The 54,339-nt window shown below is 66.6% G+C and carries 51 protein-coding genes and 1 tRNA gene (1 of these 52 only partly in view); 29 read left to right on the forward strand and 23 right to left on the reverse strand.

Features of this window, described 5'->3' with window-relative positions:
* The 4 genes from ppc to ACYQ1H_RS00845 all read left to right on the forward strand — a co-directional run.
* A protein-coding gene (gene ppc, locus ACYQ1H_RS00830) for a phosphoenolpyruvate carboxylase (RefSeq protein WP_460026229.1) crosses the window boundary here: on the forward strand, positions 1-1,847 show its 3' portion. It extends 952 nt beyond the left edge of the window; the window shows 1,847 of its 2,799 coding nt (coding positions 953-2,799); its start codon lies beyond the left edge, outside the window; its stop codon occupies positions 1,845-1,847.
* A gap of 100 nt (positions 1,848-1,947) precedes the next feature.
* Entirely contained in the window at positions 1,948-3,678 is a 1,731-nt protein-coding gene (locus ACYQ1H_RS00835) for a peptidase domain-containing ABC transporter (RefSeq protein WP_460026230.1), read from the forward strand.
* Between the two features lie 45 nt (positions 3,679-3,723).
* Complete coding sequence (locus ACYQ1H_RS00840) at positions 3,724-5,094, forward strand: HlyD family secretion protein (protein ID WP_460026231.1); 1,371 nt, start codon at positions 3,724-3,726, stop codon at positions 5,092-5,094.
* On the forward strand, positions 5,091-6,623 hold the full coding sequence (locus ACYQ1H_RS00845; RefSeq protein WP_460026232.1) for a TolC family protein: 1,533 nt from the start codon (positions 5,091-5,093) through the stop codon (positions 6,621-6,623). Before ACYQ1H_RS00840 ends, ACYQ1H_RS00845 begins: the two co-directional genes overlap by 4 nt.
* A 45-nt stretch (positions 6,624-6,668) precedes the next feature.
* Here ACYQ1H_RS00845 and ACYQ1H_RS00850 read toward each other — a convergent pair whose 3' ends face one another.
* From ACYQ1H_RS00850 to ACYQ1H_RS00890, 9 genes are all read right to left on the reverse strand, one after another.
* Positions 6,669-7,847 carry an MFS transporter gene (locus tag ACYQ1H_RS00850; protein WP_460026233.1) on the reverse strand — a complete coding sequence of 393 codons (1,179 nt, stop codon included), beginning with the start codon at positions 7,845-7,847 and terminating at the stop codon, positions 6,669-6,671.
* Between the two features lie 118 nt (positions 7,848-7,965).
* The gene (rluB, locus tag ACYQ1H_RS00855) at positions 7,966-8,862 is read right to left on the reverse strand and encodes a 23S rRNA pseudouridine(2605) synthase RluB (RefSeq protein WP_460026234.1); all 897 of its coding nucleotides are present in this window, start codon (positions 8,860-8,862) and stop codon (positions 7,966-7,968) included.
* Positions 8,828-9,466 carry an SMC-Scp complex subunit ScpB gene (scpB, locus tag ACYQ1H_RS00860; RefSeq protein WP_460026235.1) on the reverse strand — a complete coding sequence of 213 codons (639 nt, stop codon included), beginning with the start codon at positions 9,464-9,466 and terminating at the stop codon, positions 8,828-8,830. Before scpB ends, rluB begins: the two co-directional genes overlap by 35 nt.
* A 2-nt stretch (positions 9,467-9,468) precedes the next feature.
* A complete protein-coding gene (locus tag ACYQ1H_RS00865; RefSeq protein WP_460026236.1) occupies positions 9,469-10,317 on the reverse strand; it encodes a segregation and condensation protein A in 849 nt (282 codons plus the stop codon).
* On the reverse strand, positions 10,314-10,970 hold the full coding sequence (locus tag ACYQ1H_RS00870) for a site-2 protease family protein (protein WP_460026237.1): 657 nt from the start codon (positions 10,968-10,970) through the stop codon (positions 10,314-10,316). Before ACYQ1H_RS00870 ends, ACYQ1H_RS00865 begins: the two co-directional genes overlap by 4 nt.
* A gap of 24 nt (positions 10,971-10,994) precedes the next feature.
* Complete coding sequence (locus ACYQ1H_RS00875; RefSeq protein ID WP_460026238.1) at positions 10,995-11,615, reverse strand: L-threonylcarbamoyladenylate synthase; 621 nt, start codon at positions 11,613-11,615, stop codon at positions 10,995-10,997.
* Positions 11,616-11,624: 9 nt separating this feature from the next.
* Entirely contained in the window at positions 11,625-12,350 is a 726-nt protein-coding gene (tsaB, locus tag ACYQ1H_RS00880; RefSeq protein ID WP_460026239.1) for a tRNA (adenosine(37)-N6)-threonylcarbamoyltransferase complex dimerization subunit type 1 TsaB, read from the reverse strand.
* Positions 12,347-14,284 (reverse strand): DNA repair helicase YoaA, encoded by a 1,938-nt coding sequence (yoaA, locus tag ACYQ1H_RS00885; RefSeq protein WP_460026240.1) that lies wholly within the window; start codon positions 14,282-14,284, stop codon positions 12,347-12,349. Before yoaA ends, tsaB begins: the two co-directional genes overlap by 4 nt.
* Positions 14,285-14,899: a tetratricopeptide repeat protein gene (locus ACYQ1H_RS00890; protein ID WP_460026241.1), complete on the reverse strand. Its 615-nt coding sequence runs from the start codon at positions 14,897-14,899 to the stop codon at positions 14,285-14,287.
* A 564-nt stretch (positions 14,900-15,463) separates the two neighbouring features.
* Here ACYQ1H_RS00890 and ACYQ1H_RS00895 point away from each other — a divergent pair.
* The 4 genes from ACYQ1H_RS00895 (at position 15,464) to ACYQ1H_RS00910 (ending at position 20,274) form a co-directional block, all read left to right on the forward strand.
* Entirely contained in the window at positions 15,464-16,051 is a 588-nt protein-coding gene (locus ACYQ1H_RS00895; RefSeq protein ID WP_460026242.1) for a hypothetical protein, read from the forward strand.
* A 91-nt stretch (positions 16,052-16,142) separates the two neighbouring features.
* On the forward strand, positions 16,143-17,918 hold the full coding sequence (locus ACYQ1H_RS00900; RefSeq protein ID WP_460026243.1) for a multicopper oxidase domain-containing protein: 1,776 nt from the start codon (positions 16,143-16,145) through the stop codon (positions 17,916-17,918).
* An 11-nt stretch (positions 17,919-17,929) separates the two neighbouring features.
* Positions 17,930-18,808, forward strand: coding sequence for a cupredoxin domain-containing protein (locus ACYQ1H_RS00905; protein WP_460026244.1), 879 nt, complete (start codon positions 17,930-17,932; stop codon positions 18,806-18,808).
* Between the two features lie 263 nt (positions 18,809-19,071).
* The gene (locus ACYQ1H_RS00910; protein ID WP_460026245.1) at positions 19,072-20,274 is read left to right on the forward strand and encodes an ammonium transporter; all 1,203 of its coding nucleotides are present in this window, start codon (positions 19,072-19,074) and stop codon (positions 20,272-20,274) included.
* 65 nt (positions 20,275-20,339) lie between these two features.
* Here ACYQ1H_RS00910 and ACYQ1H_RS00915 read toward each other — a convergent pair whose 3' ends face one another.
* Positions 20,340-20,687 carry a hypothetical protein gene (locus ACYQ1H_RS00915; RefSeq protein WP_460026246.1) on the reverse strand — a complete coding sequence of 116 codons (348 nt, stop codon included), beginning with the start codon at positions 20,685-20,687 and terminating at the stop codon, positions 20,340-20,342.
* Positions 20,688-20,859: 172 nt separating this feature from the next.
* Between ACYQ1H_RS00915 and ACYQ1H_RS00920 the strand changes: the two genes are divergently transcribed.
* Complete coding sequence (locus tag ACYQ1H_RS00920) at positions 20,860-21,648, forward strand: lysophospholipid acyltransferase family protein (protein ID WP_460026247.1); 789 nt, start codon at positions 20,860-20,862, stop codon at positions 21,646-21,648.
* Positions 21,645-22,406 carry a glycosyltransferase family 2 protein gene (locus ACYQ1H_RS00925; RefSeq protein ID WP_460026248.1) on the forward strand — a complete coding sequence of 254 codons (762 nt, stop codon included), beginning with the start codon at positions 21,645-21,647 and terminating at the stop codon, positions 22,404-22,406. Before ACYQ1H_RS00920 ends, ACYQ1H_RS00925 begins: the two co-directional genes overlap by 4 nt.
* On the opposite strand, the gene ACYQ1H_RS00930 is transcribed toward ACYQ1H_RS00925, so the two are convergent.
* Together ACYQ1H_RS00930 and ACYQ1H_RS00935 are read right to left on the reverse strand one after the other, a co-directional pair.
* Entirely contained in the window at positions 22,403-23,131 is a 729-nt protein-coding gene (locus tag ACYQ1H_RS00930; RefSeq protein ID WP_460026249.1) for a class I SAM-dependent methyltransferase, read from the reverse strand. The two genes, ACYQ1H_RS00925 and ACYQ1H_RS00930, sit on opposite strands and share 4 nt — an antisense overlap.
* The gene (locus ACYQ1H_RS00935) at positions 23,128-23,985 is read right to left on the reverse strand and encodes a polysaccharide deacetylase family protein (RefSeq protein ID WP_460026250.1); all 858 of its coding nucleotides are present in this window, start codon (positions 23,983-23,985) and stop codon (positions 23,128-23,130) included. Before ACYQ1H_RS00935 ends, ACYQ1H_RS00930 begins: the two co-directional genes overlap by 4 nt.
* 21 nt (positions 23,986-24,006) lie before the next feature.
* Between ACYQ1H_RS00935 and ACYQ1H_RS00940 the strand changes: the two genes are divergently transcribed.
* The 14 genes from ACYQ1H_RS00940 to ACYQ1H_RS01005 all read left to right on the forward strand — a co-directional run bounded on the left by ACYQ1H_RS00940 (position 24,007) and on the right by ACYQ1H_RS01005 (position 36,904).
* Positions 24,007-24,768 (forward strand): class I SAM-dependent methyltransferase, encoded by a 762-nt coding sequence (locus ACYQ1H_RS00940; protein WP_460026251.1) that lies wholly within the window; start codon positions 24,007-24,009, stop codon positions 24,766-24,768.
* 200 nt (positions 24,769-24,968) lie between these two features.
* Positions 24,969-26,246, forward strand: coding sequence for an NAD(P)/FAD-dependent oxidoreductase (locus ACYQ1H_RS00945; protein ID WP_460026252.1), 1,278 nt, complete (start codon positions 24,969-24,971; stop codon positions 26,244-26,246).
* The gene (locus ACYQ1H_RS00950; protein WP_460026253.1) at positions 26,246-27,304 is read left to right on the forward strand and encodes a chorismate transformation FkbO/Hyg5 family protein; all 1,059 of its coding nucleotides are present in this window, start codon (positions 26,246-26,248) and stop codon (positions 27,302-27,304) included. The genes ACYQ1H_RS00945 and ACYQ1H_RS00950 overlap by 1 nt, the downstream gene beginning before the upstream one ends.
* A gap of 73 nt (positions 27,305-27,377) precedes the next feature.
* The gene (locus tag ACYQ1H_RS00955; RefSeq protein WP_460026254.1) at positions 27,378-27,644 is read left to right on the forward strand and encodes a phosphopantetheine-binding protein; all 267 of its coding nucleotides are present in this window, start codon (positions 27,378-27,380) and stop codon (positions 27,642-27,644) included.
* 3 nt (positions 27,645-27,647) lie between these two features.
* The gene (locus ACYQ1H_RS00960; RefSeq protein WP_460026255.1) at positions 27,648-28,301 is read left to right on the forward strand and encodes a COG4648 family protein; all 654 of its coding nucleotides are present in this window, start codon (positions 27,648-27,650) and stop codon (positions 28,299-28,301) included.
* Positions 28,298-28,591: an ApeI family dehydratase gene (locus ACYQ1H_RS00965; protein ID WP_460026256.1), complete on the forward strand. Its 294-nt coding sequence runs from the start codon at positions 28,298-28,300 to the stop codon at positions 28,589-28,591. The genes ACYQ1H_RS00960 and ACYQ1H_RS00965 overlap by 4 nt, the downstream gene beginning before the upstream one ends.
* Positions 28,588-29,484: a lysophospholipid acyltransferase family protein gene (locus ACYQ1H_RS00970; RefSeq protein ID WP_460026257.1), complete on the forward strand. Its 897-nt coding sequence runs from the start codon at positions 28,588-28,590 to the stop codon at positions 29,482-29,484. The genes ACYQ1H_RS00965 and ACYQ1H_RS00970 overlap by 4 nt, the downstream gene beginning before the upstream one ends.
* Positions 29,459-30,088 carry a LolA-related protein gene (locus ACYQ1H_RS00975; protein WP_460026258.1) on the forward strand — a complete coding sequence of 210 codons (630 nt, stop codon included), beginning with the start codon at positions 29,459-29,461 and terminating at the stop codon, positions 30,086-30,088. Before ACYQ1H_RS00970 ends, ACYQ1H_RS00975 begins: the two co-directional genes overlap by 26 nt.
* Positions 30,085-32,406, forward strand: a complete 2,322-nt coding sequence (locus ACYQ1H_RS00980; RefSeq protein WP_460026259.1) for an MMPL family transporter — start codon at positions 30,085-30,087, stop codon at positions 32,404-32,406. Before ACYQ1H_RS00975 ends, ACYQ1H_RS00980 begins: the two co-directional genes overlap by 4 nt.
* A gap of 9 nt (positions 32,407-32,415) precedes the next feature.
* Entirely contained in the window at positions 32,416-33,660 is a 1,245-nt protein-coding gene (locus tag ACYQ1H_RS00985; RefSeq protein WP_460026260.1) for a beta-ketoacyl-[acyl-carrier-protein] synthase family protein, read from the forward strand.
* The gene (locus tag ACYQ1H_RS00990; protein WP_460026261.1) at positions 33,657-34,457 is read left to right on the forward strand and encodes a beta-ketoacyl synthase chain length factor; all 801 of its coding nucleotides are present in this window, start codon (positions 33,657-33,659) and stop codon (positions 34,455-34,457) included. Before ACYQ1H_RS00985 ends, ACYQ1H_RS00990 begins: the two co-directional genes overlap by 4 nt.
* A complete protein-coding gene (locus ACYQ1H_RS00995) occupies positions 34,448-34,888 on the forward strand; it encodes a hotdog family protein (RefSeq protein ID WP_460026262.1) in 441 nt (146 codons plus the stop codon). The genes ACYQ1H_RS00990 and ACYQ1H_RS00995 overlap by 10 nt, the downstream gene beginning before the upstream one ends.
* Positions 34,885-35,604, forward strand: coding sequence for a 3-oxoacyl-ACP reductase FabG (gene fabG / locus ACYQ1H_RS01000; protein ID WP_460026263.1), 720 nt, complete (start codon positions 34,885-34,887; stop codon positions 35,602-35,604). The genes ACYQ1H_RS00995 and fabG overlap by 4 nt, the downstream gene beginning before the upstream one ends.
* Before the next feature lie 28 nt (positions 35,605-35,632).
* Positions 35,633-36,904 (forward strand): cation:proton antiporter, encoded by a 1,272-nt coding sequence (locus ACYQ1H_RS01005; protein WP_460026264.1) that lies wholly within the window; start codon positions 35,633-35,635, stop codon positions 36,902-36,904.
* A gap of 22 nt (positions 36,905-36,926) precedes the next feature.
* Here ACYQ1H_RS01005 and ACYQ1H_RS01010 read toward each other — a convergent pair whose 3' ends face one another.
* The 3 genes from ACYQ1H_RS01010 to rd all read right to left on the reverse strand — a co-directional run bounded on the left by ACYQ1H_RS01010 (position 36,927) and on the right by rd (position 39,321).
* Entirely contained in the window at positions 36,927-38,234 is a 1,308-nt protein-coding gene (locus ACYQ1H_RS01010; RefSeq protein WP_460026265.1) for an AMP-binding protein, read from the reverse strand.
* 41 nt (positions 38,235-38,275) lie between these two features.
* Positions 38,276-39,043: a hypothetical protein gene (locus ACYQ1H_RS01015; RefSeq protein WP_460026266.1), complete on the reverse strand. Its 768-nt coding sequence runs from the start codon at positions 39,041-39,043 to the stop codon at positions 38,276-38,278.
* Positions 39,044-39,150: 107 nt separating this feature from the next.
* Entirely contained in the window at positions 39,151-39,321 is a 171-nt protein-coding gene (gene rd / locus ACYQ1H_RS01020) for a rubredoxin (RefSeq protein ID WP_460026267.1), read from the reverse strand.
* 184 nt (positions 39,322-39,505) lie between these two features.
* Between rd and ACYQ1H_RS01025 the strand changes: the two genes are divergently transcribed.
* The 3 genes from ACYQ1H_RS01025 (at position 39,506) to ACYQ1H_RS01035 (ending at position 42,619) form a co-directional block, all read left to right on the forward strand.
* Positions 39,506-39,592 (forward strand) — tRNA-Leu (locus ACYQ1H_RS01025).
* A 554-nt stretch (positions 39,593-40,146) separates the two neighbouring features.
* Positions 40,147-41,316, forward strand: a complete 1,170-nt coding sequence (locus tag ACYQ1H_RS01030; RefSeq protein WP_460026268.1) for a YncE family protein — start codon at positions 40,147-40,149, stop codon at positions 41,314-41,316.
* A gap of 94 nt (positions 41,317-41,410) precedes the next feature.
* Positions 41,411-42,619 carry a di-heme oxidoredictase family protein gene (locus ACYQ1H_RS01035; protein WP_460026269.1) on the forward strand — a complete coding sequence of 403 codons (1,209 nt, stop codon included), beginning with the start codon at positions 41,411-41,413 and terminating at the stop codon, positions 42,617-42,619.
* 107 nt (positions 42,620-42,726) lie between these two features.
* Here ACYQ1H_RS01035 and ACYQ1H_RS01040 read toward each other — a convergent pair whose 3' ends face one another.
* On the reverse strand, positions 42,727-44,193 hold the full coding sequence (locus tag ACYQ1H_RS01040) for a glycoside hydrolase family protein (protein ID WP_460026270.1): 1,467 nt from the start codon (positions 44,191-44,193) through the stop codon (positions 42,727-42,729).
* A gap of 465 nt (positions 44,194-44,658) precedes the next feature.
* On the opposite strand from ACYQ1H_RS01040, the gene ACYQ1H_RS01045 reads away from it, so the two are divergent.
* On the forward strand, positions 44,659-45,885 hold the full coding sequence (locus ACYQ1H_RS01045; RefSeq protein ID WP_460026271.1) for a glycosyltransferase family 87 protein: 1,227 nt from the start codon (positions 44,659-44,661) through the stop codon (positions 45,883-45,885).
* Between the two features lie 3 nt (positions 45,886-45,888).
* Entirely contained in the window at positions 45,889-47,367 is a 1,479-nt protein-coding gene (locus ACYQ1H_RS01050) for a hypothetical protein (RefSeq protein ID WP_460026272.1), read from the forward strand.
* 21 nt (positions 47,368-47,388) lie between these two features.
* Here the strand turns inward: ACYQ1H_RS01050 and ACYQ1H_RS01055 are convergent, their stop codons facing one another.
* The 7 genes from ACYQ1H_RS01055 to ACYQ1H_RS01085 form a co-directional block, all read right to left on the reverse strand.
* A complete protein-coding gene (locus ACYQ1H_RS01055) occupies positions 47,389-48,303 on the reverse strand; it encodes a tetratricopeptide repeat protein (RefSeq protein ID WP_460026273.1) in 915 nt (304 codons plus the stop codon).
* 14 nt (positions 48,304-48,317) lie between these two features.
* The gene (locus ACYQ1H_RS01060) at positions 48,318-49,274 is read right to left on the reverse strand and encodes a type II secretion system F family protein (protein ID WP_460026274.1); all 957 of its coding nucleotides are present in this window, start codon (positions 49,272-49,274) and stop codon (positions 48,318-48,320) included.
* A gap of 12 nt (positions 49,275-49,286) precedes the next feature.
* Positions 49,287-50,264 carry a type II secretion system F family protein gene (locus tag ACYQ1H_RS01065; protein WP_460026275.1) on the reverse strand — a complete coding sequence of 326 codons (978 nt, stop codon included), beginning with the start codon at positions 50,262-50,264 and terminating at the stop codon, positions 49,287-49,289.
* 55 nt (positions 50,265-50,319) lie between these two features.
* Complete coding sequence (locus tag ACYQ1H_RS01070) at positions 50,320-51,717, reverse strand: TadA family conjugal transfer-associated ATPase (protein ID WP_460026276.1); 1,398 nt, start codon at positions 51,715-51,717, stop codon at positions 50,320-50,322.
* A 3-nt stretch (positions 51,718-51,720) separates the two neighbouring features.
* Positions 51,721-52,926 carry a CpaE/TadZ family protein gene (locus ACYQ1H_RS01075; RefSeq protein WP_460026277.1) on the reverse strand — a complete coding sequence of 402 codons (1,206 nt, stop codon included), beginning with the start codon at positions 52,924-52,926 and terminating at the stop codon, positions 51,721-51,723.
* A gap of 170 nt (positions 52,927-53,096) precedes the next feature.
* Positions 53,097-53,549, reverse strand: coding sequence for a TadE family protein (locus tag ACYQ1H_RS01080; RefSeq protein ID WP_460026278.1), 453 nt, complete (start codon positions 53,547-53,549; stop codon positions 53,097-53,099).
* 26 nt (positions 53,550-53,575) lie between these two features.
* Positions 53,576-54,339, reverse strand: a 764-nt coding sequence (locus tag ACYQ1H_RS01085) for a cupredoxin domain-containing protein (RefSeq protein ID WP_460026279.1), incomplete at its 5' end; no start/stop codon positions are given.

Here is a 54,339-nt window from a genome sequence, read left to right on the forward strand (position 1 = left end):
AGCACGACCGCAGCGAACTCGGCCATGCCATCATAGAGCTGGAGCGCCCCTTCCTGCAGGAGCCCTACCGCCACAAGCTGATGCTGATGAAGTATCGCATGGCGCGCTCCCTGCGCCGCATCGACCGGCTGATCGCGGGCGAAAGCGAGCCACCGGACAGCCAGGCCTATCCCTCGGTCGGCGAATTCCTCAACGACCTGCAACTGATCGACACCTCGCTGCGCAACCACAGCGATGCCGACATCGCCAACCAGGAACTGCATGACCTGATCCGCCTCACCGAGACCTTCGGCTTCCACCTGATGCAGCTCGACGTGCGCCAGGAGTCGACCCGGCATACCGAGGCCGTGGCCGACATCCTCAAGGCGACGCTCGGCATCGACTATCTCGCGCTGGCCGAAGCCGACCGTCTCAAGCTGCTGGCCGAGGCCATCGCCCTGCCCGGCGGCTTGCAGTTTGACCGCGCGGCCATCGCCGCGCCGACCCGCGAGACGCTGGCGGTCTTCGAGACCATGGCGCGCATGCGGCGCGAGATCGGTGGCGAATGCTTCGACAAGTACGTCATTTCCATGACGCACCACGCCAGCCATGTGATGGAAGTCCTGCTGCTGGCCGTGCAATGCGGGCTGGCCGGCCGGCTCGGCGGACGCTGGTTCTGCCACGTCGGCATCAGCCCGCTGTTCGAGACCATCGACGACCTCAACCGCATCGAGGAGGTCCTCACCGACCTGCTCGACCAGCCGGTCTACCGGCAGATGCTGGACGCCTGCGACGAGCGCCAGGAGGTCATGCTCGGTTACTCGGATTCCTGCAAGGACGGCGGCATCCTGGCGTCGGCCTGGGGGCTCTACCGAGCGCAGCAGCTGGTCATCGCCATCACCGAGCGACGCGGGCTCAAATGCCGGCTGTTCCATGGCCGGGGCGGTACCATCGGCCGGGGCGGCGGCCCAACCCACGAGGCCATCCTGGCCCAGCCGCCGGATACCGTCCGCGGCCAGATCAAGTTCACCGAGCAGGGCGAGGTGCTGTTCTACCGCTACAACAACATGGAGACGGCCATCTACGAGCTGACCATGGGCGTGACCGGCCTGATGAAGGCCAGCCTCAGCCTGGTCAAGCCGGTACCACAACCCTCGCCCGACCATCTGGCGGTGATGGGTGAGCTGGCGCGGCTCGGCGAGATGGGTTACCGGACCCTGACCGAGCAGACCGAAGGCTTCCTGGACTATTTCTACGAGGCCACGCCCGTCAGCGAGATCGGTCAGCTCAACATCGGTTCCAGGCCCTCGCACCGCAAGAAGCAGGACCGTTCCAAGTCCTCGGTGCGCGCCATCGCCTGGGTCTTCGCCTGGGCCCAGTCGCGGCAGACCTTCCCGGCCTGGTACGGCATCGGCAGCAGCCTGTCGACCTGGTGCGCCGGCAAGGCCGACCGGCTCGACATCCTGCGCGACATGTACCGGGACTGGCCGTTCTTCCGCAACCTGCTGAGCAACGCGCAGATGGCCCTGTGCAAATCCAACATGTCGATCGCCCGCGAGTATGCCGGGCTGTGCGCCGATCCCAACACCGGCCGGCGGGCCTGGGACCTGATTGCCGGCGAATACCAGCGCAGCGTCGACTGGGTCCTGCAGGTCGCCAACATCGACCAGCTGGTGGCCGAGAATCCGCCCCTGGCCGCCTCGCTGCAGCGCCGCGACGCCTACCTGGGGCCGCTCAACTACCTGCAGGTCAGCCTGTTGCGCCGGGTCCGCGCCTTCCCGCCGGAGGACGCCTCCGACAGCCCCTGGCTGAAGCCGCTGCTGCGCACCATCAACGCCATTGCCGCGGGCATGCGCAATACCGGCTGACGACGCCCGCGCCGGCGGTCCGGGCGCCTGCCATGCGGCAGGTGCCGCCGGGCCACCGGGCCCGCTGGGCCGCCACCTTCGCCACCATCAAGCAAAGGCCATGACGGATCATCACGCTTCGCCCGAGTCCACGCGCCTGCACCTGAGACGCCTGCTGAGCCTGGAGAGCAAGGATATCTGGGCGGTCGTCGCCTTTTCCATCGGCGCCGGCCTGATGGCGCTGGCAACCCCGGTCGCCGTGCAGTCGCTGGTCAACACCATCGCCTTCGGCATGCTGCTGCAACCGCTGGTGGTGCTGGTGCTGATCCTGCTCGGCTGCCTCACCCTCAACAATGTGCTGATCGGTTTCCAGATCTACGTCGTGGAGATGATGCAGCGGCGCATCTTCGTGCGCCTGGTCGGCGACATCGCCGGACGCCTGCGCAAGGCATCCCTGGAAGCCTTCGACAACGGCAACGCCCCGGAACTGGTCAACCGTTTCTTCGACGTGATAACGGTGCAGAAAAGCGGCGCCAACCTGCTGCTGGACGGCCTGGCCTATGGCCTGCAAACCCTGATCGGGATGTTGCTGCTGGCCTTCTATCACCCGATCCTGCTAGCCTTCGACCTGCTGCTGGTGCTCTCCATCCTGTTCATCTTCTTCATCCTGGGCAAGCGCGGCGTCGAGACCGCCATCGAGGAATCCCGCTGCAAATACGCCGTCGCCGGCTGGCTGGAGGATCTGGCCCGCAACGCCACCCTGGTCAAGTGGGCGAACGGGCAGCGCTTCGTCGCCGAGACCACCGACCGGCTGGCCCGCGACTATCTCCTCGCCGCCGGCCAGCACTTCAGCATCGTCATGCGCCAGCAGATCGGCATCCTGGTGCTGCACACGCTGGCGAACACCGCCCTGCTGGGGCTGGGCGGCTGGATGGTCATCGAACGGCAGCTCACCCTGGGGCAGCTGATCGCCGCCGAACTGATCGTCAGCGCCATGCTGGCCGGCCTCAGCCGGCTGGGCAAATCGCTGATGAGCTACTACGAGCTCATGGCCGGCATGAACAAGCTGGGGCTGCTCCTGGACCTGCCGGTGGAATCCCACCGGGGCGAGACCCGTGTCCCGCCCACGGGTCCGGCAACGCTGGCCATCCGCCAGCTCGGCTACCGCTATGCGCGGGAGCATGCCGCACCATCCGGCATCGCCGAATCCAGCCTGCGGCTCGAGGGCCGGCACCGGGTCGCCGTGGTCGGCCCCAGCGGCTCGGGTCGCGGCACGCTGCTGGAGCTGATCATGGGGCTGCGCCAGCCCACCTCCGGCACCGTCCTGCTCGACGGCTACGACCTGCGCGACCTGCGCCTGGACGCGGCCCGCGACACCATGGCCCTGGTCAAGGGCCACGAGATCATCGAGGGCACCGTGCTGGACAACATCCGCATGGGCCGCACCGAGATCGGCATCGAGACCATCCGGGACACCCTGGCCGGCCTGGAACTGACCGACACCATCATGGCCCTGCCCGACGGCCTCAATACCCAGCTCAACTACCTCGGCATGCCGCTGCCGCCCGAGCAGGTGCGCCGGCTGATGCTGGTCCGCGCCATCGTCGGCCAGCCCCGCCTGCTGCTGATCCACGAGACCCTGGACTTCCTCGACAACGTGGTCAGCGCAAACGTGATCGCCTGGGTGCTGCGGCCCGATGCCCCCTGGACCGCCATCGTCGCCACCCAGAACCCCGAGGTCATCCTGCATTGCGACCGGGTCTGGCGCATGGAACAGGGGCATATCGTCGAGCAGGGCCGGGTCGCCGCCCGGCGCGCCGGCTCGCCGTCCGTCGACCCCTCGCATCCCTGAACGCCACCGCAGCATTCGCGTTATCGATACAGGACACGTTGAACCATGGCGCATCCCGACACGGAATCGAAGGCCGGCATCGAACTGCCCGCCATCGCGCTGACCGAAACCACCGGTTTCGCCCGTCGCCTGGCGCGCTCGCTTACCGGCATCCTGACGCTGTTCCTGCTCAGCCTGACGCTGACGCCCTGGCAACAGAACATCACCGGCATCGGGCGGGTGGTCGCCTACGCCCCGCTGGAACGCCAGCAGACCCTGCAGGCTCCGGTCGAGGGTCGCGTGGTGCACTGGTGGGTACGCGAGGGTTCGATCGTCAAGGCCGGCGATCGCATCGCCGACATCAGCGACAACGACCCGGAACTGGTCCGCCGCCTGGAAACGGAGCTGATGACCCAGCAAGGACGCATCCAGACCATCCAGACCCGCATCGCCGCCACCGAGAACCAGGCGGCCATGGCCGAACAGTCACGTGCCATGTCACTGCAGGCGGCCGACTCCCGGGTGCGCATGGCCAGCGAACGGGAACGCGCCGCCCGCCACGCGGTGGCCGCGGCAGAAGCCGCCCTGCGCACCGCCCAGCTCAACTTCGACCGGCTGCAGACCCTGCAGGACAAGGGCCTGGCGTCCACCCGCAGCTATGAACTGGCCACCCTGGAGCAGACCCAGCGCCGTACCGAACGGGATCGCGCCCTGGCGACCCTGGCGGCCGCCGCCAACGAGGTCGAGGCCATCCGTTCCGACCGCCGCAAGACCGATGCGGACACCGAGTCCAGCGTGCAGAAGGCGCGCGCCGACCTGGCCAAGAGCCGCGAGGAACTGGCCTACGCGACGGCCGAAAAGCTCAAGGTGGAAACCCGCCTGGCCCGGCAGATGACGCAGACGGTCAAGGCCCCCCGCGACGGCACCATCCTGCGCCTGGCGGTCAGTTCCCAGGCGGAGGTGGTCAAGATGGGCGATCCGCTCGCCGTGCTGATCCCGGCCACCGAGGAACGGGCGGTGGAACTGTGGGTCGATGGCAACGATGTCCCCCTGATCACGCCGGGGCGCAAGGTGCGCCTGCAATTCGAGGGCTATCCCGCGATCCAGTTCTCCGGCTGGCCGGAAGTGGCGGTTGGCACCTTCGGCGGCATCGTCACCCTGATCGACTCCACCGACAACGGCCAGGGCAATTTCCGCATCGTGGTGCTGCCGGACCCCGGCGATCTGCCCTGGCCCGGCGAACGCTTCATCCGCCAGGGTGTCAGGGCCAATGGCTGGGTGCTGCTCAACCGCGTGCGGCTGGGCTATGAGCTGTGGCGGATCTTCAACGGCTTCCCGCCGATCTACCTGCCCAGCTATCCCGACCTGAAGAAGCCCGAGTCGGCTGGGCAGAAGGCCAAAGGCGGGGACAAGGACAAGGACGCGGAAAGCAAATGAACCGCCGCGCCTGCCTCTGGCTGAGTACCCTCCTGTGCGCCTCGCTGGCGCAGGCCGGCACGCATCATGGCGCCGCCGGCAAGCACGCTGGCGGGGAGCGCAAGCCCCGCCAGCGCCTGGAGATCAGCGCCGACAGCCTGCCGGCCAGGAGTCGCGTCCTGACCCTGGACACCGTCGTGCACTCGGCGCTGGAAAGCTTCCCGTCGCTGATCGCGGCCGCCCGGCGCAAGGACATGGCCGCAGGGGAAAAGCTGGCGGCCGAGGGCGGCTTCGACACCAGTGTCAAGCTGTTTACCCGCGCCGACGTGGTCGGCATCTACCAGAACCAGATCGTCGACCTCGGCATCGAGCAGCCGACGCCCTACTGGGGCACCACCTTCTTCGGCGGCTACCGGCTCGGTTCCGGCAAGTTTGCGATCTACGACGCCAAGGCCACGACGGCGGAGGGTGGCGAATTTCGCGCCGGCCTGACCATTCCCCTCTGGCGCAACCGCACTATCGACCGGCGCCGCGCCAGCCTGGCCCAGGCCGAGCTCGCGCAGCTGATCGCCCACCACGAGTACGACACCGTGCTGCTGGAACTGCAACGCATCGCGGCGCAGCGCTACTGGGACTGGGTGCTGGCGGGCCAGCGCCTGGCGGCCGCGCGCGCGCTGCTGCGCATCGCCGAGACCCGCGACGCCGGCCTGCGGGCGCGCATCACCAGTGGCGACCTGCCCGCCATCGACGCCACCGACAACCAGCGCGCCATTCTCGAACGCCGCGAGCGGGTGGTCGCGGCGGAACGCTTGCTGGAACAGACGGCGATCCAGCTGTCGCTGTACCTGCGCACCCCGGACGGCGAGCCGCAGTTGCCCGCGCCGGACGACTTGCCGGAAGGTTTCCCGGAACCACGGCTGCCCGAGCGCATGCAACTGGGCAGCGCCATCGACGAGGCCATGAGCCGGCGGCCCGAGCTCAAACGCCTGGAGCATCAGCGCAAGAACGCCGAGATCGACCGCGACCTGGCCCACAACCAGCGCCAGCCGGCCATCGACCTGACCGTGAGCGGGGCGCAGGACGTCGGCGTCGATCCGCTGACCCAGTACTACGAGATCAACCGCAGCCAGGTGTTTCTCGGTGTCTCGGTGGACCTGCCGGTCCAGCAGCGTGTCGCCAGCGGCAAGATCGCCAGCTCCGAAGCCAATCTCGATCGCATCGCCGCCGACATCCAGCTGGCCGGCGACCGCATCGCCGCCGAGGTCAAGGATGTCCTCTCGGCGCTGAACGCCGCCATCAAGCGGGTGCAGATCGCCCGCCAGCACCGGGAGACCGCCGTGCAGATGGAGGAAGGCGAGCGCACGCGCTACGAACTGGGCGACAGCAACCTGATGTTCGTCAACCAGCGCGAACTCGCCAGCGGCGACGCCGCCATCCTGGTCGCCGAGGCGATGAACAGCTTTTTCAAGTCGATGGCCGATTACCGCTACGCCCTGGGCCAGCTGCAGCAGGAGGACGGTCACGAGACGCGGAAAGCCCGGTATGACTGAGCAGCCACCACGGGTCCGTCGGCGACCCTGGCGACAGGCGCGCGCTCAGGCGTGCCGCGCGGGATTGGCTGCGGCCAGACCACGCAGGACGAGAACCGCCAGGGCCAGGACGGCGAACGCCGCGCCGGCGGCAAAGGTGACCGGGGCGCCGTAAATGTCCCAGAGCAGGCCGGCGAGACCACTGGCGACGAGCATGGCCAGGCCGCCGAGCAGGCTATAGAAGCCGTAGGCAGTGCCGCGCAGGTCGGCCGGTACGGTATCGGCCACCATTCTCGCCAGCAGCCCCTGGGTGATGCCCATGTGCAGCCCCCATAGCGTGATGCCGGCCCAGACCCATACCCAGTGGCTGCCGCAGGCCAGGATCGCATCGGCAGCCACCAGGACTGCCAGGCCAAGGGCCAGCAGCCGGGTATGGCGAACCCGATCGGAAAGCCGGCCGAAGGGATAGGCGGTGAGCGCGTAGACCAGGTTCATGCCGATCAGCACGAGCGGCGTCAGGGCGATGGGCAGCCCGCCCTGCTGGGCCCTGAGCACGAGGAAGGCCTCGGAGAAGCGCGCCAGGGTGAAGACGGCGCCGATACCGGTTACCCACCAGTAGGCCCGGGAAAGACGCCGCAGATGACGCCCCTGGATCGGATGGCCGGTTGCCGGTGGACGCGGCCGGGCCTCAGGCTCCCGCACGCCGAAGAACAGCAGCGCCACGGCCAGGCAGCCGGGGATGATGGCCGTCCAGAAAACGGCGCGGAAGTCGTTTGCCCAGGCCAGCATCAGCCCCATCGCCAGCAGGGGGCCCAGGAAGGCGCCCAGGGTATCCAGTGACTGGCGCAGGCCGAAGGCGGCGCCCCGGATGGCCGGTGGCGCCAGGTCGGCGACCAGCGCGTCGCGCGGCGCCCCGCGGATGCCCTTGCCCGTCCGGTCGACGAGACGCGCGGCGAACACCAGCCCCGGGCTTGTCGCCAGCGCGAACAGGGGCTTGGACAGAGCCCCCAGACCATAGCCGAACAGGGCCAGGGGCTTGCGCTTGCCCCAGAGATCGGACAGCACGCCGGAGAAAACCTTGACGATCAGGGCGGTGGCTTCCGCCGCCCCCTCTATCAGCCCCACCTGCAGAAAACTGGTGCCCAGGGAGGCGACCATGAACACCGGCAACAGGCTGTGGATCAGCTCGGAGGAGATATCCATCAGCAGGCTGACGAAGCCCAGCGCCCAGATGGCGCGAGGCATGCGGGGGACCGGGCCCGATGCGGCGGCGCCGGCATGATGGCGTGCGCTCATTGCGCCGCGGGATGGCAAGCACCAGCCGGGCGGACGGCGTCCTCGGGCGCGGGCTTCGCGGCCAAGGCTAGCGCCGTGTCCGGGGCCTGCCGCCCGGCTGGCGCGCCGCAGTTTTTGCCGGCCGCGCGGACCTGTCCGGGTGCCCGGCGGAACCGCCGACGGCAGGCGCCAGGCCGACGAAGCCAAGGAGCTGCTCGACCTGCTCCGGCGGCAGTTCCAGGAAGGTCCGCGCGCGCAGCCGGGGCGGCAGGTCGATATGCGCGAAGCGCACCCGAATCAGCCGGCTGACGGTGATGCCCTGCGATTCCCAGAGGCGGCGCACGATGCGATTGCGGCCTTCGCGCAAGGTTACATGGAACCAGCGGTTGGCGCCTTCCCCGCCGGCCTCCTGCACGGTTTCGAAGCGCGCCGGACCATCCTCCAGCTCGACGCCGCGGGTCAGTCGCTCCAGCATGCGCTCGTCGACCGGACCGAGCACGCGCACGGCATATTCCCGCTCGATTTCCCGCGACGGGTGCATCAGCCGGTTGGCCAGCTCACCATGATTGGTCACCAGCAGGAGGCCCTGGGTATTGATGTCCAGCCGGCCGACGGCGATCCAGCGGCCCCGGGCGGGGCGCGGCAGCTGGGTGAAAATCACCGGGCGCCCTTCCGGATCGCGCCGGGTCACCAGCTCGCCGGTGGGCTTGTGATACAGCAGCACGCGCACCGGCTCGTCCTGCTGGGCGTCGAGGTTCAGCGGACGTCCATTGACGATCAGCCGGTCTCCCGGCTGGTAGCGATCGCCCAGCTGGGCATAGCGCCCGTTCAGGGACACCCGGCCCTGGCGAATCCACGTCTCGATCTCGCGGCGGGAGCCCAGGCCGAAGCGCGCCAGGACTTTCTGCAGGCGTTCGCCGGCCGGATCGGCCGGCGGCGCCGGCTTGGGGTCAGGATGGGGTCGGTTCTGGCTGGGGGTTCGCATCGTCGCTGGTATCGGGAAGGTCGGCAGTGGCAGGGGGTTGCGCGGCCGCCGGGATCGCGGCGGCCACGGCGGGCAGTTCCGGCTCCGGTTGCTGCAGGAAATCCTGCATGGGTGGCAGGTCTTCCAGGCTGGTCAGGTTGAAGTAGTCGAGAAAGCGCCGCGTGGTGGCGAACAGCGCGGGCCGGCCGGGTACCTCCTTGTGCCCGACCGCGTGTATCCATTCGCGTTCGAGCAGGCCCCGGATGATGCCCGAACTGACGGCAACGCCGCGGATGTCCTCGATCTCGCCGCGGGTGACCGGTTGCCGGTAGGCAATGATGGCCAGGGTTTCGAGAAAGGCCCGCGAGTAGCGTCCCGGCCGATCCTCGAACAGGCGCCCTATCCAGGGTGAATAGTCGGCGCGCACCTGCAGCCGGTAGCCACTGGCCACCCGCTGCAATTGCAGCGGGCGCGCGGCATAGTCGCGCTCGACCTCGCCCAGCGCTTGCAGCAGGGTCTCGTCGTCGGGTCGCTCACTTTCGCCGAACAGGCCGGCAAAGGCCGCGAGATCCAGCGGCCGGCCGGCGGCCAGCATGGCCGCCTCGAGGATATGGCGGAGTTCCATGCTCAGGCGACCGCTTCCGCCGGTGCCGGGGTCCTGACATGCAACGGCCCCAGGGGTTCGTCCTGGAGAATGTCAATCAGGCGCTCCTTGCTCATTTCCAGGATGGCCAGCAGCGACACCAAGGCGCCCGCCCGCCCCTCGCGCGGCTCGAACAGGGCCGTGAACGGCAGGCTGGCATGGGTCTGCAGGCGGGCCAGAATGCTGGCCATGCGCTCGCGCACCGAGAGCGGCTCGCGCCGGATCTGGTGATGGGTGGAACGCTCGGCGCGCCGCAGCACCTCTTCGAAGGCCAGCAGCACCTCCTTCAGGCCGACCTCCGGATAGATCCTGTTGACCTTGATCTGGCTGGTGTCGGCCGAGGTCTCGTGCACCTCGCGCTCGCAGCGGGGCAGTTCGTCGAGCGCCTGCGCGGCGGCCTTGAAACGCTCGTATTCCAGCAGCCGGCGGGCGAGTTCGGCGCGCGGATCGTCCTCCGCCGCCGGCGCCTCGACCGGGCGCGGCAGCAGCCAGCGGGACTTGATCTCCGCCAGGATGGCTGCCATGAGCAGGTACTCGGCGGCCAGCTCGATCCGCAGTTCCCCCATCATCTCGATGTAGGCGATGTACTGGCGGGTGATCTCGGCCACGGGGATGTCCAGGATCGAGAAGCCTTGCCGGCGGATCAGGTAGAGCAGCAGGTCCAGCGGGCCCTCAAAAGCTTCCAGGAAGACTTCCAGGGCGTCGGGCGGTATGTAGAGGTCGTCCGGGAGATCGTGCAGGGGTGCGCCCCGGACACGCGCCAGCGGTATCGATTCGCCTTCGGTGGCCGGCGACGCCGGTGGTTCGCGGACCTCGGTGCAGTCAGCCGTCATGAAACGCCGGCGATCCCCATCAGCAGGCCGCGCAGCAGGTGCATCGGCAGCCCCAGGAACAGGCCCAGGATGCCGGTGAACATCAGGCCCAGCAGGATGAAGAAGCCATAGGGCTCCAGCCGGGCCAGCTTGTCGGCCAGGTGATAGGGCAGCAGGCCGACCAGCAGGCGGCCGCCGTCCAGTGGCGGGACCGGCACCATGTTGACCAGCGCCAGCATGGCGTTGAACAGGATGCCGATCATGCTCATCAGGCGCAGGGGATCGAGGTAGGGGCTGTCGTCCGGCAGCAGGCCCGAGGCGCGCGCCACCAGGGCCCAGAAGATGGCCATCAGCAGGTTGGCGGCGGGACCGGCGATGGCAACGATGGCCATGTCGCGGCGGGGATTGCGCAGGCGTCCGAAGTCGACCGGCACCGGCTTGGCCCAGCCGAACATGAAGCCGCTCTTCATGGCGATCATCAGCCCGGGGATGAGCACGGTGCCGACCGGATCGATATGGTGCAGCGGGTTAATCGACAGCCGCCCCTGGCGCTCGGCGGTATCGTCCCCGCAGAGCCGCGCGGCCCAGCCGTGGGCCACTTCGTGCAGGGTGATGGCAAACAGCACCGGCACGATGCCGGCTATCACGAGTTGTTCGATGGAATACTGGTCCATGAGCGGTTTCCAGGTAGGGTGGGGTTAACGCAGCGATTCGACGATGCCCTTGCCTTGCCGCAATATCTCCGGCCGGTCACCGGTAAAACCGATGATGGTGGTGGGCTGGTAGGCCACCACGCCGGCGTCGATGATCAGATCCACCTCCCGCTCCAGGCGGTCGCGTATCTCCTCCGGGTCGGTCATGGCCGCGTCCTCGCCGGGCAGGATCAATGTCGAGCTGAACAGGGGCTCGGCCAGCTCCCTGGCGATCGCCTCGGTGATGGGATCGTCGGGCAGCCGTATGCCGATCGTCTTGCGCTTGGAGTGCTGCAGCCGTTTGGGAGTTTCCCGGGTGGCGCCGAGGATGAAGGTGAACGGGCCCGGTGTCAGGGACTTGATCAGCCGGAAGCTCTCGTTGGTGATGCGCGCGAACGTCGAGACCTGCGAGATGTCGATGCAGACCAGCGTGAAGTTGTGGTCTTCCTCCAGCCGCCGGATGCGGCGGATGCGTTCCAGCCCTTCCTTGTTGTCCATCCGGCAACCCAGCGCATAGGAGGAATCGGTCGGATAGACGATGATGCCGCCGTCACGGACGATGTCCACCGTGCGGCGGATGAGCCGGGCCTGCGGGTCCTTGGGGTGTATCTGGAAGAACTGTGCCATGGCCGCATTCTACACCAGCGATCCGGGCGATCCGTCCGGGCGCATGCCGGCCACGGCCGGCTTGCGGGCGACATCGTCACGCAGGTAGACCGGCAGCGCCAGCTCCGCCGGCACACCGCCCTCCCGGGGAAAGCACCGGGCGGCCAGCCGCGCCACCGCGCCGGCGCCCGGGAACCGGTCGGAGAGGACCGCCGCCAGGCAGCCTTCGGCCTTCCGGGACAGGATATCCGCATAGGTGGACCAGCCGCTGCCGATACCGATGCCGGCCATGCCAGGCGGAACCGTCACGGTAGCGGCGGGACAGACGCGCTCCTGCCCGGCCAGCTGCGGATAGCCGTCGGCATCGCGATCGTAGACCGCCCAGTAGACCTCGTGCATGCGGGCATCGAGGCAGGGATAGGCGCGCGCCAGGGCCGGATAACGGGCCAGGGCGTCGAAGGCCAGGGCCGCCAGCGTCGAGATCCCGATCACCGGCAGGTCCAGCCCCAGCGCCAGGCCCTGGGTAACCCCGGCGGCCATGCGAACCCCGGTGAAGGACCCCGGTCCACGGCCGAAGGCGATCAGGTCCAGCGAGCGGGCCGGGCAATCGGCCTCCGCCAGCAGCGCCTCGATCATCGGCAGGATCAGCCGGTTGTGTTCGCGGGGAGCCAGCTGGTACCGCTCATGCAGGCTGTCGCCGATCAGGAGGGCCGCCGAGCAGGCCTCCGTCGCCGTCTCAATGGCCAGCACCTTCATGGGGCGGCCGCCGGAATGGCGTGTTCGTGGGCGAAGAAGGCGGTGACGTCATCGAGGGAGCGGCTCCGGGGCAAGGGCGGCAGGCTGTTCAAGAAGGTTTTCCCATAAGGTTTGGCAAGCAGGCGGGGATCACAAAGCATCAGCACACCGCGGTCCTCGTGGTCGCGAATCAGCCGCCCGACGCCCTGCTTCAGGGCGATGGTCGCGGCCGGCAGCTGGTGGCAGGCGAACGGATTCAGGCCGGCACGGCGCAGGCTGTCCAGCCGGGCAGCCAGCACCGGATCGCTGGGCGCCGCGAACGGCAGCTTGTCGATGATGACGCAGGACAGGCTGGGGCCCGGCACGTCGACGCCTTCCCAGAAGGTGGCGGTACCGAGCAGCACGCCGTTGCCGGCGCGCTTGAAGGCTTCCAGCAGGCGCGATTTCGGCTGTGTTCCCTGGACGAACAGAGGATAGTCGACCGCCGTCGCCAGCCGGGCAGCCGCCTCGGCCAGGGCCTGATGCGAGGTGAACAGCATGAAGGCCCTGCCCTGGCTGGCGGCCAGCACCGGCAGGCTGGCCTCGACGACCCTGGCCGTGTAGTCCGGCGCGGCAGGACCGGGCATGCCCGGCGGCAGATAGAGCAGGCAGCGGTTGCGGTAGTCGAAAGGACTCTCCCAGGCCTCGCAGCGGGCGTCGTACAGGCCCAGTTGCCGGGTGAAGTGATCGAATCGCCCGTTCACCGTCAGGGTCGCGGAGGTAAAAATCCAGGCGGCCCTGGAGGTGCCGCGGAAACGGCCGAATTCCTCGGCGAATGCCAGCGGCGTCCGGTTGAGGGTGAAGCCTCGCTTGCGCGTCTCGAACCAGCGCACCTGGTTTTCCGCCTCGCCGTCGAAAAACAGCTGCAGGCGCTGGTCGAGTTCCCGGCAGCGCTGCCGGCAGGACTCCAGTCCCTTGCCCCGCACCGCCAGCGGTTGCAGCAGTTCCGCGAGCGTCAACAACTGCCGGCAAACGGCCGCCAGCACCTCGGCAAGCTCGGTATCCTGCGCCACCGCCTGCCAGGCATCGCGGCGCGCCTCCAGTCCCAGCGCCAGTCGCGCATCGTCCACCAGGCGTTCGAGCCGTTCCGCCTCCTCGGCCAGGGCCTGGGCGTCCGGGGCGTCGCGCAGGCGTTCCACGCCGATGTCGCTGGCCAGTTCATGCAGCTGGCGCGAGCTGATCGAGAGCCCCAGGAACTGGGCGGCCGATTCGAGGAACTGGTGGGCCTCGTCGATGATGACGGTATCGGCGGCCGGCAACAGCTCGCCGAAGCCTTCGTTGCGCAGCGTCCAGTCCGCCCACAGCAGGTGGTGATTGACGACCAGGATGTCGGCCTCGCGTGCCCGGGCGCGCGCCCTGACCAGATGGCAGTCGGCATAGTGGGGGCAGTCCTGTCCCAGGCAGTTGTCCACCGTTGAGGTCGCCGCCGGCCACAGGGGGCTCTGTTCGGGCACCTCGACCGCCTCGCCGATGTCGCCGGTCTGGGTCCGGCGGGCCCAGCGGCGTATCGCCCCCAGATGGCTGGCTTCCTGGCTGCCGTGACCGGCGCGGAATCCCAGCACATGTTCGAGCCGGTACAGGCACAGGTAGTTGGAACGTCCCTTGAGCAACGCGATGCGCAGGGGCTGCCCGAGCACACGGCGCACCATGGGCAGGTCCTTGGCCACCAACTGGTCCTGCAACGTCTTGGTGGCCGTCGAGATGAGGGTTCTTTTACCGGACAGGAACGCCGGCACGAGATAGGCGAGGGTCTTGCCGGTCCCGGTGCCGGCCTCGGCCACCAGGCAGCCGCCCGCTTCGACGGTCTCCGCCACCGCCACCGCCATCGCGGACTGGGCCGGGCGCGGCCGGAAACCCGGCAACGCGCTGGCCAGCGTCCCGCCCAGGCCGAGAACCGCCGCGAGATCGGGTCGCACCTAGTAGCGGGCCTTGTCCATGGCCTCGGCCGCGCAGCTGGCATCGCCCTTGAGGCGGCAGGCCTCGCCGATGATGCGCCAGTTGCCGCGGACGAGTTCGGCATTGTTCCTGGCGAGAAGGTTGGATTTCCTCGCCAGATCCTCGGCCAGGCCGGGCTGCTGCTGCCGCAGCCGCACGTCCGCGAGCACATGCCAGAGTTCCGGGTTCTTGGGCTGGATGCGGATGGCGCGCTCCAGCGACGCGGCCGCATCGGCGTAGCCACCGGAGCGGAACTGGCTCTCGATGTCGCCCTGCAGCGCGACCACCGCGGGCGGTGCGTTCATGGCAAACAGCCTGGGTGCCGGCGGTGGCGTCAGCGCGGGCGAGACCGGCTCGCTGGCGGCGGATGGCCAGACCGGCTCCGCGGCCGCGGGCGGCGTTGCGTCCTCGGGTGGTCCATAGGGGACGGGCTCGGCGGTTTCCACCGGCGGCAGCGATTCGGGGATCGGGTTCACCCCATAGGGGGAGGACGAGTAGCCCGGCAAGATCTCCCGCGGCGCGGACTCCGAGGGCAGGCTTTCCTCGAGCAGGGGCGGTCGCGAACTCGGCAGCGGGGTGATCGTGGGGGTCGGCATGGATTCGGTCGCCGCCGGCTGCGGCGTGACGGCCGGTGCCGGTTCGGGCAAGCGGACCGGCTCGACTATCGGGGCCGGCGCCGAACGCTGTCCGCCGATGCCGGCGCAGCCTGCCAGCAAGAGCGCCGGCAACAGGACGAGGCAGCGAAACCGCTGGTCAATGCGGAGCGAAGCGGCTGGATGGCCTTGCGGCAGGCCGCTCCGGTTTCGCGCCGGCGATACGCTCGGGACAGGAGTGATCATGGCCGGGAAGCATACCGGAAATTCCCGCTCCCGCCGCAGGAAACCCTTGCCCGGCGACGCGCGGAGCCCCCCTGAACTTTTACCGCCATGGCCTGTCCATGGGCTCCGAATGTCCGGCGGAATGTTCTTGCCGGACGCGAAATTTCGGGATCAGGGATTGGCGATTGATCGGTCGCTTTGTTGTGCAAGGCAGGGCGCTTCGGTATATTCGCAGAGACTGTATCTAATGACCCGCGGCCCACAACCCCCGTCCTTAGCATCCAGCCCGAGCCATTCACACTATAACAATCGATCTGTCACGATCGAGTGAGGGAACAGAACATGCGCAACATCAAGGTCATGAAAAACAGCCTGGCCGCCCTGGGATTCCTGGCTGCCAGCCTTCTTCCACTCTCCGCCTGGTCCCATGGCGGCGCCAGCGTCGACACCGATCAGTGCCGGGTCCAGATTGGCTCTCACCTGGTGCACTTTACCGCTTACCAGCCGCAGCTGACCGGCACCACCGAATACTGCAACGCGATTCCCGAGACCGGCCCCACTACTGTCGTCTTTGACTACGAGGGCAAGGCGCTCCGCAACATGACGGTCGAGTTCGAGATCACCAAGGAGCCGGAAGGCACCCGGGTCTTCTACCAGCCGCCCAGCACGCACCCGAACGGCACCTTCAACTCCATCGTGAACTTCACCGAGGCGGGCAAGTACCGCGTGCACATCACCCTGGTGAACGAAGGCCAGAAGGTGGATGAGCACATCGGCCTGGCCGTCGGCGCGGGCGCCAGCGGTATTCCGACCAGCACCCTCATCGTCGTCCTGACCCTGCTGGTGGCGGGCGGCTACATCTTCTACCTGTCCAACGCCGGCTTCAAGAACGCGATCGACAAGCTGATCTCCAACAAGAAGCAGGCCTGATCGTTGACCGGCCCGTTGCCACGGGCCGGTATCCCGGCGCCAGGATGGGGGAAACCCTGTCCTGGCGTTTTACCAACCACGGTTAACCGCCATGTCCAGACTAACGCTCGCTACCCTCACGGCTTCACTGCTCGTAACGCTGCCCCTGCCCTCGGCCGCCGTCTTCAAGGCGCCCCCCACGGCCAAGGTTGAAGCGGGTCAGGCCGAGCCTTTCTGCAACAGCGGCGCGCCACCCGAATGGCGACAGGCGCAGGTGGTGGAAGGGGTGCAGATACAGGAATCGCGCTCCTGCAATCCGGACAACCCGAACGACATCGCCGCCTTCGTCAAGGGCACGAACAACATATCCATGGAAACCCTCATGGATACCTCGAATGTCGCCGCCGATACCCTGACCCTGAGCAACGATATCGACAAGGACGGCGATCCCGACCATTACATCATCAAGCTCGAAATCATGGAGGTCAACGGCCACTCGCCCGACTTCCCGGGCGTGGTCCCCACCTTCGACATCGCCCCGGGCATCCAGCCGAGCTTCTGGGTCTTCACCCCCAAGAGCCGCGACATGTCGACCCGCAGCTTTGCCAGCGCCGAGGCCAACCCCTTGCTGCGCATGCCCTCCCCGCCCATCCGCGTCGAGCAGGGTGACGTGGTCTGGCTGGTGGTCGAGAACTCGCACTATTTCCCGCACTCCATCCACCTGCATGGCGTGGATCATCCCTTCATGGATCATGCCGGCGAAGGCAATGATGGCGTGGGCCAGACCAGCGAGATGGACATCATGCCCGGCCAGAGCAAGACCTACGTGATCCGCCCGCGGCAGGCCGGCACCATGTACTACCACTGCCACGTGCAGCCGCATACCCACATCGCGATGGGCCTGGCGGGCATGTTCATCGTCGAGGAAAACCGCCCGAACAACTGGCCGCAGGTCTTCAACATCGGCGCCGGCCAGGTGCGGCATCCCTCGGTGGCGGTACTGGAAAAATACAAGCAGGAATACGACCTGCACTACCAGTCGGTGGACAAGGAACTGCATTCGATCCCGCAGTCGGCCAACGACGTGCGCCTGGTGGCCAAGAAGATGAACCAGGAATACGACATGACCGACGCCACGGATGACTACTACCTGCTCAATGGACGAGCCTTCCCCTACACCCTGCGCGAGTCGCTGATCACCGTCAATCCCAGCGAGAAGGTGAAGATTCGCATCCTGAATGGCCATACCGAACCGATGGGCCTGCACATTCATGGACACAAGGCTACCGAGACCGATTACGACGGTGTGCCGGTGAATCCCGCCGCCCAGGTCACGCGCGATGTCTACAGCTTGGCGCCGGCGCAGCGTCTGGACCTGGCGCTCAACACCACCGATGATGGCCTGCACAGCTTCGGCTCCGGTCTGTGGATGTTCCATGACCATACCGAGAAGGCCTTCACCACCGACGGCATGGGCGAAGGCGGCAGCATCAGTCTGGTCGCCTACAAGGATTACGTGGACGAGAACGGCACCCCCAAGAGCCACGGCATGGATCTGAAGCCCTACTTCACCCGGGAGTTCTGGCAGCGCAAGATCCCCGTCTGGCAGGATCACATGGAGGACTGGAGCCCCCTGGGCGCACCGGCCGGCACCATGGATACCAAGCCCGGCATCAACGCTGGCAACGAGTTGCTGCCGCCGCAGGCAGCGCCTGCCGCCGGACCTTCCGCCAGTGGCGGGACCGCTCCCGCCGCCCCCGCCGGCAATGGCGGCGGCCTGTTCTCCGGCCTGCTGCTCGGCATGGCGGCTTATGTCCTCTACCTGAACCGCGCAAAGGTCATGGCACGACTGGGCCAGCTGCCTTTCCTGGCCAAGCATAAGCAATGAGGTGGATAGCGATGCTTAACCAATCCCTGAAGTTTGTTGGCGCCGGCCTCCTGTTGACCGCGTCGCTGGGTCAGGCCGCCGAAAAGACCGAGACCTTCGCCGAGCACAAGATGCTCATGGACCATGGCGGCGGCCATCTCATGGACATGGAAGGCGGCATGGTCATGGGGCAGAACAAGGACACCCTGCCGCCCGGCTGTTCACGGGTGAGCGAGGACGTGTCGATCACCGTGCGCGCCGGCCACAAGTACGCAAAGGATTATCCCGGCACCATGTTCGGTTTCGATACCCATGAATGGCGTGTCAAGCCGTGTACCCGCCTGACCGTGAACTTCATCAACGAGGACCACATCCGCCATCAGTGGATGATGCATGGCCTGCCCAAGTTCATCTACGACAAGGGCATGTTCCATCTGGAGATGACCGGCCCGGCGAAGATATCCGGCACCCTGATCCTGCCCGCCGAGGACAGGACCTATCTGGTCCATTGCGACATTGCCCAGCATATGGAAAAGGGCATGAAGGGCCAGTTGATCGTTGGCAAGGGCAGCACGCCCTTCCCCAGCATCCCGGGCATCACCGATTTCGTGGTTCCCGACGACTATGGCCCCAAGGTTCCCGACTCGGTCAAGCTGCCGCCACCCGCACCGGCGGCGGGCGTGTCCGCCGGCAACAGCGCCACACCAACGTCGTCCGGCAATGGCACGTTCCTGCTGGGCCTGGTGCTCGGCATCGTGGGTACCCCCCTGGGTATCGGCTACTATCGTCGGCGCTTTGCCGGCATGTCGGGGCAGGAGGTCGCCACCTGCCTGGTGGATGGCTGCCGCTCCTGGCTGGACAGGCTGATCGGCTTTCTTACCACCCTGATCGGCGGCGTGCACAAGAAGTAGCCGGGTTCCCTGCTGCCCGGCTTCCGGAGAAGCCGGCGATTGGCCGTCGGGGTGACATGACGTCACCCGGCGGCCTTTTCATGTCCGGAGCATCCAGCGCTGGCGCAAACATCGCTCGCACCCATTCCGGGGCATGCCGCACCATTTCGGTGATGCGGCAAGTCCCACGGGACCGGAGCGCCCCGTTATCAGGCCGCTCGCACCAGTAACAACCTGGCCTGAACCTTGCTTGCCTCTCGCGATCCCCTTGATGAGGTCATGCAATGGATAACGTCAACCAAAGTCAGGACGTGCTGTTTGTGCTGCTCGGCGCCATCATGGTGCTGGCCATGCACTCCGGGTTTGCCTTCCTGGAACTCGGCACCGTCCGCCGCAAGAATCAGGTCAACGCGCTGGTCAAGATCCTGGCGGATTTTGCCGTATCGACCATCGCCTACTTCTTCGTCGGCTATTACCTGGCCTATGGGGTGCAGTTCTACCAGGATGCCACCCAATTGACGGCCGACCATGGCTACGCGCTGGTCAAGTTCTTCTTCCTGCTGACCTTCGCTGCGGCGATACCCGCCATCATTTCGGGCGGCATCGCCGAACGCGCGCGCTTCAACCCGCAGATCGCCGCGACCTTCCTGCTGGTTGGCCTGGTTTACCCGTTCTTCGAGGGTATCGCCTGGAACAACCATTTCGGTGCCCAGGCCTGGCTGGAAAAGACTTTCGGCGCCCCCTTCCACGATTTCGCCGGCTCCGTTGTGGTGCATGCACTGGGCGGCTGGGTCGCGCTCACCGCCGTGCTGCTCATGGGGCCGCGCCGGGGACGCTACCACCGCAACGGCGGCATGTCGGCCCATCCGCCATCCAGCATTCCCTTCCTGGCACTGGGCGCCTGGATATTGACCGTGGGCTGGTTCGGCTTCAACGTCATGTCGGCGCAGACCTTGCAGGCCATCAGCGGCCTGGTGGCCATCAACTCTCTCATGGCGATGGCCGGCGGCACGCTGGCGGCGTTGCTGGCGGGCCGCAACGACCCGGGCTTTGTCCACAACGGCCCGCTGGCGGGGTTGGTGGCCGTCTGTGCAGGCTCCGACATCATGCACCCGGCCGGCGCCCTGGTGCTGGGTCTCTGTGCCGGCGGGCTGTTCGTCGGCATGTTCACCCTGACGCAGAACCGCTGGAAGATCGACGACGTACTCGGCGTGTGGCCCCTGCATGGCCTGTGCGGCGCGCTGGGCGGCCTGGCGGCCGGCCTGCTGGGGCAGCCCTCGCTGGGAGGGCTCGGCAAGGTCGCCTTCATGTCCCAGTTGCTGGGCACGGGACTGGCCATCGTTGTCGCCCTGACCGGCGGCTTTCTGATCTATGGCGTGTTGCAGCGCCTTTTCGGGTTGCGGCTGGATCCGGAGGAGGAGTTCACCGGTGCCGACCTGACCATCCACCGGATCAGCGCCAGTCCGGAGAAGGAGTCCGGCTGGTAGGAGGTATCGGCCCCGACCCTGCGGCACGCCGCTGCCACAGGGTCGCGATACCATCGTCGAGACAGTCAGGCGTCGCCGTGCACCAGCCTGGCCAGCTGGATCGCCGGGCTGAGGACGCTACCCTGGAACTGCAACCAGTTCAGGAGACCGTCCAGGTACACGATATGCGGCGCGACACCCTGGGAGGTGATCCGCACCACGCACTGATGTCCTGGCCCTTCCCAGAGAGAAAAGGTGACTTCCCCGGCATCGACTTCCCGGCGCGTCATCGGCTCGTAGCCTTCGGCCAGGATGGCCTCGACCACATCGTCGGGACGCCTGACCTTGCCGCCGAAATAGCGGGTGACGTCGGCGGGCTGGAATTCACCGCCCTTGTAGGTAAAGAATAGGGCTGAGCTGGATGCTTGGGTCATGCTTGCGCTCCTCGTCAAGGTAAAGCAGCGATTGTAACAACCTTGCCCCAGAATGAGAGATTCCGGCGGTAGCCTGTGGCGGCCGCCGCCGGGGCCCTCCGTGCCAGTTGCCGAATACGGACGACTCTCTCACACTAGCCGTTTCCAACAGCATCGAATTCACCCCCACGGCATGCCCCGCTCCGCGCTCAAATCGCTGCACGAGACCCTGGCGCTGGCGACCGGGCTGGGCATGCTGGGCGTCGCCTGCCTGTTATGGTCGCCGCTGGCCCTGATACTGAAGATGCTGCTGCCGGAACGCCACGGGCGCGCACTCGGACGGCGGGTCATCAGCCTCGCGTTCCGGGGCTACCTCCACGTCCTGGGTGCCCTGAACTGGGTCAAGGTCGATCTTGCGGCGCTCGACAACCTGGCCCGGCAACCGGCGACGATCATCGCCCCCAACCACCCCAGCCTGCTGGACGCCGTCCTGATCTTCTCGCGCATTCCCGACATCGGCTGCATCGTCAAGGCTCCGCTGCTCGACCATGCCCTGCTGGGTGCCGGTGCCCGGCTGGCCGGCTACATTCCCAACCATCGGTGCCATGACATGATTCGCCTGGCCGTCCGCGAGCTGCGCGAAGGCCGTCATCTGCTGCTGTTTCCGGAGGGCACGCGCACCTCGCGACCACCGGTCGACCCCCTGCGCAGCAGCCCGGCGCTGATCGCGCGCCGGGCGGGAGCGCCCATCCAGACCCTGCTCATCGAGATGAATGTGCCATTCCTCGGCAAACACTGGCCGCTGCTGCGGCGCCCGAGCCTGCCGATCGTGGTGCACGTGCGGCTGGGACAGCGGTTCCCGCCCCCCGGAGAGGTACGCGCCTTCACCGGCACGCTGCAGCGGCATTTCGAGTCCGAACTCCGGCCGGTTTCCCCGGAGCCGGCCACCGAATCCCTGTCCATCTGTTCCGCCAACCCATGAAAGCGTCCACCACCCATCTGGTGCTGATCCCGAGCTACAACCCCGGGCGCAAGCTCCTCGAGACGGTCGACGCCGCCCGCCAGTACTGGAATCCGGTGTGGGTCGTTGCCGACGGCAGCACCGATGGCTCCACCGAACTGCTGGCAGCCCGGATCGCCAAGGACAGCGGCCTGCGCCTGCTGCAACTGCCCGGGAACCGCGGCAAGGGCGCCGCCGTGCTGGCCGGTCTTGAGGAAGCGGCAGCGGCGGGATACACGCACGCATTGACCCTGGACGCCGACGGCCAGCATCCGGTGGCACTGATCCCCGAGTTCATGGCCGCTTCGCGGCGGCGCCCCGAGGCCATGATCCTGGGTCTGCCGGTCTTCGGCGAGCAGGCGCCGAGGGTGCGTGTCCGCGGGCGCAGGATTTCCAACCTCTGGGCCAATATCGAGACGCTCTGGTCCGGAATCGGCGATTCCCTGTTCGGTTTTCGCGTCTATCCGATACAACCGCTGCTGAGGATCATGTCCCGCCAGCCCTGGATGCGGCGCTTCGATTTCGACCCCGAGGCTGCCGTTCGCCTGTGCTGGCATGGCGTGCCGGCCATCAACCTGCCGGCGCCGGTACGCTACCTGAGCGCCACGGAAGGCGGCGTATCGCATTTCCACTACGGGCGCGACAACCTGCTGCTCACCTTCATGCATGTCCGCCTGGTGCTGGAGTCTCTCCTGCGGCTACCCGGCCTGCTGATCCGGTGGCTGTCGGGGCGAGCCTAGTCCCGGCAGGGGCGCGCCACAAACAGCACATTCGCGAAAGGGGTGCCGCCGCTCATGGGCTGCGCTTCCGGCGCGAATCCCGCCTGCCGCAGCAGCGCATCCCAGGCCTGCCGGGTTCGGCAGCTGAAGCGCCGCCGGCCATAGCCGCGCACCCAGGCAACGGTGTGATCGACCAGGTTGGCGCGCCGCTGGCCCAAGCCGGCAGCCCGATCGCCGACCCGCAGCAGCAGGCGGCCATCGGCCGGCAGCCCGTGCCGGATGCGTTCGAGCAGCCGCGGCTGCGCCTCGGCATCGAGATAGTGGAGCACGTCGAAGAGCACCACTACATCCGCCGCTGGCCATGGCAAGTCGAGCAGATCGCCACATTCGAATGCGGCCCTGGGGCCGAGCGCCATCCACGCGCGCTGGATGTCGACCCGCAGGGCGTCGATGCCCCGGTAGCCGCGCAGGGATGGCGGCGCCGGCAGGCCGGCAGGCCAGTCGCCGGCATCCCAGCGTTCCCGCGCCGTCCGCAGCCAGGCGGCCAGGAGACCCTGCCCGCAACCGAGATCCAGCACCCGCGCCTGGTCGGGAATCAGTGCCTGCTCCAGCAGGGCGGGAAAGATCGGATCGCCGGCCAGCTTGCCCTGGGCGAAATGCCGCGCATAGCGGCCGGCCGGGCGATAGGCCTCGGCCGCCGCCCGGACCAGCGTCTGGCGGAACGCATCGGGCAGCTGCGCCCTCATGCCAGGGTTTGCGGCAGGCTGACCGGCCGCAGGCCCGCCGCCCGCGCTGCCGCCAGAACCTGCGGCAGGGCTTCGAGGATGACCGGGCGACCCGCCGGGGTACGCGCGGCGTTGCCGTCATGCAGGAGCAGGATGTCGCCCGCCGCCAGGCCCCGCAGCAGACGCCGGCTGACTTCCGCGGGCGCGCCTTCGCGCGTGTCGAAGGCGCGCCGGGTCCAGCTGGCCAGTTGCAGACCAAACCGGCACAGGGCCGGCTCCAGCAGGGGGTTGCGGATACCGAACGGCGCCCGGAAGAACCGCGGCGCCTGGCCGGTGATGTCGGCCAGCGTGGCCTGCGCCGCGCCCACCTCCGCGACGAACCCCCGATAGCCAGACAGGGCAAAGCCGAGCCGGTGGCGATGGCTGTGGTTCTCCACGCTGTGGCCACGCGCGACCATCGCACGGCACAGGGCGGGATATCGCCGCGCCTGCTCGCCGATGCAGAAGAAACTGGCGCGCGCGCCCGCGGCCTCCAGCACGTCCAGCACGGCCGGCGTGACGTCCGGATCGGGGCCGTCGTCGAGGGTGATGGCGATGTCGCCCCGGGCCGCGGCGGCGGCCGGCAGCCGGGTCCAGTTCGGCCCCAGCAGGCGGCTTCTGGGCCACATGCCCGCGGCCGAGATGAGCGCCTGATCCAGGGCGACCGCGCCGGCGCACCAGGGCCAGAGCCCGCCGTCGAGGCCGGATACGATCACGGCGCCCGCGTGCAGGGCCAGGGAGCCCGCGATGAAGCCCGCCGGCCGCCAGGGTCTCGCGGCGAGCGCGACAGACTCTCGGCGAACCCCGGTAACATATTGCGAACCTTGTTGCGTCACTCCCCTCCCTCACCTGCCTGCATGCCCGTGGCCCCGGAAAAACCCCAAGTTCCCCACCCCGCCCTGCATCCGCATTTCAGCGACCTCGGCGAGAAACAGGCGTTCCTGCGGCGTGTCTTCGACGACTCGGCCAAACATTATGAACGCATCGCCAGCTGGGGATTTCTCGGTACCGGCGGCTGGTATCGCCGCCAGGCGCTGGCGCGGGCCGGGCTGCGGCCCGGCATGCGGGTGGCGGACATCGCCGCCGGCACCGGCATCACCGCCCGGGCGGCCGCCGCGCTGGCCGGCGATCCCGCGCTGGTCACCTGCGTGGACCCGAGCGGCGGCATGCTGCGGGAATCCCGGCGGCGGCTTCCCGCCGCCCGGCATGTGCAGGCCGGGGCCGATGCCGTCCCCCTGGCCGACGCGACGTTCGACCTGCTCAGCATGGGCTTCGCCGTGCGCCACGTCGAAAGCCTGGACACGGCGTTCGGCGAGTTCGCCCGCATCCTCAGGCCCGGCGGACGCCTGCTGATCATGGATATCACCAGGCCCGAGGGCAACACGGCATACCGGCTGGCACGCCTGTATTTCCGCGATCTGATGCCGCGCCTGACCGGCATCGTCACCGGCAGCCGGCAGGCCCGCCAGCTGATGGAATACTACTGGGAAACGCTGGATCGCATGGTGGAGCCCGCCTGCGTGCTGGCGGCCCTGCGCCAGGCCGGTTTCGAGCTGCCGGATCGGCATGTCGAAGCCGGCATCTTCAGTGAATACAGGGCCGTCAAGCCATCAGCCTGACCATGCCCGCGCCCGGCCGGGGATGCGATCGCCCGCCACCCGGGCCACCCGGCCCGGCCCTCCCGATCGTCCCGCGGCGGCAACGTTGTCGCGGCCAAGCCTTTGTTATACTAGGAGTGGCCCGCACGGGTTGCCGCATGGCGGCGTAGACAACCCACGACATGCGGGAACGCGAATCCCCCGTCAAACGAGCGATGATCTTGAACGCGGATACCGTTTCATCCCGCCACTGCGACGTACTGATCATGGGCGGCGGACCGGCCGGCGCAGCGGTGGCCGCGTTGCTGGCCAGACGCGGCTGGCATGCCGTGATCCTGGAGAAGGATCGCCACCCGCGCTTCCATATCGGCGAGAGCCTGCTGCCGCTGAGCCTGCCCTTCCTCGCCGAGCTCGGCGTTCTGGAGGAGATCGAAGCCATCGGTCTGCGCAAGTACGCGGCGGAGTTCCACTCCGTCTACCACGGCAAGAGCATGACCTTCAGCTTCGGCGAGGCGCTGCGGCCCGATTATCCCTATGCCTACCAGGTGCGCCGCGCCGAGTTCGACCATGTGCTGCTGCGCAATGCCGGCCACCAGGGGGCCGAGGTGCACGAGGGCTGGCGGGTCGACACGGCGGCGATCGCCGACGGCGAAATCCGCGCGGTGACCGCGGTCGACGAGACCGGCGAACGCGCCCGCTGGCAGGCCCGGTTCTATGTCGACGCCACCGGCCGCGATACCTTCCTGGCCGATTTCCTGGCACTCAAGGAGTGCAATGCCCGCCATCGCAGCGCGGCGCTGTACGCCCACTTCGAGGGCGCCGAGCGCGCGCAGGGACAGGCCGAGGGCAACATCTGCATCCACTGGTTCGATCACGGCTGGTTCTGGATGATCCCGCTGAAGGACGGCACCATGAGCGTCGGCGCGGTCTGCAAGCCGGAGTATCTGAAACGGCGCAGCGTGCCGGTGGAACAGTTCCTGTTCGATACCATCGCCCTCTGCCCGGGCGTCAGCCGGCGCCTCGCCAACGCCAGCCTGGCCGGCGAGGTGACGGCGACGGGCAATTACTCCTATCAGTCACGGCGGATGACCGGCAAGAATTTTCTCCTGGCCGGCGACGCCTATGCCTTCATCGACCCGGTCTTCTCCAGCGGCGTGCACCTGGCCCTCAACAGCGCCTTCCTGGCGGCCGAGGCCGTCGACGGCATCCTGCGGCAACCGGCCAGCGCCAAGCAGCGGCTGGCCCGCTTCGAGCGCGAGGTCCGCAAGGGGCTGGGCGTCTTCTCCTGGTTCATCTATCGCATCACCACCCCCGCCATCCGCGACCTGTTCATGAATCCCGAGAACCTTTTCCGGGTGCGGCAAGCGGTCGTCTCGGTCCTAGCCGGCGATCTGTTCCGGGGCACCCGGCTGCGCGGTCCGCTGCTGGCGTTCCGCCTGATCTATCACGTGAGAAGTCTGCTCATCCGCTGGGGCGTCATGCCGGCAGTAACCCGCTGATGCCGGCGCGGCCCAGTTTCGCCATCCCCGACCTTCGCGGACCGATCGCCCGGCCGGCCGGCCGTCGCAGCGCGACGCCGAGTCTCGGCCAGGCCTACCGGCCGGTGGACGGCCCGCTCGTCCAGGCACCCGGGCAATATGTGCTCGGCGTGCTCCAGCATGGCGGGGACGGCGACCATGACGGTCCGGGACCGGCGCCGGTCGTTGAGGTGCCCGCCTGCCGCGTGGCCATGCCGGTACTCGCCGGTGCGCCCGGCCGGGAGGTCTGGTTCACCGATCAGCCGGTCCATTACGGCCAGCGGCATGGTCTCCGCTATGCCTATCGGGACGGACTGATGTTCGGCGTCGTCCGTTGCCCCGCCGGGGAGCCGGACCGCGCCGCCCACGACGCCTATCTCGACATCGTCCGGCTGACGCGGGAGCATGGAACCGGGCCGATCTTCCGGGTCTGGAACTTTTTCCCGGACATCAACGGGGAGCAGGCGGGACTGGAGCGCTACCGCCGCTTCTGCCTCGGCCGTTACGAGGCGCTGTCCGCCGCGGGTTACCGCCTGGATGCGGATCTGCCCGCCGCCAGCGCGGTCGGCACGCACGGCGGCGACCTCTGGATCGCCTTCCTGGCCGGGCGCGGCATCTTCGCCCAGATCGAGAACCCCCGCCAGGTCAGCGCCTTCCGCTATCCGCCGGCATACGGCCCCCGCAGCCCCTCCTTCTCGCGCGCAATCCGCTTCACCACCCCCCGGCAGGACCGGCTGTTCATCTCGGGAACCGCCAGCATCCTCGGTCACCGGAGCCACGGCACGGGCGATCCGGCGCTGCAATGCCGGACGACCGCCGACAACCTGCAGGCCCTGCTGGCAGCCGCCGGCGCGGACCGCCTCGACCGGCTGGGCGAGCGAGCGCGCTGGAAGATCTACCTGCGGCACCCGCGGCAACTGGAGCCGATCCGCGAACAGCTCGGCACCCTGCTGGATCCCGCGAGTCCCTGCCTCTATGTCGCGGGCGACATCTGCCGCGCCGACCTGCTGCTCGAGATCGAAGGCGTTGTGGATCTGTAGGTCCGCCCTCCGGCAAGCCGGTGGCCGAGGCCGCGGCTTGCCCCTGTATCCCATCTTTCCAAGGATCGATCGCATGTCATCACCGAACGCACTGGAAGCCGAACTGGCCCGACTCATGGTCGATACGCTCAACCTCGATATCGCCCCGGCGGCGATCGACCCTGCCGCGCCCCTGTACCAGGAGGGGCTGGGCCTGGATTCCATCGACCTGCTCGAACTGTCGGTGGTCATCTCCAAGCGCTATGGGTTCCTGATCAAATCGGACGATCCCGAGGTGAACCGCATGTTCTCCTCGCTTGCCGCCCTCGCCGAGGCGGTCTCGCATCGGCGGACGACCTGATCGATGACGGGCAAGACCCGGACCAGCGTGCTCCTGATCGCGGGATTTCCGCTGGTTTCCTACCTGCTGCTGCGCTACAGCCCGCTGCCGCCGGACTGGCTGGGCCTGCCCGATGGCCTGCTGGCCGTGGGCCTGTTCCTGGGACTCGGCATCCGCGGCTCCCTGGCCTTGCGGCTGGGGCTGACCCTGGCGGGCCTGGCCGTCACCCTGCTGGGATTCTGGCGCGCGCCGGCCACGACGCTGGCGCTGATCCCGGCCGTCGTCAACCTGCTGCTGGCGCGGATGTTCCAGATGACCCTGGCAGCCGGCCAGGAACCCCTGATCACCCGCATCGCGCGGCTGGCCCGCCAGGAACCCCATGGCCTGCCGGCCGAGCTGCGGGTCTATACCCGCCGGCTGACGGCGGCCTGGGCCCTGTTCTTCCTGGCGCTGGCGCTCAATTCCGTGCTGCTGGCCTGGCTGGCCACGCCGAAAACAGTCTGGCTGTTCGCCAATACCCTGAACATGCTGCTCATGGCGGCATTCTTCATCGTCGAGAACCTGTACCGGCGCCACCGGCTTCGCGCCTACCCGCATACCCCGCTGCACCGCCTGCTGGCCACCCTGCTGCAGCATGGCTGGCAGAGCCCGGGACGGGTCATGGAGACCCCGCGATGAGCACGCCCCCCGGCTTCACCATTGATGCCGCTCACCCCGCCCTGCCCGGACACTTTCCCGGCCGGCCGGTCGTACCGGCCGCGGTGATCCTCGCCGAGGTGCTTTCGGCCGCGGCACGGCACCATCCGGCCGCTCCGGTCACCGGCGTCGTCCAGGCCAAGTTCGTCGCCCCACTCGAACCAGGCAGGCGCGCCGAGATCCGCTTCACGAGCAGCGCCCGGGGCCTCTGCTTCGACTGCGTCGCCGACGATCGCCGGATCGCCATGGGCCTGCTGCAAACCGGGCCATGAGCACGGCCTGGCAAAGCCTGCCCGAGCGCAGCAATGCCTTCTGGCTGCGCACCATCGCCTGGATCGCCCTGCATCTGGGGCGGCCCTTGGCGCGCGGCCTGCTGTATCCGATCACGGCCTACTTCCTGCTGGTGCGCAACGCCACCCTGCCGGCCGCCCGGCGTTTTCTCCGCCGCGCCCTGGCGCGGGAGCCCGGCTGGCGCGATCTCTTCCGCCTCTACCACACATTTGCCTGCACCCTGCTCGACCGGCTGTTCGTGCTCGCCGGCCAGGACCATCGCCTGAGCATTCACGTGCAGGGGCTGGAGGTCCTGGAGCGCTTCACGAACACGGGCAGTGCCTGCCTGCTGGTCGGCTCGCACCTGGGCAGCTTCGAAATCATCCGTGCCCTGGGCCGCAGCCGCTTGGGGCTGCGCGTCAAGGTGCTGATGGATACCGAGGCCACCCCGCAGATCACCCGGCTCTACCGCTCGATCAACCCGTCCCTGTACGAGGACATCGTGCCCATGAACCAGCCGGGCGCCCTGCTGGAGCTGGTCCCGCTGATCCGCCAGGGCGGCATGCTGGCCCTGCTGGGCGATCGCTGCCTCGCCGGCGACCGCCGTACCGGCTGCCGCTTCTTCGGCGAGCCCATCGATCTGCCGCAGGCGCCGTTCATGCTGGCCCAGGCCCTGGAACTCCCCATGGTGTTGTTCTTCTGCCTGCACGAGGGCTGGGGACGCTATACCGTGGTGTTCGAGGACCTGGCTCCGTTTCATCCCCTGCCCCGCCGCCAGCGGGAGGCGGCCGCCCAGGCCACGATGCAGCATTACACGGACCGGCTGGAGCACCATGCCCGCCGGGCACCCTGGAACTGGTTCAACTTCCATGACATCTGGCAGCGCGAAGCCTGAGGCGAAACCTCTTCCGCCCTGGCGCCGGCGGCAGCTGGCGGGGCTCTGCCTCGCGGCCCTGTCCACCTGGGTCGCCGCGGCCGAGCCCGGTCCCGTTCCCACGCTGGAAAGCCTGCTGGCGCGCCTCGCGGCTCGCGCAGCAATCCGCGTGCATTTCGTCGAGACCCGGACGCTTGCCCTCTTGACCCAGCCGCTCAGGCTCGAAGGCACCCTGGAATTCCGCCCGCCCGACCACCTCGCCAAGCATGTGGAACAGCCTGCCGAGGAGCACTACCTGATCGACGATGGCGTGGTGACGGTGCGCAAGCCCGGCCAGGGCGCCGATCTCACCCTGAACCTCCAGGACTACCCGCCCCTGCAGGCCTTCGCCGAGAGCCTGCGCGCGCCCCTGGCCGGCGATATCGAGGCGCTGCGGCGCTACTGGCAACCCAGCCTCGGCGGGTCGTGGCGGCGCTGGCAGCTGACGCTGACACCGGCGCGGGCGGAACTGGGCGCCGTGGTGCGCAGCGTCCGCCTGGAAGGCGAGCAGGACCGCCTGCTGCGCATGACGCTGGAGGAGGCGAACGGCGACCGTTCGCAGCTCGGTTTCCAGCCCTTGCGATGAGGCGGCGACTGCCCATCCTGATCTGGCTGGCCTGGCTGGGCTTCGGCCTCGGATGGCTGTGGCTGCGGACGCCGGTCTCGACCGACCTGACCTTCTTCCTGCCCCGCACGCCGACCCTGCTCGACAGCATCCTGGTGCAGCAGATGCGCGAGGGACCGGCCTCGCGCATGCTGCTGATCGCCATCGGCGGCGGTACGCCAGCCGACCGCATCCATGCCAGCCGCCGGATCGTGGAAGCCCTGCGGCCCCTGCCGATGTTCGAGACGGTGCTCAACGGACCCGATCCACGCAGCCTGGCCGGGCTGGAGACACGGCTGTTCCGCTACCGCTACGCCCTCAGTCCGGCCATGGCGCCCGATCATTTCGATGGCCCGTCCCTGCGCGCCAGCCTGGAGCAGCGCCTCGGGGAGCTGGCGTCTCCGGCCGGCTGGCTGGAGAAGAACTGGCTGCCGCGCGACCCGACCGGGACCTGGATGGCGCTGCTGACCACCTGGCTGCCCGCGACCGGTCCGGCGCTGGAACAGGGCGTGTGGGTATCCGGCGACGGCCAGCGGGCGCTGGTGCTGGCGAGAACCCGCGCCTCGGGCTTCGATCTCGAGGCCCAGGCGGTCGCCCAGGAGGCCGTGCACACGGCCTTCGGCGCCCAGCCCGAGGCGGCCCGCCTGACGCTGATCCTCGGCGGACCCGGTGCCCTGGGCGTCGAGGCGAATGCGGAGATCACCGCCGATGCGGCCCGGCTGTCCCTCGTCAACGGCCTGCTGGTGCTGCTGCTGATGGGCGCCGTCTACCGCTCGGCCCGGGTGCTGGGCCTGAGCCTGCTGCCGCTGGCGACCGGCCTGGTCAGCGGCGCCACCGTCACCAGCCTCGCCTTTGGCGGCGTGCACGGCATCACCCTCGGTTTCGGCGCCACCCTGGTCGGCGTCGCGGCGGACTATCCCAATCACTACTTCACGCATCTCTCGCCGCGGGAAACCCCCGCCGGCGCCATGCGCCGCATCTGGCCCACGCTGCGCCTGGGGCTGCTGACCAACATCGCCGGCTTTGCCGCCATGCTGTTCTCCGGCTTCGTCGGTCTGGCGCAGCTGGCCGTCTTTGCCGGCGCCGGACTGCTGGGTGCCGGGCTGTCGACGCGCGGGGTGCTGCCGGCGCTGTCGGCGGCGCAGGTCCGGCTGCCGGCCTGGGTGGAACGGGGGCTGCCGTCGCGGCGCCCGGGCGCCCCTCCCGCCCTGCGCTGGCTGCCGGCTGGCCTGACCGCTGTGGCCGGGCTCGCTTTCGTGTCGCTGGACCGGCCGCTCTGGAACGACGACATCGCCGTGATGAACCCGGTACCGCTGGAGCGCCTGCACCAGGACGAGGCCTTGCAGCGGGATTTCGGCGCGCCGGATCTGCGCCAGCTGCTGGTCGTGGCCGCGGCGAGCGCCGAAGCCGCCCTGCGTGGCTCCGAAGCGCTGACGCCGGTGCTGGATCGCCTCCGGGCGGATGGCGTGCTGGGCGACTACGACGCGCCCGGACGCTATCTGCCCAGCGCCGCGCGGCAGGCCGAGCGGCTGGCGGCGATCCCCGCCCCGGAAATCCTCGCGGCCCGGCTGCGCCAGGCGCTTGCCGGCCTGCCCTTCCGAAACGATGCCTTCGCGCCCTTCCTGCGCGAGGCGGCGGCAGCCCGGCTGGCCGGACCGGCAACGCGGCGCGAACTGGCCGGGACGCCCCTCGCCGACCGTCTCGACGGTCTGCTGCTGCCGGTCGGCGCATCCTGGGCGGCGCTGCTGCCGCTGGCGCGGATCGCCGACCCATCCGCCCTGGCCGACCGCATCGCCGCCCTGGACCGGGCGGATGTCCGCCTGCTCGACCTGCGCGCCGAATCGACCCGGCTGATGCGTGATTACCGCCAGGAGGCCCTGCGACTGCTGGCAGGGAGCCTGATCGCCATCGTTCTGCTGCTCGCCGCCGGCCTACGCAGCCTGAGGGAGAGCCTCAGGGTGATCGCACCGGTGCTGCTGGCGGGCCTCTGCACCGGCCTGATCATGGCGATCGGCTTCCGGGGGCTGAATCTCTACCATCTGGTTTCCCTGCTGCTGGTCATGGGGCTCAGCCTGGACCAGGCGCTGTTCTTCAACCAGGACGCGGCCGATCCCGAGCAGCGACGGCGCACGCTGCTGTCGCTGCTGGTTTGCAGCGCCAGCGCCGTGCTGGCCTTCGGCACCCTGGCGCTGTCGCGGGTCAACATTCTGCAGGCCATCGGCACCACCGTGGCCGTGGGCGCCATCCTCGCCATCGGCTTCGCCGCGCTGCTGGCGCAACGGCCCCGGGTTCCGCGATAATCGAGCCTTATGCCCGCCCTCATCGATCTCCGCGCCCGTTACCCGGAACTCCACGCGGTTCGCCCCGGCTCCCCCCTCGCCATTCGCCATTACACCCTGACCAACGCGCTGGGCGCGGGCCGGGCGGCGAGTCTGGAGGGCCTGCGCGGCCGCCGCTCCGGCCTGCGGCCCTGCGATTTCCCCGGAGCCGGGCTCGCCACCTGGATCGGCCGCGTCGCGGGACTGGAAACCGCGCCACTGCCGGCCGAGCTGGCCCGCCACGAGTCCCGCAACCACCGGCTGGCCTGGCTGGCCCTGCAGCAGGACGGGTTCCTCGCGGCGGTCGCCGCGGCCATCGGCCGGCACGGAGCCGAGCGCGTCGCCGTGGTGATGGGCACCAGCACCTCCGGCATCCTCGAAACCGAGCGCGCCTATCGCCGGCGCGATCCCGACAGCGGCCGGCTGCCGCCGGACTTCCGCTACCGGGAAACCCAGAACACCTTCGCGCCGGCCGATTTCGTGCGTCGGGTCCTGGGCACCCGCGGCCCGACCCTGACGCTGTCCACGGCCTGCTCCTCCAGCGCCAAGGTGTTCGCCAGCGCCGCCCGCATGCTCGCGGCCGGCTGGTGCGACGCGGCCGTGGTCGGCGGCGTCGACAGCCTCTGCCTGACCACCCTGTATGGCTTCGATGCCCTGGACCTGATGGCCGAGGAGCCCTGCCGCCCGGCCGACGCGCAGCGCCGGGGCATTTCCATCGGCGAGGCGGCCGGTTTTGCCCTGCTGGAGCGGGCCCGGCCCGGCGAGCCGGGGCTGGCGCTGCTCGGCCATGGCGAGAGCGCCGATGCCTACCACATGTCCTCGCCTCATCCCGAGGGCCTGGGGGCGGCCCTGGCCATGGCCCAGTGCCTGCTGCGCGCCGGCCGCGAACCCGACGACGTCGACTTCACCCTGCTGCACGGGACCGCCACGCGCGCCAACGACAGCGCCGAAGACCGGGCGCTGGCGGATGTCCTCGGACCGGGACGACCGTGCAGCTCGATCAAGGGCTGGATCGGCCACACGCTGGGCGCTGCCGGCATCATGAACGCCCTGGTCGCCTGCCTGTGCCTGGAGGAGCGGTTCGCGCCGCCCAGCCTCCAGACCCGCCAGGTGGATCCGACGTTTGTCGGCCGGGTTCTGCTGACGGAGGAACGCCGGCCGCTGCGCACCGTGCTCAGCAACGCCTTCGGCTTCGGCGGCAGCAATGCCTGCCTGCTGCTGGGCTGGCACCCATGACGCTGCCGGTCCGCATCGTGGGCATCGGCGTGCGCGGTCCGGGCCTGCCCGACTGGCCGGGCTGTCGCGACACGCTCCGCGAGCCGGCCTCCCATGTCCCCGGACCGCTGTCCCGCCCGGTCGGCCAGGGATTGCCGGCCACCGAGCGGCGACGCGCGACGACCGTCACCCGGCTGGCGCTGGACGTCGCCGCCGAGGCGCTGGCCGGGCATGACGCCGGCCAGGTGGCTGCGGTCTTCGCCTCGTCCGGCGGCGAGGTGGACGTGGTCCACGGCATCTTCGAGCAACTGGCCGGGACCGACCGGCGTCTGTCGCCGACCGCCTTCCACAATTCGGTCCACAACGCCGCGGCGGGCCACTGGAGCATTGCCAGCGGCTCCCATGCCGCCGCCGACAGCCTCTGCGGCTACGATGACAGCTTCGGGGTCGGCCTGGCCGAGGCGTGCCTGCGTTGTCAGGAGGGGGATAGCCCCGTGCTGCTGGTGGCCTGCGACTGGCCGCCGCTGTTTCCCATCGCCGAGTTCCGCCCCATCACCCAGCCCTTTGCCGTCGCCCTGCTGCTCCAGGCGGATGGGCCGGCAGGTCCGGGGCTGGCCCGGCTGGCGGTGGACTACCGGCCCGTGCCAGCCCATGCGGAAAGCCTGCCGGGGCCGACACTGGAGCAGCTCCGCACCGACAACCCCGCCGCCAGCAGCCTGCCGCTGCTGGCCGCCATCGCCGCCGGGCGGCCGGCACGGCTGTCGCTGGGCCATGGCATGGGCGGCTCGCTGCGGATCGAGGTCGAGCCGTGCGGCTGACATCGGCGGAGATTGCCGCCCTGATCCCCCATGCCGGCAGCATGCTGCTGCTGGACAGCGTCGGCGACTGCCATGCCGGGCGGCTGCAGGCGGCCGCCGGCAGCCATCGGCGATCCGACAACCCCCTGCGGCGGGAGGGCCAGCTGCCGGTGGCGGCGGCCATCGAATACGCCGCCCAGGCGGCCGCCGTGCATGGCGCCCTGATGACGGGTGACAGATCGCCCAGACCCGGCCTGCTGGCCCTGGTCAGGGATTTTCGCTGGACGGTCGATCGCCTCGATGGCATTGCGGCGGAACTGGCCATCGAGGTATGCCCGGTCCTGGCCCAGGCCGGCAGCACGCTGTACGACTTCCGGCTGGCGGCGGACGGCAACCTGCTGGCCAGCGGCCGGCTGGCGGTGTTTTTTCCCGTGCCGGAATCCGGCACATGAGGCGAGCCCTGGTGACCGGCGGCAGCGGCGCGCTGGGTGCCGCCATCAGCCAGGCGCTGGCCGGCATGGGCCTGCATGTCCTGGTGCATGCCCATCGCCACGGGGATGCGGCGGCGCGCGTGGTGGACGCCATCCGGCAGGCGGGCGGATCGGCCGAGGCGGTCCAGTTCGATGTCACGGATCCCGGGGTCTGCCAGGACATCCTCGGCCGGCTGGCCGAGGAGCACCCCATCCAGGTGCTGGTCAACAATGCCGGGCTCCATGACGATGCGCCGCTGGCGGGCATGAGCCGGAGCCAGTGGGCGCGGGTGATCGACGTTTCCCTGCACGGCTTCTACAACGTCACCCAGCCGCTGCTGCTGCCGATGCTGCGCACGCGCTGGGGCCGCGTCATCTCGATCGCCTCGGTGGCCGCCCTGACCGGCAACCGGGGGCAGACCAATTACGCCGCCGCCAAGGCCGGCCTCATCGGCGCCAGCAAGTCGCTGGCCCTGGAGCTCGCCAGCCGCAACGTGCTGGTCAACGTCGTCGCCCCCGGCATCATCGCCTCGCCGATGAGCGAGTCCGCCTTCCCGGCCGAACGCATCGCCCGGCTGGTGCCGATGCAGCGCGCCGGCCGGCCCGAGGAAGTCGCGGCCCTGGTGGCGTTCCTGGCGTCGGACGCGGCGTCCTACATCACCGGGCAAGTGTTCCCGGTCGATGGCGGCATCCGTTGACCAACGCCCCGCGCCATCCACCCACGTTATGACGACCGCCGCCGCCGGCCAGCAGGCCCTGGAAACGCTGCTGTTCTTCACGCTGCTGCAACTGATGGCGATCCTGCTGGCGGCGCGCCTGGTCGGGGGCTGGTTTCAGCGTCTCGGACAGCCGCGCGGGGTCGGCGAAATCGTCGCCGGCCTGCTGCTGGGACCCACGCTGTTCGGGACCCTAGCGCCCGATGTCTCCCGCTGGCTGTTCCATTCCGTCGATGCCACGCCGCTCGGGGTGATGAGCCAGATCGGTCTCATCCTGCTGATGTTCCAGGTCGGCATGGAGTTCGATTTCGCCAAGCTCGGGCAGCGCGCCAACCGGCGCCTGGCTTTCTGGATCGGCCTCAGCGGCATCGTGCTGCCTTTCGCGCTGGGCCTGGCCTTCGGTGTCGTCTCGGCTCCCTGGCTGGCACCCGGGCTGCCGGCGCTGGCCTACAGCCTGTTCCTGGCCGTCGCCCTGTCGATCACGGCGGTGCCGATCCTGGGGCGGATCCTGATGGAGTTCGGCCTGACCCGCAGCCGGCTGGGTGTCATCACCATCGCCGCGGCGGCGGCAAACGATGCGCTCGGCTGGGTGCTGCTGGCCCTGGTGGCCGCCATCGCGGCCGGTCAGGCGTCCTGGCCAGCGGTGCTGCACCAGACCGGGCTGCTGCTGGCCTACGCGCTGGCTTCCTGGTGCCTGGCCCGCCCGCTGCTGCTGCGTCTGCTGCGGCGGTTCCAGCGAAGCGCGGACGAACCATCCCAGGACCTGCTGGCGCTGCTGTTGCTGGCCATCTTCGGTTCCGCCCTGATGACCAGCCAGCTGGGCATCTTCGCCATCTTCGGCGGCTTCCTGGCGGGCGTGCTGCTGCACGACCAGCAGGCGCTGGTCCGCTTCTGGCGGGAACGGGTGGCAGACCTGCTGACGGTTTTCTTCCTGCCGATCTTCTTCACCTACACGGGGCTGCGCACCGATGTCGGCAGCCTGACCAGCCTGCCGCTGTGGCTGTGGTTCGGCGGCCTGCTGCTGGCCGCAGGGATCGGCAAGTTCGGCGGCTGCTACTTGGCCGCGCGGCTGGGCGGCCTGCCGCCGGCGGAATCCCGCTGCGTCGGCATCCTCATGAACACGCGGGCGCTGATGGAACTGATCGTCGTCAATCTCGGCTATGACCTCGGGGTGATTCCGCCGGTGGTCTTCACCATGCTGGTACTGATGGCCATCGTCAGCACGCTGCTGACGGCGCCGGGGTTGCGTCTGTGGCTGCCGCCCGGCGAGCGGCAGGGCTGAACCAGACCCGGAGCCCCCGGCCTCAGGAACCCGACGCCTGGCGCTGGCACTGCGCCAGCAGCCGGTCCAGCGCGGCGCGGGACAGCTTGCCGGTCTCGTTGCGCGGCAGCGAGGCCACCCGGTATACCGCCCGGGGCCAGAACGCCGCGTCGAGCTGGGCGCGCAGGCGCGCGCGGATGGCCTCGGCCGCCACATCCGGCGCCACGGCCAGCACCACCAGGCGCTGGGTGACCGCCTCGCGCGCGTCGGGCAGATGGAACGTACCGTCGACCACGCCCTCGATGTCCAGCAGCGTCTGGTTGAGGAGCGCCAGCGAGGCGCGCTTGCCGGCGATGTTGACCAGATCGGCGCAGCGTCCCAGCAGGCGGAAGCCTGTCGCATCGACCGCTTCCAGTTGATCCGCCAGCGCCACGGGTTCCGGCAGATGTCCGGCCAGTACCCGGTGGCGGCCGCTGGCGTCTTGCTGCACGCGGATGCCCTGGAACCAGCGCCAGACCGGCGTCCGCGCCGGGCGGCGACCGGCCAGCGAGCCGGCCTCGGTACAGCCGTAAATCTCGTGCAGCGGCGCCCCCCATTGCTGCTCGCAACGCCGGGCCAGCTGCGGATCCAGAGCCGCCGTCGCCGACACCAGTCCTTGCAGCGGCCCCAGCGGCACGCCGCTCTCCAGCAGCGCCCGCAGATGGATGGGCGTCGTCACCAGCCGGCGCGGCGCGGGAACCTGCGCCAGGGCGGCGGCGATATCGGCCGGATAGAACGGCCGGTCAGCGGAGAGGATGGCATCCCGGCACAGCGGCAGCAGCACGCTCAGTTCCAGGCCATACATGTGCTGCGGCGGCACGGTGGCCACCAGAACCTGCCCGGCGACGCCGCCCAGCGAGGCGTCGATCAGGCGGGCGCTCTCGGCAAGCGTGCCCCAGGTCTTGGCATGCGGCTGGGGCTGGCCGGTGCTGCCGGAGGTGAAGGCGATCACCGCCGGCTGCTCGGCCGGCAGGTCCAGCGATGTCGTATCGGTTCCGGACACTGCCGGCGGGCGCTCGACGCGGCAGACGGGCGCATCCTCCTCCGGGCATGGCTCGTCGACCAGCAGCAGCGCGCCGGGATACTGCTGGCGGAGCCGTTGCAGATGGCTCTGGCTACGATCGGGGGGCAGCAGGGTGATGACGCCGCGCAGCAGGCAGGCGACCAGTCCCAGGCTGAAACGGTAGCGATCCGTGCACAGGTTGATCGCATGGCGGGCGGCTGGCAGAGCCGCCGCCAGCCGGGCGCTTTCGGCCAGAAACCGGTCCCGGCCGACGGTCTGGCCGCGAACCTGGGCAAATGGCGACGACATGGCCTGCGAACCGGCGTAATGCGATGAGCGGCGGCGGGGCGTCAGGGCCCGAGATCCGCGGCGATCGCATCCAGCGTCGGGGTTGCGAGACCGGCAGCCCGCGCGTGGCGGCGCGCGCGCTGGAGACGCTCGGGCGCCGAGCGGCCCGTGCAGATGTGCTCGGGATCGCCGAGAAAGCCTTCCAGCATGCCGGCCATGAGCCGGTCGCGGGGCAGCGCCTGTTGCGTCAGCGAGGTCTGGATGTCGAGAATTTCCGCCGCCACCGCCGCGGCCAGCGCGCGATGATCGCGCCAGAGCTGGCGCACGGTGCCCCCGGCGCGGAGGCCGGCGATATTGATGGTCAGGATGTACAGATTCTTGCGGACCATCTCGTACAGCAGTTCCCCGCGGGGGATTTCCCAGCAGGGCACGTCGATGATGTCCAGGCTCTCCCGGATCAGGGCAGCCTGCGGCCCCGCCACCGGTGTCGGCAGCACCGGCACGAAGAGGCGTCCCTTCTTCTTGTCGAACCACACCACGATGACCGTGGGGTCGCTCAGCCCATGCGCCTGCCAGTCGCGTGGCAGCAGTTCGTTCTGCAGCAGCGCCAGCCGCGGACGCCAGACCGGGGGCAAACCGGACAGCAGCGGGTGCAGATCGTTCTCGCCGACCGCGACCAGCACCAATGCCGGGGACGGGATGGCACGGGCCAACGCATCCATATCGGTTCCACGCAGGACCGGCACGACCGGACAGCCGAGCTTGAGCAGACCGCGGGCGAACAGTTCGCCCAGCTCGCCCATGCCGATAATGATGATGGGGGATGTCATCGATACCCGCCGCCGGAATCCGGCCCCCGGCGGCAGCGCGCTGGGGGAGACGCTGACCGGCCGTCAGGACTCACGCGGGGGAACCATGCTGCGCGAGCGCCCAAGCCTCAGTCCAGGGAGTCGAAATAGCTCTTGTCCACCCCGCATTCCGGACAGACCCAGTCGTCGGGGATGTCCTCGAAGCGAGTGCCCGGCGCGATGCCGGAATCCGGATCGCCCAGTTCCTCGTCGTAAATCCAGCCACAGGCGGAGCAGATGTATTTCTTGAAGTCGGCCATGATGTCGCAGGTGTCGGGGTTGTGGAATCAACCGGTCATTTTACGTGCACCCCGCGGTGCCGTGAAGCCGTGAGCAAGCGGCATGGGTGGCCAGCCGCCCCCGCCGCGGTGGCCACGTCGGATGGCAGCAGGAACGGGCCGATGGCAACGGCCTGACCGACCCGCTATAATGGCAAGCTTCGCTGCCGGAGTGGCGAAACTGGTAGACGCGCCAGACTCAAAATCTGGTTTGGGCAACCAAGTGTCGGTTCGATTCCGACCTCCGGCACCAATTGAAAGTCCCGGGGCATCCTGGGCAATCCATAAAACCCGTGAGCTGCAAGGCTTGGCGGGTTTTTTCGTTCAGGGGTCGCCGATGACAACGCCCCATGGTGGCCCCGATACTTGTTGGCATGCCGCCCCCTCAGGGGAGGACCAAAGCGATGCCAGCACGCCGGCCAGGCCGAGCATGCCGACTCCGTTTGCTCAATCTCTGACCAGAACACTCGGCATCGGGGGAACATCCAGTCCGGCCGGCGATCGTCCCCGGATCAACTGCCCGGCGACATCCGGAACCCGCGTCCATGCCAGCCCTTGCCGCAGCAACGCGACCAACCCTGTCCCGGCAGGCTCGGCAAACGGTCACCGAATCCATCATGAATACCTTAATTGAGGCATATGCCGCAGTGCGATCGGCGATATGCCGCAGTCTTCTCCTTGCCTAACATCAAAAATATCATGTTTTTCAATTAATTATATTTGGCATGCCCCATGCCTTAGATTAATGCTCCGGTATTCAGCCCCTCCCGCTTTGCAGGGGCGATATGCAACTCAGGAACAACGTGCATGAAAACAATGCCAACCACCTCTCGTCGCCTGCCCAACATCTTGCCTTTAGCTTTCCTGGCGTATACGGCAGCGTCAACAGCGGCGTCATTGCCACCATCATTCGCAACCGCCATACCCATCGGCGGTGGCTTATTCGCAAGCGGCGTGAACGATTGGGATGGTGAAATCTATGAGGCGAGCGCGGACGAGCGCAAGGTCTATGTCCTAGATGCGGCGAAGACCGTCGTCAAGGATGTCATTGATATCGACTTTGCCGCCAATGGCCTCGCCTATTATCGAAAGGCCGATCAGATTCTGCTTGTGGACATGGGCAATGAGGCACTGAAAATCGTCGACCGGAAAACCCGGAAGGTTGTCGGCTCGATAAGCATCCCAGGCCACCATGCGGTCAAGGTCGCCGTTGATCAGACCTTGGGCAAGGCTTGGGTCACCAGCATGCACGGAGGCTCTGTCTCCGTGGTCGATATCAAGAAGGGCGCTGTACTGGACACGATCACGATTGGTACGGGTGGCGCCCAGCCCCCGCACTGCAATGCCTGGGCCGGCGAGTGCGCCACTCAAGGCTCGACGCCGATTCAAGTTGCCGTGGATCAGAAGCGTCATCGAGTCTATGTGGCCAGCTACGTCGAAAACCATATCACGGTCATCAATGGAAAGAATCATAAGGTCATCGGTTCCCGGATACCGGTTGGCTCGGTACCGAATGGCTTGGGTATCAATGAGAAAACAAACCGTATCTATGTCGCCAACTGGCAGGATGGGACGGTTTCGATCATCAATGGCGCCAAGCTGAAAGTCATGGCAACCTTGCCGGTTGGCAGTGGCGCCCAGGAGCCTGCCCATTGCTACGAGGCGCTTGAGCTGACTGGCTGCCAAAAATGGGGGTCCATGCCTATTGGCGATATTGGTGTCAACCAGGCCAAGAACCAGATGTATGTCGCCAACGCCAACGATGGCACCTTGTCCGTTATCGACGGCAGGACCAACACCGTCGCGGGGAGTCCCCTGCCCGTGACCAGCGGCAAGCTGTTGCCCGATGGCTGCTTCGACTTTGGTGTGTGCACCTCCGGCTCGGCAGCGCGTTCGGCACTCTTCAGCAAAAAGACAGGCAAGGTTTTCATCGATAGCGTTCACGATAAAACGATCTCCGTCATCGACGTGAGATGAGCCTGGCCAAGGCCAGGCCGTCAGGGAGTCGCTGCGCATGTGGCAGTTTGTACCGCATGGTGCGGCAATCCGGGTAGGCTTAGGGTATCGATAAGTGCGTAACGTCATCGCTAATGGCCATATGCTGGCCCTGTCATCATTGGTTTTCATGCTGGACAGCGCGGCCGCGTTGTCGGCCACGCAAGCAGCAAGAGGGTTCGACAACCGTAGCAATGGGCTGGTTGTCCAGGGCGACATGAATCATGATCGCTCCTTTTTTGAAAAGACATGGACGGCGGAAATGGGGCTGGGGCCCGTCTTTAATGGCGAATCCTGCGTCGAATGCCATAACGACCCGGTTCCCGGGGGGTATAGCAAAGTCACGGTTACCCGTGCCGGCGTGTTTGATGGCCAGCATTATTTCGACTTGCCGGGTGGATCGCTGTTCCATGAGAAGGCCATTCTGCCTTCCATTCAGGAAACGGTGCCATCGGCAGCCAATGTGATTGTCAAGCGCCTGTCAACCAACCTCTTGGGAGCGGGTTACGTCGAAGCCATCGCGGACGAGACCTTGCTCGCGATTGCCCGGAAGCAGGCGACTGAAACTCATGGGGACATTGAAGGCGAAGCCGTAATGGTCAACGTGCTGGAGGCCCCCGGCCTGAAAAAGGTCGGGCGATTTGGCTGGAAATCGCAACATGCGACGTTGCTGTCATTTTGCGGGGACGCCTTTCACAGCGAGATGGGCGTCAGCAATTCGGTGGTACCGACAGAGATCACCTCGAATGGTCAATCGCTCGCGGCTTACGATGTCCGGGCTGATCCGGAAAGCAACGGCTGGGAAGTCCAGCTGGTGGCTGAATTCATCAGGGCGACAAAGGCGCCACCTCGTGATGCCAGACTCAAGAGATCAGCGACAGTCAAGGCCGGGAGCACGTTGTTCGATAGCGTGGGGTGTGGCGTATGCCATGTTCCGGCGCTGACGACGGCCAGGACAGGTTCGCTCCTGGCAGGCATCGCTTCGGCAGTCCCCGCGGCTCTTGGGAGCAAGACCATTCACCCATACAGCGATTTCCTCCTCCACGATATCGGTACCGGGGATGGCATTGTTCAGAACGGGCCCGCCTCAACCCGCAACAAGATGAGAACCGCGCCGCTGTGGGGCCTGAGAATCCGCAGTGAATTCCTGCACGATGGTAGTGCCCATACCCTTGCCGAAGCGATAGAACGGCACAGGGGAACCGCGTCCAAGGTAGTCGAGCGATACAAGGCGTTGACCAAAGGACAACAGGCCAGGCTGCTCAAGTTCCTGCGTTCGCTGTGAGCAGTCAGCCTTGTCCGAAAAATCAACCTTGACCCGGGACCCGCGTGCCTTGCGCGTGCTCCGCCAGGTGATGCCCCGGGTCATTTGCGTGCGTCGGCCTCTCCGCGCTAACGAACGTTACAGGCGTTGCCCCAGGTTACGTTGTTCGACACGATCGAACCATCCTTGAGGCGGTTGGCGGCAATCTTGCACACCAGCGCCCAATTGCTGGATTGATCCAGGATGAAGAATTCCTGGGTGCTGTCGGCTATGACCGGCGTGACACTCGGATTGTTGTTGGCAATCGCGGGGGGCAGGCTGTGCAGGACATCTCCGTTCTGTACCACCTGGAGCTGTCGGTCGGCATAGTTCATGACGGTGATGCTGGCGTCCTTGGTGACTGGCTGAAGGGCGGGATTGAAGTTGTCGGGACAAGCCACCGTGGCGGGATTGCTGGCCGGCAGTGGCAAGACCTTGTTTTCGACAGCCGCAAATTGCGTGGCCAGGGCTTGTGCCCCACCCCAGGCGGTTTCCGGGAGACTGGCGCCATCGTCGTAGTACAGCCCGAAGTTGTTCGATTCGTTGAAGAACTCGTAGGCGGTCTCGCCGGAGAGATTGTTGATCAGGCTGTCCCGGTCATAAAACGCACCGACGATCTTCCAATCCCGGGTATGGGGCTTGTTGCTGTTGATGACCGTGCCCTCCTCGTCCAGGTACACCGGCACCGGCAGATTCGCCACCTCCTGCGCAAAGTCGTCGAGGGCGCCCATGTCGCCGTTCTGCTGATAGCGATAGACATTCGCACCGATGTAATCGGCCCGCTCGGCGACGTTGGTCCCGCAGGCATAGTATTGCGACGCGATGTCGGTGCCCACCAGACCGTTCAGGTTGGCGGGAATGGTTGAGGTCGGCACATCCCGCAGGGCGATCCCCACCGGGATGGTCCGGCCCTTGCTCTTCAGATAGGCCTTGGCATCCCGCATCATGGACTTCTCGATGGAAGCGGCCCGTTTCTCCAGCATGACCGTGCGCGCGATGCAATCCTCGGGGGTATGGCACTGCCTGGGGCTCTCCGACTGGCTGACATAGGCGTAGGTGCCGAGCGGGTCCAGCACCTCGTTGCCGACGGAGAAGCTGAGGACATTGTCGTACTTGGCAAAATCGTCGATCACCTGGCGAATGCGCTTTTTCAGCGCCGTGGTGTACTGCGGATTGACACGATTGACGTTGATGGTATCGGAGGTGATGGAAATCTCCGCATAGATGCCGTTCCGCTTGAGCAGATTCATGACATTGTCATGCCCTTTGGTCACGTCGACCTGATAGACCCGCACCATATTGACATGCAGCGCCTGTAGCTTGGGCAGGATGTTGTCCCGCGTATAGGCAAAATTGTTGTCCGCCAGCAAGTCGTTGTTGATATTCAAGGGCGCCAGGGCCACGCCCCGGACCATGAACCGCTGGCCATTGGCCGCCACCAGCGCCTTGCCCTGAACCTGTACGCGCCCCTGGAACGGGGCTGCCGAGACCGTGGTGGAACAGCAGGCGACAGCCAGAGCGGCTGCAAGGGTAGAAATGACAATCTTGATCTTCATCGATGCGCTCCGTGGGTTATTGTCTTTCGATACCGCACTTTGTCACCCTTATCTTGATGCATGGCATTGCAAATGAGAGTGCACCGCCATGCTGACGGAAAAATCACCCGTTTGCAATCGGGTCAATGACAGCAGGTGACGCGAGGCACACACCCACCAACCTGGCTGCATCCTGGATTGTCAGGATCGTCGGGAGATTCACTTTTCACCTCTCAACAAACGGGGACTGGCTCGCCACAAAGCAAGACGCGCTCGGCCTGAACCGATGCCAGCAATATTCGCCTTAGCCTCCCGTTGCGGGTGACTTGATGAAGCGATATTCCATTATTATTAAAACCAAAACTACAAGTATTCACGGATATGATGCTGCCTCGTATATTCAAATCCGCATACCGGAACCTACCGGGTCAGATATCCACTGCAACATCAGTAATCTCCAAGGCTCAGTCACTTATAATTTCGGCCTTGGCAATCATTGAGATGTCGCTCACGAGGGCGAGGCTGCTTGCCTATGCTCGCCTCACCCTGATTACCTTTCTGGTGACCGGCCTGGCCTGGGTCTGGCTATCCCATAATCGTGTTGACATCTCCGGCAATCCATTGGGTGGCGATTTTTCCGTCTTCTGGGCAGCCGCTAAACTGGCTGAAGCAGGGAATGCTACAGAAGCCTACGATACCAGCCGATTGAATGAAGTACAGCGGCTGGCCATACCCAATGTCGAAGCTCGATATGGATGGTTCTACCCGCCAAATTTCCTGCTGATCTTGTGGCCACTATCGAAGCTTGACTATCCTGTCGCCTTCTGGATATTCATGCTCGCAACGGCCGGAGCATATTTTTTCATCCTGCACCGAGCTGCCGAGGGGATCCCCATTCTGTTCCTGATGGCCTTTCCCGGATTTTTCGTAAACCTGATTCAGGGGCAGAATGGGTTTCTGACTGCGGCATTGGCAGGTCTGTCTATCCTGCTGATGGAGCGACGTCCCAGGCTTGCCGGAATATTGATAGGCTTGATGATCATCAAGCCTCATCTTGCCGTGCTGTTTCCCATCTCGTTGATCGCCTCCCGCTCTTGGAAGACACTTGGCATTGCTGCGATTACAGCGGTCGGCTTTACTGTCCTGAGCAGTCATGTGCTAGGCTGGGAAACGTTCAAGACGTTCATGGACAATCTCCATATCGCTCGGACCCTCATCGAAGGGGGAGGCTTGATCCAGAACAAGATGCCCAGCGTGTTTGTCACCCTTCGTCGGGCAGGACTTCCCATCAATCTGGCCTGGCTCGCTCATGGCCTGCTGGGCGCATTGGTGGCATTGACAGTCTTCCGGACATGGAAAACCTCGGTATCCCTTCCCCTGAAGGGAGCCATACTGATGACAGCCAGCCTCTTGACGACACCTTACCTGTATGATTACGACCTGGCCTGGCTCGCCTTTCCCATACTATGGGTGATCAAATCAGGATGTCAGTCAGGGTGGCTACCTATGGAGCGGATAACCTGCTTCCTGGCATGGTATCTACCAATACTCGTCCTTCCATTGGCAAAACTGACAGAATGGCCAGTCGCCCCTTTTCTGCTCGGGTTGCTTCTCTGGATTTCCATCAGACGCTGTATAATGGCAGGCCAAGCCACCGAAAAAACACGCCTGAGTCATGCCGGCAATCATCACCCATCGAGCGATATCGTTTGAATCATGGAAGAACTTGTTAGAAGATCGTTATTACTAGGTTCGCTCGGTGTGCTGACGGCCAGCTTTACCTTGATACCGCAATCCATACTCGATCCGGACATTGGATGGCACATCAGGACCGGCCAATGGATACTGGAACACTGGAATCTACCCAACAGTGACCCATTTTCGGCCTATGGGGAAGGTAAAAATTGGATAGCCTATAGCTGGCTCTTTGAGATCATTCTGTATCTCTTCCATGCCCGTCTGGACCTGGTCGGATTGCCCCTCTTCACCGCCACCCTGACGTTCCCTATCGCAGGCGTATTGTTATTTTCGCTCCGGCGCCATAACCGCGATCCAGGCACACTCGTTGTGCTGACGGCGTTCGGCATTCTAGGTATGGCGGGTCTGCTCCAAACCCCGCGCCCCTGGCTGATCAGCATTCTGTTCATGACGATCGAGCTTGATCTGCTGCTGGAAGCCCGTTCAAGCGGCCGGACCGGTCGGCTTTACCTCTTGCCCATTCTGTTCTGGCTGTGGGCCAGCATGGCCATACAGTTCATCTATGGCCTTTACGTACTGGGTCTGTTTCTCCTTGAGCCAGCACTGGCCCATGTGCTACGGAAACCAGGGCTGCCCATGGCACCGGCCAAGGCCATCGATCGTAAAGTCTGGATTGCCGCCGGGCTGGCGGTTGCCGCAACCTGGCTGACACCCTACTACCACGAACTCTATCTCGAACTCTTCAAGGTCATTGGTCAAACCGGGGTTTTCACGACCATTGGCGAACTGCGAGCGATGCCATTCAGGTCTTTTGACGACTGGGTGGTGTTGGCGGTCGCCATCGGTGCCGCCTTTGTATTGGGCAGAAAGCGCGAACTGGATGGTTTTCTGATTCCCCTGTTCCTCACCGGGCTGGTGCTGGCATTCCGCGCACGGCGTGATGTCTGGTTCCTGCTCCTGCCATCCCTGGTGATTCTGGCATCCGCCCTGCCGCGACCAAAGCCCGGGGAAACCAGCTTCACGCGCCCGCAATTGCTGGTCAGCCTTTTGCTGACCCTGCTGGTTACCAGCGTCGGCATGCGCATCCGTCATGTCGACAATCCTCAGCTGACCCGGCTGCTAGCGGACAATTTCCCCCAGCGTGCGATCGATGTGGCCAGGCTGCACCGCCTGCAAGGGCCGCTCTACAACCATTACGATTGGGGCGGTTACCTGATCTGGCAATTTCCCGAACACAAGGTCAGCCTGGATGGCCGGGCCAACCTGCACGGCGACGAACGCATCGAGCGATCCCTGCGCACCTGGTCCGGCAAACCCGGATGGGCTGATGACCCGGAACTGCTTGGTGCAAACCTGGTGATTGCCCAGCGGGACCAGCCCTTGTGTTCGCTGCTCAAGCTGGACCCGCGCTTCGCGCTGTTCTACGAGGACAACGTAGCCGCGCTGTTCATCTCGCGCCCGACGCCAAAAGCCCTGCCGGGCATCGCCGCGCCGTGAATACGGACCCGGCCCCGCCTGTCAGTCCGAGTGCGGGAGTTCTCCGCTGAGCAGCCGGCGCAGGTTCTCGTTGGCCAGCGTGTGATAGGCCGGCGAGGTACGGATGGCCTTTTCAAAATATTCGTGGGCGGTATCCGGTTCGCCCTGGGTCATGTAGATGTAACCCAGATCATTGTAGGCATCGGCTTCATCCATCACCTGCCGGAAGGCCGCCAGTGCGCCCTTGTCGTCTCGCTGCCGGGCCAGCAGCAGCCCCTTGTTCAGCCAGGCGCCTTCATGGGCCGGGTCGATTTTCAGGGCCTGCTCGTAGGCCTGCATCGCCCCCGGCCAGTTACCGGCCAGATAGCGTGAGTAACCCAGGTTGGTCAGGATACCGGCATCGTCGGGGTGGATGCGCAGTGCCTGCTGGTAATAGCCCTGGGCTTCCGCATGCCGGCCGTCGCGGTCGCTCAGCAAGCCCAGGGCGTTGTGCGACGGCCAGCGCCTGGGATCGGCGGCAATCGCGGCCCGGAAGGCAGCCAGCGCACCCGCCGAATCGCGATCGTTCAGCTGGCACAGGCCCAGCCCCTCCTGGGCGGCCGGGTCACGCGGATTCCGCTTGATCAGCATCCGGTAGGCGACCTCGGCCAGTTCCCGGTTGCCTTTCTCCCGGTGCAGGTCGCCGGTTGCCTGCAAGGCTTCGGCATTCAGCGGATCGCGTTCGAGAGCCCGCACGAACAGATACAGTGCCTCATCGTCCCTGTGTTCCTTGCGCGCCAGCCGGGCCTTCTGCAGCAACTGTGGCAGGTCCTCGCGAGACGTTGCCAGCCCGGCCGAAGCCTCCGGGTTGCCGTCGAAATGGACCGATGTCCTGACATCCGGCGTGCCGGCCACGCAACCCGCCAGGATCGCCGGGATGATGGTCCAGACACAGCGGAGACCTGAATGCTTGGGCATGAGCCTCTCCCGCTTCAGAAATTCTTCACCAGACTGATCATGGCCGGGCCAATGGCGGCCACGAAGAAGGCCGGCATGAAGCAGACCACCATGGGAAAGATCATCTTGGTCGCCAGCTTGGCCGCTTCTTCCTCGGCCTTCTGCATGCGCTGCTCGCGGAACTCCTCGGAATAGACGCGCAGGGTTTCGGCGACACTGGTACCCATGCGCATACTCTGGATCAGCAGCACCACCAGGGCCTTTATATCCTCCAGTCCGGTACGGTCGATCAGGCTCCGCAAGGCGCGCTCCCGGTCGAGCCCGGCCCGTATCTCGCCCAGGACGATGGCCATCTCCTCGGCAAACTCGGGATGGATATCCGCCAGCTCCCGGGTGACGCGGACCAGCGCCGCATTCAGGCTCAGGCCCGCCTCGGTGCAGATCACCAGCAGATCCAGCAGGTCCGGCACGGCGTTCTGCAACAGCCGCTGGCGCCGCTCGATCATCTTGTCCAGGCAGTAACTGGGAATGATCATGCCGACGACGAAGGCAAACCCGGCGTAGGGCGTCAGTTCCCGGAATGTCAGCCCCGGCACCATGGCCGGCAGCAGCATGACCAGCAGTGGCAGCAGCAGCATGGCGGTCGTGCGCACCGTGAAGTAGCTCGCCATGGCCGTGGAGGACCGGTAGCCGGCCAGGCGCAGGCGCTGCGAGTTCAGGGCCAGGGCCTTGCCGTTGCGGGGCAGGAAAATCGTCGTGAACTTGTCCCAGGATGTCTGCTCGGCGAGATTCGGGGCGATGGACCGGGTTGTCGATGGTCCGGGCTCGTCGATCAGACCCAGCGACCGCCGGCGATCATCCAGCCGCTTTTCCTGGGGCAGGAAGACCCACAGACAGAGAAAGATCGCCAGTTGCAGCAGCACGACCTGAACGCCGAGCAACAGCCAGCCCGTGAACGATTGCGGCAGCCAGGACAGGAATTCGGCGGACATGCGGACGACGGCTCAGACTTTCAGGTTCAGCAATACGCGCAGCCAGACAACGCCCACGCCCATGAAGCCCAGCGCGTAGGCGATCATGGTCTGCCCACTGGGATTGTTGATGAACTCCCGGATCATCGCCGGCTGCAGCAGGGTGATGCCGCCAAAGATGACAAATGGCATCAGGCCCATGACCCAGGCGGAAATCCGCCCTTCCGCCGTGAGCGTCCTCAAACGGCGCTGAAAGCTGAAACGCCCGCGAATGACGCCGCTGATCTTCACCAGCGACTCGGCCAGGTTGCCGCCGCTCTCGCGCTGGATCATGACCGTCGTCACCATCGCCATCAGTGTCACGCTGGGCATGCGCATGACCAGGTTGTTCAGCGCCGTGCGCACCTCGATGCCGGCATTGATCTCCTCGAAGGCCATGCGGAATTCCGTGGCAATCGGGTCGTCCATGTCGCGCGCCACCTGCCGCAGTGCCTCGGCGAACGGGTAACCGGCCAGCAGCGCCCGCACCGTCGCATCCAGCGCCCCCGGCAACTGCTCCTCGAACCTGTTGAAGCGTTTCAGCCGGTCGCTCCTGAGCTTCAGGAAGGGCGCCGCCGCCCCCAGGCCGCCCAATGCCAGGCTGACGGGCATGGAATGGGACAGCAGCCAGCCCAATACCAAACCGGTGGGCAACAGCAGGATGGCGGCCAGTATGTAGGCATAGCCGGAAATCGACTGACTGGGATGCTCAAGCGAACGGGCCAGCCGCTGCATGCCCGGGATCCAGCCGAGGCCCTGCTCCAGCAGCGAAGGCGTGCGCCGGAAGCGCTCCCGCAGCACGCTCATGGAAACCCCCGCGGGCTCCTCGTGCGCCAGGCCTTCCATGCGATGCCGCAGACGCTGCATTTCCCGGCGGCTGGTGGTCTGGTTCGGCACGATCAGCACCTGCGCCAGCAGGAAGAACGCACCGAACAGCAGAATCAGAAAGATGACGAGAGCGTGCTTGTCCATGAGGTTGATCGCGGTTCCCGCCGCCGCGGGTATCCTGCCCTTGCTGGCGGCATCATCAGAGGCTGAAAATCTCGTTCGGCGGCGCAATCCCCCGGCGCTGCAGACGATCGAAGAACAGCGGCACCACGCCGGTGGCCCTGATATTGCCCCGCACCCGGCCCAGGTCGTCCAGGCCGCGCCGCTCGAAAGTGAAGATTTCCGCCAGGGTGATGACATCCGCTTCCATGCCCTGCACCTCGGTCAGGCTCAACAGGCGCCGGCTGCCGTCCTCCAGCCGGGCCACCTGGATGATGGCATCCAGCGCCGAGGCAATCTGCGCATGCACCATTTTGGCGGGCAGGTCGATGCCGGACATCGCCACCATGCTCTCCAGGCGCGCCAGGGCGTCGCGGGGAGAGTTGGCGTGAATGGTGGCCAGCGAGCCATCGTGGCCGGTGTTCATCGCCTGCAGCATGTCGAACGCCTCCTCGCCGCGGATTTCGCCCAGGATGATGCGCTCCGGCCGCATGCGCAGGGCGTTCTTCACCAGCTCGCGCTGCTTGATTTCGCCCTTGCCCTCGACATTGGCCGGCCGCGTTTCCAGGCGCACCACATGCGGCTGCTGCAACTGCAACTCGGCGGCATCCTCGATGGTGACGATACGCTCGTCGACCGGAATGTAGCCGGACAGCACGTTCAGCATCGTCGTCTTGCCGGAGCCGGTGCCACCCGAGATGAGGATGTTCAGGCGCCCGCGGACCATGGCCTTCATCAGCTCGGCGATGGCCGGCGTAAGGGTGCCGAGGGCGATCAGGTTCTCGGTTCGCAGCCGCTCCGCCGGGAACCGGCGTATGGACATGCAGGGGCCATCGATGGCCAGCGGCGGGATGATGACATTGACCCGCGAACCGTCCTTGAGACGCGCGTCCACCATCGGCGAGGATTCGTCGATGCGCCGGCCGACCGCGGTCACGATCCGGTCGATGACGCGCATCAGGTGCGCGTCGTCGTGGAACTTCAGCGGCGTCAGCTCCAGCTTGCCGTGCCGCTCCACGTAGATCTGCTGGGAGCCATTGACCAGGATGTCGGTCACCATGGGGTCGTCCAGCAACGGCTCCAGGGGCCCCAGCCCGAGAATTTCGTCCTCGACGCTGCGCGTGATGACCTCGCGCGAGGCGGCGTTGAACGGCAGGGCATGCTTCACGAACAGCTGCTGGACGATGTCGCGGATCTGCCGGCGCGCCTCCGCCGGCTCCAGCTCGATCATGACCGACAGGTCGATCATCTCCATCAGTTCCCGATAGAGCTTCAGCTGCCATTCCCGCTCCGATTCGTTCAGCCCCCGCAGGACCAGGCGCTCGTGGGCGCTCCAGTGGGCTGGCGGCTCCTGCCGCGCCGGGGCAGCCCCTGGCGTCGCCTCGACCGGGGCCGTCGCCGCGTTTCTCAGGCCGCGCAGACGTTCCTTCAGGTCCATGGCCTACCCCTTGCCGGCCAGCCAGGCCCGCAGCTTCGCGGAAAAGGTGGGCGGCGTCTCCTCGGCCGGCTTGATGCCCATCATCCAGCCGGTCAGCTGCAACAGGGCCTGGGTGACCGGCGACTTGGGCGCATGCTCCAGCAGCGGTATCCCGAGGTTGGCCGCATCGTTGACGCTGCGGAAATCGCTGGGCACGATACCCACGATCCGCAGTTGCAAGGCGTTCTCGATATCCTGCAGGCTGATGGGGTTGTTTGCCTCGAACCGGTTGACGACCAGGGCGACGCGGTCGGGCGTCACCTGCAAGTCCTCGCGCAGGATGCGGACCAGCTTCTGGCCATTGCGGATGTTCTGGAAATCCTGCTGCACCACCAGCACGATGCGGCGCATCTTCTCGATGATCAGGCTGAAGGTGGAATCGATCACGCAGGGCAGATCGACCACGATCTGGCCATAGTTCCTGATCAGGATTTCCAGCAACTGGTAAAGCTGCCGCTCGGTCACGTCGCCCGGCAGCAGGATTTGCGAGGGCAGCGCACCCATGACATGCAGGCCGCTGGGATGCGCCGCGACATACGCCTTGAGGGCGACCTCGTCGATGGCGTCCACGGCGTCCAGCGCCTCGCGCAGGCCCTTTTCCGGCTTCAGGTCGAGATTGAGGTACTGCGAGCCGAACTGGCAATCGAGATCCATCAACAGGCTCGGTACGTGATAACGCGCCACCAGCATGTGCGCGATGCCCATGGCCACGGTCGAGGCGCCGCCGCCGCCCTTGGGACTGAGGAACGCCGTCAGCGCATGGTCGCCGCTGCCTGACTCGCTGGCCAGCTCGCCCTGAATCTTGTGCACGTCCTGCCGCAGTTCCTCGGCGGCCAGCGGCTGGGTGATGAAATCGCGGGCGCCGGCCTGCATGGCCAGCCGGATGTGATGCAGATCGCTGTTTCCGGGCAAGCCGACCACCAGCAGCGCCGCCGGCCGCTGCGCGGGCGGACGAACGATCAGGGCGCCCAGTTCCAGCTCGGCCTGCGCGCTCAGGCAGTGCACCAGCAAATCCGGCAGGGGACCCGGCTTGCCCAGAGGGTCCGTCTCGTGGTGCGGCAGCAGGCTGATATCCAGCTTGAGCTCGCGCAGCGGCGCCAAGGCCTCGGCGATCTTCTGCAGCAGATCGACCTGATGGCCGGTGATCAGGACGCGGAAGGTTCTTGGCATGGTCAGTCGATGGCGTAGGTGATCAGCAACGGTAATCGGCAAAGCCTATCCGGATGCGATTGGCAGGCCCCCCGATATCCGGAAAAGGACCGGATTGGCCACGAGCGGAGCTCTCTGGTGGCACGATGGCGGCAGACATTCAGTGGCATGACTATTCGCCGGAATCGCGATCAGGGGGGCTTTCCAAAGATTACCGTCTCGCTTGTGGAAGTTAATGTCCGGCTTATGTTTCCGGGTACGAATGGATGCGGCACGATAGCGGTATAGGGAACCGATACGGTCACCGCGAACATCGTGCCACCCCTCTCGTTGGGATTCTCCTCCTCCCAGACTTGATTGACTATAGCGGATTCCAATCCGGGAAAGGCGCGGACAATGCCAGTGATCGCAGCTTCGTCCACCTCACCGCCATTCCCCTTCCGCGCAGCAACGCGGGCCGCCCGGTTGGCGGCATAATTGACCGACTCGTAGAGCCAGAACAGCCGACCATATTCCAGCACACTGAAGATCAACATGAACGCCAGCGGCAGCACCAAAGCAGTTTCGACCACGGTCAAACCGGCCTGGCGCTGGCCATACGCCAGTTCGGCCCTTCCACGGCACGGCTTGATTCGCTTCGACAACGTCGATAGGCTATATTGGCGATACATCACTGCAAGTAAACCCTATCTTCATCTTCGTCCATCTGGGTGCTCAGGAGGCAGGGCTGGCCGTTCACGTCGGCAACACTGTTGCTTCTGGAGACTGTCAGCTGGGCGCTTCCCACGGCAGAAATCCTGTTGGCCGTGACGGCCCCGTCGAGCACCAACCCCGCTTCCGGTCCGCCTGAAACGGAGAGATCCTGAGAGGGCAAACAGATAATTCCAGCGCCGTTCAGTTTAGCACTGCCTTCAATGACATTCACATACCCGGGCACATCAGAATATAACAGGATATTCCTGAACGCCCCCGACGCTGGGGCAGTCAGGGAGATGGTCCTATTTCCTCCCGAAAAGCTGAAAGGCTGAAATGAACCACACAAGTTGATCGTTTTCTTGCCCTGCTTTGCTGTCGGACACGTTGCTGGAATCTGTCCTGTGATGGGGCAAGTGCTCGCGTCATCGCCGGCTTGCTTACGGCATGTATTGTAGAAGGAAACACCTGTTCCCTTTACCTTGGCACTATTGCCGATACGCAAGCCCCCCCCCACGGTGATGATTTGAGTATTATCTTCGAAGGTAAGGTCAACATCACCTCCAAGATCCAATCCACCCCAGAACACATAAGTACCGGCATTGAAGGTTGCCACCAATGATCCACCGAGTGCAAGCTTCCCACAATAGCTGCCTGGATTGAACATCGCCGTGCCCCAGTTTGGTGGTGATGGACTTGAAGTACAATGGTCGTCCAAGTTAGGTGTGTCCGGCATCTTTG

It is taken from the genome of Methyloparacoccus murrellii, from assembly GCF_054657115.1.

Bases quoted from the DNA above. Each gene is read 5' to 3' on its own strand.
- ACYQ1H_RS00835 (WP_460026230.1), top strand. From the start codon at position 1,948: ATGACGGATCATCACGCTTCGCCCGAGTCCACGCGCCTGCACCTGAGA.
- ACYQ1H_RS00840 (WP_460026231.1), top strand. From the start codon at position 3,724: ATGGCGCATCCCGACACGGAATCGAAGGCCGGCATCGAACTGCCCGCC.
- ACYQ1H_RS00845 (WP_460026232.1), top strand. From the start codon at position 5,091: ATGAACCGCCGCGCCTGCCTCTGGCTGAGTACCCTCCTGTGCGCCTCG.
- ACYQ1H_RS00850 (WP_460026233.1), bottom strand. From the start codon at position 7,847: ATGCCTCGCGCCATCTGGGCGCTGGGCTTCGTCAGCCTGCTGATGGAT.
- rluB (WP_460026234.1), bottom strand. From the start codon at position 8,862: ATGCGAACCCCCAGCCAGAACCGACCCCATCCTGACCCCAAGCCGGCG.
- scpB (WP_460026235.1), bottom strand. From the start codon at position 9,466: ATGGAACTCCGCCATATCCTCGAGGCGGCCATGCTGGCCGCCGGCCGG.
- ACYQ1H_RS00865 (WP_460026236.1), bottom strand. From the start codon at position 10,317: ATGACGGCTGACTGCACCGAGGTCCGCGAACCACCGGCGTCGCCGGCC.
- ACYQ1H_RS00870 (WP_460026237.1), bottom strand. From the start codon at position 10,970: ATGGACCAGTATTCCATCGAACAACTCGTGATAGCCGGCATCGTGCCG.
- ACYQ1H_RS00875 (WP_460026238.1), bottom strand. From the start codon at position 11,615: ATGGCACAGTTCTTCCAGATACACCCCAAGGACCCGCAGGCCCGGCTC.
- tsaB (WP_460026239.1), bottom strand. From the start codon at position 12,350: ATGAAGGTGCTGGCCATTGAGACGGCGACGGAGGCCTGCTCGGCGGCC.
- ACYQ1H_RS00890 (WP_460026241.1), bottom strand. From the start codon at position 14,899: ATGCCGACCCCCACGATCACCCCGCTGCCGAGTTCGCGACCGCCCCTG.
- ACYQ1H_RS00895 (WP_460026242.1), top strand. From the start codon at position 15,464: ATGCGCAACATCAAGGTCATGAAAAACAGCCTGGCCGCCCTGGGATTC.
- ACYQ1H_RS00900 (WP_460026243.1), top strand. From the start codon at position 16,143: ATGTCCAGACTAACGCTCGCTACCCTCACGGCTTCACTGCTCGTAACG.
- ACYQ1H_RS00905 (WP_460026244.1), top strand. From the start codon at position 17,930: ATGCTTAACCAATCCCTGAAGTTTGTTGGCGCCGGCCTCCTGTTGACC.
- ACYQ1H_RS00910 (WP_460026245.1), top strand. From the start codon at position 19,072: ATGGATAACGTCAACCAAAGTCAGGACGTGCTGTTTGTGCTGCTCGGC.
- ACYQ1H_RS00915 (WP_460026246.1), bottom strand. From the start codon at position 20,687: ATGACCCAAGCATCCAGCTCAGCCCTATTCTTTACCTACAAGGGCGGT.
- ACYQ1H_RS00920 (WP_460026247.1), top strand. From the start codon at position 20,860: ATGCCCCGCTCCGCGCTCAAATCGCTGCACGAGACCCTGGCGCTGGCG.
- ACYQ1H_RS00925 (WP_460026248.1), top strand. From the start codon at position 21,645: ATGAAAGCGTCCACCACCCATCTGGTGCTGATCCCGAGCTACAACCCC.
- ACYQ1H_RS00930 (WP_460026249.1), bottom strand. From the start codon at position 23,131: ATGAGGGCGCAGCTGCCCGATGCGTTCCGCCAGACGCTGGTCCGGGCG.
- ACYQ1H_RS00940 (WP_460026251.1), top strand. From the start codon at position 24,007: ATGCCCGTGGCCCCGGAAAAACCCCAAGTTCCCCACCCCGCCCTGCAT.
- ACYQ1H_RS00950 (WP_460026253.1), top strand. From the start codon at position 26,246: ATGCCGGCGCGGCCCAGTTTCGCCATCCCCGACCTTCGCGGACCGATC.
- ACYQ1H_RS00955 (WP_460026254.1), top strand. From the start codon at position 27,378: ATGTCATCACCGAACGCACTGGAAGCCGAACTGGCCCGACTCATGGTC.
- ACYQ1H_RS00960 (WP_460026255.1), top strand. From the start codon at position 27,648: ATGACGGGCAAGACCCGGACCAGCGTGCTCCTGATCGCGGGATTTCCG.
- ACYQ1H_RS00965 (WP_460026256.1), top strand. From the start codon at position 28,298: ATGAGCACGCCCCCCGGCTTCACCATTGATGCCGCTCACCCCGCCCTG.
- ACYQ1H_RS00970 (WP_460026257.1), top strand. From the start codon at position 28,588: ATGAGCACGGCCTGGCAAAGCCTGCCCGAGCGCAGCAATGCCTTCTGG.
- ACYQ1H_RS00975 (WP_460026258.1), top strand. From the start codon at position 29,459: ATGACATCTGGCAGCGCGAAGCCTGAGGCGAAACCTCTTCCGCCCTGG.
- ACYQ1H_RS00980 (WP_460026259.1), top strand. From the start codon at position 30,085: ATGAGGCGGCGACTGCCCATCCTGATCTGGCTGGCCTGGCTGGGCTTC.
- ACYQ1H_RS00985 (WP_460026260.1), top strand. From the start codon at position 32,416: ATGCCCGCCCTCATCGATCTCCGCGCCCGTTACCCGGAACTCCACGCG.
- ACYQ1H_RS00990 (WP_460026261.1), top strand. From the start codon at position 33,657: ATGACGCTGCCGGTCCGCATCGTGGGCATCGGCGTGCGCGGTCCGGGC.
- fabG (WP_460026263.1), top strand. From the start codon at position 34,885: ATGAGGCGAGCCCTGGTGACCGGCGGCAGCGGCGCGCTGGGTGCCGCC.
- ACYQ1H_RS01005 (WP_460026264.1), top strand. From the start codon at position 35,633: ATGACGACCGCCGCCGCCGGCCAGCAGGCCCTGGAAACGCTGCTGTTC.
- ACYQ1H_RS01010 (WP_460026265.1), bottom strand. From the start codon at position 38,234: ATGTCGTCGCCATTTGCCCAGGTTCGCGGCCAGACCGTCGGCCGGGAC.
- ACYQ1H_RS01015 (WP_460026266.1), bottom strand. From the start codon at position 39,043: ATGACATCCCCCATCATCATTATCGGCATGGGCGAGCTGGGCGAACTG.
- rd (WP_460026267.1), bottom strand. From the start codon at position 39,321: ATGGCCGACTTCAAGAAATACATCTGCTCCGCCTGTGGCTGGATTTAC.
- ACYQ1H_RS01030 (WP_460026268.1), top strand. From the start codon at position 40,147: ATGAAAACAATGCCAACCACCTCTCGTCGCCTGCCCAACATCTTGCCT.
- ACYQ1H_RS01040 (WP_460026270.1), bottom strand. From the start codon at position 44,193: ATGAAGATCAAGATTGTCATTTCTACCCTTGCAGCCGCTCTGGCTGTC.
- ACYQ1H_RS01050 (WP_460026272.1), top strand. From the start codon at position 45,889: ATGGAAGAACTTGTTAGAAGATCGTTATTACTAGGTTCGCTCGGTGTG.
- ACYQ1H_RS01055 (WP_460026273.1), bottom strand. From the start codon at position 48,303: ATGCCCAAGCATTCAGGTCTCCGCTGTGTCTGGACCATCATCCCGGCG.
- ACYQ1H_RS01060 (WP_460026274.1), bottom strand. From the start codon at position 49,274: ATGTCCGCCGAATTCCTGTCCTGGCTGCCGCAATCGTTCACGGGCTGG.
- ACYQ1H_RS01065 (WP_460026275.1), bottom strand. From the start codon at position 50,264: ATGGACAAGCACGCTCTCGTCATCTTTCTGATTCTGCTGTTCGGTGCG.
- ACYQ1H_RS01070 (WP_460026276.1), bottom strand. From the start codon at position 51,717: ATGGACCTGAAGGAACGTCTGCGCGGCCTGAGAAACGCGGCGACGGCC.
- ACYQ1H_RS01075 (WP_460026277.1), bottom strand. From the start codon at position 52,926: ATGCCAAGAACCTTCCGCGTCCTGATCACCGGCCATCAGGTCGATCTG.